The organism is Bacteroides stercorirosoris (assembly GCF_900142015.1).
GTDB lineage: Bacteria > Bacteroidota > Bacteroidia > Bacteroidales > Bacteroidaceae > Bacteroides > Bacteroides stercorirosoris.
Window position 1 is genome coordinate 1 of sequence record NZ_FQZN01000014.1, and the last position, 57,671, is coordinate 57,671.

39 protein-coding genes, 2 tRNA genes and 1 pseudogene (1 of these 42 running past the window's edge) are annotated in these 57,671 nt (G+C 43.2%); 11 read left to right on the top strand and 31 right to left on the bottom strand.

What is annotated here, in order from left to right; all coding sequences use genetic code 11:
- Nucleotides 1–95: 95 nt before the first annotated feature.
- Nucleotides 96–248, top strand: a pseudogene (locus BUC01_RS11690) (transposase); the annotation flags it as partial.
- A gap of 170 nt (nucleotides 249–418) precedes the next feature.
- Here BUC01_RS11690 and BUC01_RS11695 read toward each other — a convergent pair.
- The 5 genes from BUC01_RS11695 to BUC01_RS11715 all read right to left on the bottom strand — a co-directional run bounded on the left by BUC01_RS11695 (nucleotide 419) and on the right by BUC01_RS11715 (nucleotide 7,851).
- Nucleotides 419–492: transfer RNA gene (locus BUC01_RS11695), tRNA-Arg, on the bottom strand.
- 17 nt (nucleotides 493–509) lie between these two features.
- Nucleotides 510–583 (bottom strand) — tRNA-Arg (locus BUC01_RS11700).
- Nucleotides 584–658: 75 nt separating this feature from the next.
- Nucleotides 659–2,950 (bottom strand): patatin-like phospholipase family protein, encoded by a 2,292-nt coding sequence (locus BUC01_RS11705; protein ID WP_025833990.1) that lies wholly within the window; start codon nucleotides 2,948–2,950, stop codon nucleotides 659–661.
- A gap of 185 nt (nucleotides 2,951–3,135) precedes the next feature.
- On the bottom strand, nucleotides 3,136–5,181 hold the full coding sequence (htpG, locus tag BUC01_RS11710) for a molecular chaperone HtpG (RefSeq protein WP_073313773.1): 2,046 nt from the start codon (nucleotides 5,179–5,181) through the stop codon (nucleotides 3,136–3,138).
- 141 nt (nucleotides 5,182–5,322) lie between these two features.
- Nucleotides 5,323–7,851 carry an ATP-dependent Clp protease ATP-binding subunit gene (locus tag BUC01_RS11715; RefSeq protein ID WP_073313775.1) on the bottom strand — a complete coding sequence of 843 codons (2,529 nt, stop codon included), beginning with the start codon at nucleotides 7,849–7,851 and terminating at the stop codon, nucleotides 5,323–5,325.
- Nucleotides 7,852–8,151: 300 nt separating this feature from the next.
- Between BUC01_RS11715 and gyrA the strand changes: the two genes are divergently transcribed.
- Nucleotides 8,152–10,731: a DNA gyrase subunit A gene (gyrA, locus tag BUC01_RS11720; protein ID WP_073313777.1), complete on the top strand. Its 2,580-nt coding sequence runs from the start codon at nucleotides 8,152–8,154 to the stop codon at nucleotides 10,729–10,731.
- Nucleotides 10,715–12,019, top strand: coding sequence for a tetratricopeptide repeat protein (locus tag BUC01_RS11725; RefSeq protein WP_034524611.1), 1,305 nt, complete (start codon nucleotides 10,715–10,717; stop codon nucleotides 12,017–12,019). Before gyrA ends, BUC01_RS11725 begins: the two co-directional genes overlap by 17 nt.
- 183 nt (nucleotides 12,020–12,202) lie before the next feature.
- Here BUC01_RS11725 and BUC01_RS11730 read toward each other — a convergent pair whose 3' ends face one another.
- From BUC01_RS11730 to tsaD, 19 genes are all read right to left on the bottom strand, one after another.
- On the bottom strand, nucleotides 12,203–13,333 hold the full coding sequence (locus tag BUC01_RS11730) for a universal stress protein (RefSeq protein WP_025833992.1): 1,131 nt from the start codon (nucleotides 13,331–13,333) through the stop codon (nucleotides 12,203–12,205).
- Between the two features lie 82 nt (nucleotides 13,334–13,415).
- The gene (locus BUC01_RS11735; RefSeq protein ID WP_034524612.1) at nucleotides 13,416–13,691 is read right to left on the bottom strand and encodes a hypothetical protein; all 276 of its coding nucleotides are present in this window, start codon (nucleotides 13,689–13,691) and stop codon (nucleotides 13,416–13,418) included.
- A 197-nt stretch (nucleotides 13,692–13,888) separates the two neighbouring features.
- Complete coding sequence (locus BUC01_RS11740) at nucleotides 13,889–14,725, bottom strand: tetratricopeptide repeat protein (RefSeq protein WP_025833996.1); 837 nt, start codon at nucleotides 14,723–14,725, stop codon at nucleotides 13,889–13,891.
- A gap of 12 nt (nucleotides 14,726–14,737) precedes the next feature.
- A complete protein-coding gene (locus BUC01_RS11745; protein ID WP_025833998.1) occupies nucleotides 14,738–16,585 on the bottom strand; it encodes a BatD family protein in 1,848 nt (615 codons plus the stop codon).
- Nucleotides 16,586–16,607: 22 nt separating this feature from the next.
- Nucleotides 16,608–17,315: a tetratricopeptide repeat protein gene (locus tag BUC01_RS11750; RefSeq protein ID WP_025834000.1), complete on the bottom strand. Its 708-nt coding sequence runs from the start codon at nucleotides 17,313–17,315 to the stop codon at nucleotides 16,608–16,610.
- Nucleotides 17,302–18,348, bottom strand: coding sequence for a VWA domain-containing protein (locus BUC01_RS11755; RefSeq protein WP_025834001.1), 1,047 nt, complete (start codon nucleotides 18,346–18,348; stop codon nucleotides 17,302–17,304). The genes BUC01_RS11750 and BUC01_RS11755 overlap by 14 nt, the downstream gene beginning before the upstream one ends.
- Before the next feature lie 42 nt (nucleotides 18,349–18,390).
- Nucleotides 18,391–19,374, bottom strand: a complete 984-nt coding sequence (locus BUC01_RS11760) for a vWA domain-containing protein (protein WP_025834002.1) — start codon at nucleotides 19,372–19,374, stop codon at nucleotides 18,391–18,393.
- Nucleotides 19,375–19,431: 57 nt separating this feature from the next.
- Nucleotides 19,432–20,511 carry a hypothetical protein gene (locus BUC01_RS11765; protein ID WP_073313779.1) on the bottom strand — a complete coding sequence of 360 codons (1,080 nt, stop codon included), beginning with the start codon at nucleotides 20,509–20,511 and terminating at the stop codon, nucleotides 19,432–19,434.
- An 8-nt stretch (nucleotides 20,512–20,519) separates the two neighbouring features.
- A complete protein-coding gene (locus BUC01_RS11770) occupies nucleotides 20,520–21,389 on the bottom strand; it encodes a DUF58 domain-containing protein (RefSeq protein WP_025834003.1) in 870 nt (289 codons plus the stop codon).
- Nucleotides 21,390–21,514: 125 nt separating this feature from the next.
- Nucleotides 21,515–22,510, bottom strand: a complete 996-nt coding sequence (locus tag BUC01_RS11775) for an AAA family ATPase (protein WP_073313781.1) — start codon at nucleotides 22,508–22,510, stop codon at nucleotides 21,515–21,517.
- Nucleotides 22,511–22,773: 263 nt separating this feature from the next.
- Complete coding sequence (locus BUC01_RS11780; protein ID WP_025834005.1) at nucleotides 22,774–24,141, bottom strand: HU family DNA-binding protein; 1,368 nt, start codon at nucleotides 24,139–24,141, stop codon at nucleotides 22,774–22,776.
- Nucleotides 24,142–24,176: 35 nt separating this feature from the next.
- On the bottom strand, nucleotides 24,177–24,449 hold the full coding sequence (locus tag BUC01_RS11785; protein WP_025834006.1) for an HU family DNA-binding protein: 273 nt from the start codon (nucleotides 24,447–24,449) through the stop codon (nucleotides 24,177–24,179).
- Nucleotides 24,450–24,526: 77 nt separating this feature from the next.
- Nucleotides 24,527–25,825, bottom strand: a complete 1,299-nt coding sequence (rimO, locus tag BUC01_RS11790) for a 30S ribosomal protein S12 methylthiotransferase RimO (RefSeq protein ID WP_025834007.1) — start codon at nucleotides 25,823–25,825, stop codon at nucleotides 24,527–24,529.
- On the bottom strand, nucleotides 25,822–26,781 hold the full coding sequence (gene ftsY / locus BUC01_RS11795; RefSeq protein ID WP_025834008.1) for a signal recognition particle-docking protein FtsY: 960 nt from the start codon (nucleotides 26,779–26,781) through the stop codon (nucleotides 25,822–25,824). Before ftsY ends, rimO begins: the two co-directional genes overlap by 4 nt.
- A 139-nt stretch (nucleotides 26,782–26,920) precedes the next feature.
- Entirely contained in the window at nucleotides 26,921–27,079 is a 159-nt protein-coding gene (locus BUC01_RS11800; RefSeq protein WP_007214255.1) for a DUF4295 domain-containing protein, read from the bottom strand.
- Between the two features lie 12 nt (nucleotides 27,080–27,091).
- Nucleotides 27,092–27,280, bottom strand: a complete 189-nt coding sequence (gene rpmG, locus BUC01_RS11805) for a 50S ribosomal protein L33 (protein WP_002560155.1) — start codon at nucleotides 27,278–27,280, stop codon at nucleotides 27,092–27,094.
- A gap of 22 nt (nucleotides 27,281–27,302) precedes the next feature.
- Nucleotides 27,303–27,563 carry a 50S ribosomal protein L28 gene (rpmB, locus tag BUC01_RS11810; RefSeq protein ID WP_007214256.1) on the bottom strand — a complete coding sequence of 87 codons (261 nt, stop codon included), beginning with the start codon at nucleotides 27,561–27,563 and terminating at the stop codon, nucleotides 27,303–27,305.
- Between the two features lie 121 nt (nucleotides 27,564–27,684).
- Nucleotides 27,685–28,152, bottom strand: a complete 468-nt coding sequence (locus BUC01_RS11815; RefSeq protein ID WP_025834010.1) for a CinA family protein — start codon at nucleotides 28,150–28,152, stop codon at nucleotides 27,685–27,687.
- 30 nt (nucleotides 28,153–28,182) lie between these two features.
- Nucleotides 28,183–29,202, bottom strand: a complete 1,020-nt coding sequence (gene tsaD, locus BUC01_RS11820; RefSeq protein ID WP_025834012.1) for a tRNA (adenosine(37)-N6)-threonylcarbamoyltransferase complex transferase subunit TsaD — start codon at nucleotides 29,200–29,202, stop codon at nucleotides 28,183–28,185.
- A gap of 32 nt (nucleotides 29,203–29,234) precedes the next feature.
- On the opposite strand from tsaD, the gene BUC01_RS11825 reads away from it, so the two are divergent.
- The 7 genes from BUC01_RS11825 (at nucleotide 29,235) to BUC01_RS11850 (ending at nucleotide 41,719) form a co-directional block, all read left to right on the top strand.
- Nucleotides 29,235–33,929 carry a translocation/assembly module TamB domain-containing protein gene (locus BUC01_RS11825; RefSeq protein ID WP_244895745.1) on the top strand — a complete coding sequence of 1,565 codons (4,695 nt, stop codon included), beginning with the start codon at nucleotides 29,235–29,237 and terminating at the stop codon, nucleotides 33,927–33,929.
- Between the two features lie 144 nt (nucleotides 33,930–34,073).
- A complete protein-coding gene (locus BUC01_RS25170) occupies nucleotides 34,074–34,430 on the top strand; it encodes a hypothetical protein (protein WP_139261864.1) in 357 nt (118 codons plus the stop codon).
- Nucleotides 34,375–35,163, top strand: a complete 789-nt coding sequence (locus BUC01_RS11830) for a DNA-binding domain-containing protein (RefSeq protein ID WP_025834013.1) — start codon at nucleotides 34,375–34,377, stop codon at nucleotides 35,161–35,163. The genes BUC01_RS25170 and BUC01_RS11830 overlap by 56 nt, the downstream gene beginning before the upstream one ends.
- Before the next feature lie 314 nt (nucleotides 35,164–35,477).
- On the top strand, nucleotides 35,478–36,830 hold the full coding sequence (locus tag BUC01_RS11835; RefSeq protein ID WP_025834015.1) for a sigma-54-dependent transcriptional regulator: 1,353 nt from the start codon (nucleotides 35,478–35,480) through the stop codon (nucleotides 36,828–36,830).
- On the top strand, nucleotides 36,827–38,194 hold the full coding sequence (locus BUC01_RS11840; protein ID WP_025834017.1) for a sensor histidine kinase: 1,368 nt from the start codon (nucleotides 36,827–36,829) through the stop codon (nucleotides 38,192–38,194). Before BUC01_RS11835 ends, BUC01_RS11840 begins: the two co-directional genes overlap by 4 nt.
- A 111-nt stretch (nucleotides 38,195–38,305) precedes the next feature.
- A complete protein-coding gene (locus BUC01_RS11845) occupies nucleotides 38,306–39,769 on the top strand; it encodes a potassium/proton antiporter (protein ID WP_073313783.1) in 1,464 nt (487 codons plus the stop codon).
- Nucleotides 39,770–40,054: 285 nt separating this feature from the next.
- Nucleotides 40,055–41,719: a long-chain fatty acid--CoA ligase gene (locus BUC01_RS11850; protein ID WP_025832311.1), complete on the top strand. Its 1,665-nt coding sequence runs from the start codon at nucleotides 40,055–40,057 to the stop codon at nucleotides 41,717–41,719.
- Between the two features lie 184 nt (nucleotides 41,720–41,903).
- On the opposite strand, the gene BUC01_RS11855 is transcribed toward BUC01_RS11850, so the two are convergent.
- Nucleotides 41,904–43,931 carry a kojibiose hydrolase gene (locus tag BUC01_RS11855; RefSeq protein ID WP_073313785.1) on the bottom strand — a complete coding sequence of 676 codons (2,028 nt, stop codon included), beginning with the start codon at nucleotides 43,929–43,931 and terminating at the stop codon, nucleotides 41,904–41,906.
- A 100-nt stretch (nucleotides 43,932–44,031) separates the two neighbouring features.
- On the opposite strand from BUC01_RS11855, the gene BUC01_RS11860 reads away from it, so the two are divergent.
- Entirely contained in the window at nucleotides 44,032–44,742 is a 711-nt protein-coding gene (locus BUC01_RS11860; RefSeq protein ID WP_025832310.1) for a DUF169 domain-containing protein, read from the top strand.
- A 396-nt stretch (nucleotides 44,743–45,138) separates the two neighbouring features.
- Here BUC01_RS11860 and BUC01_RS11865 read toward each other — a convergent pair whose 3' ends face one another.
- From BUC01_RS11865 to BUC01_RS11890, 6 genes are all read right to left on the bottom strand, one after another.
- On the bottom strand, nucleotides 45,139–47,292 hold the full coding sequence (locus tag BUC01_RS11865) for a glycoside hydrolase family 97 protein (RefSeq protein WP_025832307.1): 2,154 nt from the start codon (nucleotides 47,290–47,292) through the stop codon (nucleotides 45,139–45,141).
- 50 nt (nucleotides 47,293–47,342) lie between these two features.
- Nucleotides 47,343–49,841, bottom strand: a complete 2,499-nt coding sequence (locus BUC01_RS11870; RefSeq protein ID WP_073313787.1) for a glycoside hydrolase family 31 protein — start codon at nucleotides 49,839–49,841, stop codon at nucleotides 47,343–47,345.
- A 348-nt stretch (nucleotides 49,842–50,189) separates the two neighbouring features.
- A complete protein-coding gene (locus BUC01_RS11875; protein ID WP_025832305.1) occupies nucleotides 50,190–51,980 on the bottom strand; it encodes an endo-dextranase in 1,791 nt (596 codons plus the stop codon).
- A gap of 21 nt (nucleotides 51,981–52,001) precedes the next feature.
- Complete coding sequence (locus BUC01_RS11880) at nucleotides 52,002–53,498, bottom strand: SusE domain-containing protein (RefSeq protein WP_025832304.1); 1,497 nt, start codon at nucleotides 53,496–53,498, stop codon at nucleotides 52,002–52,004.
- 22 nt (nucleotides 53,499–53,520) lie between these two features.
- Nucleotides 53,521–55,011, bottom strand: coding sequence for a RagB/SusD family nutrient uptake outer membrane protein (locus BUC01_RS11885; protein WP_025832303.1), 1,491 nt, complete (start codon nucleotides 55,009–55,011; stop codon nucleotides 53,521–53,523).
- Between the two features lie 12 nt (nucleotides 55,012–55,023).
- Nucleotides 55,024–57,671, bottom strand: the 3' portion of a protein-coding gene (locus tag BUC01_RS11890) for a SusC/RagA family TonB-linked outer membrane protein (RefSeq protein ID WP_073313825.1). The gene runs 352 nt beyond the window's last position; 2,648 of the gene's 3,000 nt are visible here — the last part of the coding sequence; the start codon falls outside the window, past its right edge; the stop codon is at nucleotides 55,024–55,026.

Here is a 57,671-nt window from a genome sequence, read left to right on the forward strand (position 1 = left end):
TTTAGGGGAGTCGGAGATATACCATTCTTTATTTTTAGATTATGCAAACTGACAGCGTAAATTTAACATACCCACAGGGTTTTCGGACTGACCCCTATTATGAAACAATACTAAACTATTTTGTTAACAGGGAAACAAATGCATTTGCTGAATCATTCAATGCAAAAATTAAAGCGTTCAGAGCACAGTTTAGGGGAGTCGGAGATATACCATTCTTTATTTTTAGATTATGCAAACTAACAGTGTAGATTTAACATAACCACAGGGTTTTCGGACTGACCCGGTTTTCGGACTGACCCCAGATTAGCGATGCAGTTCGGCTGCATTGGGTTACACTTGTAGGAGCGTCGCCCAACGCAGCTGCAAGTGTGAAATCACAAAAAAGCCTCTGCAAACTATAACTTGCAGAGGCTTTTTGTGATCGCGACAGGATTCAAACCTGTAACCGGCTGATCCGTAGTCAGCTACTCTATTCAGTTGAGCTACGCGACCTTGTTTATCAAAAAGTGTGACCGCGACAGGATTCAAACCTGTAACCGGCTGATCCGTAGTCAGCTACTCTATTCAGTTGAGCTACGCGGCCTTTTTGTTTAACGGGTGCAAAGATACGGACTTTTTTTGAAACTGCAAGTTTTACACAAACTTTTTTTGAAGAAATTTATTCGATGAAACGGTAATTAAACAGTTGCCAACCGATACTCAAGCCCACATTCCACTCCCTTTTCGGTGAGCTATAATGATTTACATAAGCAGAGATCGCCCCGAAAGGCAATTGGCAAATAACAGAAACTTCTCCCATATATTCTATCTTCGAAAAAGCTTTTCCATAAAATGCCTTGTTTTGCGTATTCTTTTCAATCGGGAAAATAGGTATAAAACCGTAAAACTCTCCTCTTATATGAAACATATCATTGAAAACAAACATCGGCTTAATACCGGCAGCCAAAAACTGATTAGCACGAAAAGCTTCATTATACATCAATTTACTGTGCGGAGTTGGTGAAAATTCTGCTGCCTGCATCATGGTTGCCGTAAAATTCTCCGAGAAGTTCTTTGATGAATACAATGCCTCTGCCATCCACCCAAGCACAAATTTGGGTGCCATACTATGGTAAGCCTCTTTCATGTATGAAATTTGCAACCATGATTGTCGCTCCTGGGTAGTAGCCAATTCCGTAGGATTTCCCGGTGTATATCTTTCTTTTCCTGTAAATATCTGGGCTATCAGTTTTTCATTATATCCTTTTGTTGCATATTGACGCGCATTTAACGTACTGCCATAAAAACTGATAGAACCACCCATAAGCCTATAGACACTTCTGTCTGAATGATCCTCCTCAAAATTAATCACGCTGGACTGAAAATAATTATCTTGTAGTTTTCCGATACCAAAACCAAATTCCGCCCTTTTATTCGACAAAAATGGTAGAGCTATTATCATCTTCAGAAAACGTTCATCCTTTGAGTTAAAGGAGGGTTTATCATTTTTAGAGAACAGCTTATCTTTCTTATAATAATCGAAAGTGCTGATAGATGCAATAAGCCGGTATGATGTAGGGATATGCGTAGGTAAATCTATACGAGCCATTAATTGAGCATTATTATAAACTTTACCCAATTGTCCGTCAAACGTAAATTCTTTAGCATAATAATTAAGATTCTGATATCCTAATCCCAGATAAATCTGATTAGAACTCGTTGTAGACACACTGCCACCCAGCCGAACAGAAAAATTATCTTCCATCTTAACTTTCAGGTGTAGGTCGTACATGTCCGTTTCTTCATTGAATACCGCTTTCGGGATAATTTCGGAAATCATGTTATCGGCCAGCAAACGGAAATATCCACGTTTCATATCCTCGTAAGTGAATGGTTCATCTTCTTCATCATGAAATTCTTTTTGGATATAAGCCTGTTGCTGCGGATTAGCTCCCTGAATATAAATCTTCTGAAAATAGAGTTGCGGCAGATTGCTACGATAAACTAAACGTCGTAAACGCACATTGTCGGCATTCACTCTACGATGAATACGGCTTTTAATAGAATCCATCATACTAACCGTGCGATTGTAGCCAATATCATGAAGTTCCTGAAGCCGGTCGAAATCGAGCAAATTCACATCATCATACTTGAAAGTCATGAGAATACCGACAGAATCCGGAATAGAATAATCCGTTTTCTGCATCACCATGTTTTCAATTTGGCTCATGAGGTCATTCTCTTTGGGCTTGGAAGGGTTGGCTGCAACAACACTACCGATAATGATATCCGGATGAAAATCATCCCGCATCACATCAGTAGGGAAATTATTATAAATTCCACCATCATAGGCCAATACGCTGTCTATCTCAATAGGCTTGAAAACAAACGGAAAGCTCATTGAAGCACGAACCGCATCACCCAAATCACCTTTCCCCAACACAATCTGCCGCTTATTGTACACATCAGAAGCTATGCACCGGAAAGGCACAAAAAGCTTATCAAAATCACCATCACATGCGGCTGTAGCACGGGCAAACAGTTCCACAAAAACCAGATTCATCTGAATGGGATTAACCATACTGGTCGGCAACTGTGGCTTAACGTTCAAAGAATCTTTAAAATCAAAACGGATATTAAAAAACTCCGGGGTAGGAAGGTTCTTCTTGAAATAATAGGCATATTTCGGCTCTACCTTTCCCGAATACCAACGCTTAAAGTCTTCTGAACGTAGCAAAGCCTCCATGTCGTCAGGAGAATATCCCATAGCATAGAGTGAGCCAATTATGGCTCCCATGGATGTACCGGTAATATAGTCAATGGGGATGTTATTCTCTTCCAAAGCCCGAATGATACCAATATGCGTCATACCTTTCGCACCACCGCCACTCAAAACAAGCCCCACTTTCTGGGCTTGCAACACAGGCAGCAACAAGACACAAAACGATAAAAGCAAAAGAATCCTTTTCATACTTTAAACTCCCGAGCTGAAAAATAAATATTATTAAAGCTCAAATATATGCAATTGTTTCGAAATTGAACGTATCCAACGCCGAAAAACAAGTAATCCTACACAAATTATACGAAAAAAGGAGCATTACAACTCCCTAAAGTTGCAATGCTCCCAACATATAAATTGTGATTAAAGGGCGTATATTAGATAAGCTCAATACTTCTCTTCACAAAATTGTTCAAAGCTTCACCTTTTAACATGCCGTTTTGCAGCAATGCCAAGTCAATCAACTGACGAACAACTTTATTCTTAGCAGCATATCCGGCAAAAACGTCATCTTTCTTTGTTTTCAATTCTTCCCACTTCTTATCCAAATCATTTACTTCATCCTTCTCAGCTGTAGGAATTTCTTCTTCTTTTTTATCTTTTTGCTTGTCTTTCAACTCATTGCGACGTTTGTTCACATCATTCATTTCCTTCTGGATAGGAGTTATAACAGAATCGCATTCTTTTTCTTCGTCAGCAAGAACTTCTTTCACTAATTTATGGTCAGAGTTCAGCACCAAATTGAACATATCAGGCATCTCGCCATAGAAACTCATACCAGCTTGAATATTAGCCATTTCTTTCATACGACGCATATATTCACTTTGAGTTATCATCACCGGAGAAGAATTTTCCCCCAAAGCCTGTGCAGTAATGTTAAACTCAACCTTCTCCAATTTCGGCAACTGGCTCTTGAACACAGCAGAAAGAGCTTCTTGTTTACCGGCTTCTAAGGTTTCACTTTTTTTATCTTCTTTGACAATCAAATTGTCAATAACATCGCTATCCACACGAGTAAAACGGGATTTTTCAAATTTCTGTTCGAGCATACTCACTAAAGCAATATCAAGTTGCCCATCCATTAGCAATACGCTATATCCCTTATTCTTAGCTGCTTCAATATAGCTGAATTGCTCATCTTTATGATTTGCATATAAATAGATCAGATTTCCATCCTTATCCGTTTGGTTGTCTTTGATAAGTTTCTGATACTCCTCAAATGTATAGCATTTGCCATCCGTATCGGTGAAAAGGGAGAAATCTTTTGCTCTGTCATAGAAATCTTCTTGGGTGAGCATTCCATAATTGATGAAGATTTTCAAATCATTCCACTTTTCTTCAAACTGCTTTCTGTCATTTTTGAAGATAGATTGCAGACGATCAGACACTTTCTTTGTAATATACGTAGAAATTTTCTTCACGTTAGAGTCGCTCTGAAGATAAGAACGAGATACATTCAACGGAATATCCGGAGAATCGAGCACACCATGCAACAGAGTCAAAAAGTCAGGAACGATACCTTCTACAGAGTCTGTAACGTATACTTGATTGCTGTAAAGCTGTATTTTGTTCTTATTCAATTCGATATTGCTCTTCACTTTCGGGAAGTAAAGAATACCTGTCAGATGGAAAGGATAATCTACATTCAAGTGTATCCAGAATAAAGGCTCATCGGACATAGGATAGAGGTCACGATAGAATTTTTTATAATCTTCATCCTTCAAGTCGCTCGGTTTCAGCGTCCACAACGGATTGCTGTCGTTAATGATATTGTCCTCATCCGTCTCTACTTGCTTTCCGTCTTTCCAATCTTTCTTTTTACCGAAAGCAATAGGGATAGGCAAGAAACTGCAATACTTTTTCAGCAAAGAAGAGATACGTGCTTCTTCCAGAAATTCCTTGCTTTCATCATCAATGTAAAGCACGATATCCGTACCGCGATCAGCTTTATCTACATTTTCGATAGTAAATTCCGGACTACCATCACAGCTCCATTTCACAGCTTGAGCACCTTCTTTATGAGACTTCGTGATTATCTCCACTTTCTTGGCTACCATGAAAGCTGAATAGAACCCTAATCCAAAATGGCCGATAATGGCATTAGCGTCATTCTTATACTTCTCCAGGAAATCGTTGGCACCAGAGAAAGCTATCTGATTGATATACTTATCAATTTCTTCAGCCGTCAAACCGATACCACGGTCAGAAACTGTTATTGTATCTTTTCCTAATGATACATGCACAGTCAAATTTCCAACTTCACCTTTAAACTCACCGATGGAAGCCAGGGTTTTCAACTTTTGTGTAGCATCTACAGCATTAGAAACTAATTCACGAAGAAAAATTTCATGATCACTATACAAGAACTTCTTAATAACGGGGAAAATGTTTTCAGTGGTTACCCCAATATTTCCTTTTTGCATATTACTTATTTATATTTTAGGTTTATATTATTAATCACTTGCCAAGCATAATGCAAAAAAAATGCCAGCCCATACGGACTGACATTTTGACTGTTTATTCTAATTTATAGAATTAGGACATTTTCCACAAATACGGGTAGACTACTTAGCTACAGCTTTGATATCCAACTCTTCCTTCTCTTCGTTCAAAGAGACTGAAATCGCATCACCCGACTTCAATTCGGAAGAGACAATCAATTCCGAAAGTCCATCTTCCAGATAAGTCTGAATGGCACGCTTCAGAGGACGGGCACCAAACTGCACATCATACCCCTTAGAGGCCATGAATGTTTTAGCTTTAGCATCAATAACAAGCTCATAGCCAAGAGCTTCAACACGTTCAAACAAGCCTTTCAATTCAATATCGATAATCTTTTCAATAGCCTCCAATGAAAGCTGATCGAAAGTTATAATCTCATCAATACGGTTCAGGAACTCAGGAGCAAAAGACTTGTTCAAGGCTTTTTGTATTACTCCACGAGAATATTCCTTGTCATCTGTGCGATTTTGCGCAGCAAAACCAACCCCACGGCCAAAATCCTTTAACTGGCGTGTACCAATGTTTGAAGTCATAATAACAACCGTATTCTTAAAATCTACCGTTCTGCCATAACTGTCAGTCAAACGGCCTTCATCCATCAACTGCAACAAGATATTAAAAACATCAGGATGTGCCTTCTCGATCTCGTCTAATAGTACAATAGAATAAGGTTTACGACGTACTTTCTCTGTCAACTGGCCACCTTCTTCATATCCGACGTATCCCGGAGGTGCGCCGACCAAACGGGAAACAGTAAATTTCTCCATGTACTCACTCATGTCTACACGTATCAGCGCATCAGTCGAACCGAACATATACTTCGCCAACTGCTTGGCTAAGTGTGTTTTTCCCACGCCGGTAGGTCCCAGGAACAAAAATGTTCCTATAGGACGATTGGGATCTTTCAAGCCGACACGACTACGTAAGATAGCTTTTGTCACTTTCTCAATGGCCGGGTCCTGAGCTATTACTTTGGCCTGTAATTCTTCTTTCATACCTGCCAACTTAATACCTTCTGCCTGTGCCATACGCTGTACAGGCACACCCGACATCATTGACACAACATTCGCAATTTCTTCTTCGCTAACTGTCTGACGATCATCCTTCAAACGAGCTTCCCATTCTGCTTTCATCTCTTCCAAGCGCGCAGTAAACTCTTTCTCACGATCACGATAACTGGCAGCAAGTTCAAAATTTTGAGATTTCACCGCATCTGCCTTTTGCTGACGAGCTTCTTCTATGAGTTTCTCTTGTTCTTCAATCTCTTTCGGAACAGTAATATTTGTCAGATGAACACGAGAACCTGCTTCATCCAAAGCATCAATTGCTTTATCCGGGAAGTTACGGTCGGTAATGTAGCGATCTGTCAACTTGACACATGCTTCTAAAGCATCATCCGTATAAATCACATTGTGATGATCCTCATATTTCTCTTTAATATTTTTCAATATCTGAAAAGTTTCTTCAGCCGTAGTCGGTTCCACTATTACTTTTTGGAAACGACGTTCCAAGGCACCATCTTTCTCTATATTTTTCCGATATTCATCAAGAGTAGTAGCACCAATACATTGTATCTCACCACGCGCCAATGCAGGCTTCAGCATATTGGCAGCATCCATAGAACCGGCAGCAGCTCCAGCCCCCACAATCGTATGGATCTCATCAATGAACAGAATTACATTCGGATTCTTCTGCAACTCATTGATTATAGAGCGAATACGTTCTTCAAACTGTCCACGGTATTTTGTTCCCGCTACTACCGAAGCCATATCGAGCATTACCACACGTTTATCAAACAAAATACGTGATACTTTCTTCTGAACAATACGCAACGCCAACCCCTCTACAATTGCAGATTTACCGACACCAGGTTCACCAATCAATACTGGATTATTCTTTTTACGTCGACTCAAAATCTGAGCCAATCTTTCTATTTCCCGTTCACGACCTACCACGGGATCCAATCTGCCTTCTTCCGCAGCCCGGGTCATGTCCATACCAAAGTTATCCAATACCGGAGTATCGTTGGACGGTTTCTTGGATGTAGTTTGCGTAGATGATTGTGAACCAGAACTCTGGGAGGAACGCGAAGACATATTCATCTCTTCCTCCTCATCATCGTCATCCTCCGTGAATCCCATACCTGCATTAGGACTAGCCTTCATAGAAAGCTGTTCAAACACCGACTTATAATCCACATTATTCTCTTCCAATACCGTAGCGGCCAAATTATTACCATCTTTCAAGATAGCCAGTAAGACATGTTCTGTATCAGCAGTGGCGCTCTTCAACAGACGAGCCTCTAATATACACATTTTTAATATCTTAGCTGCCATAGGAGACAATGGGATGTCTGCATCAGGCAACAAGTTATCATCTTCAATCTCTTTCAGAAAACCTTCCAGACGCTTTTTAACCCTGTTCAGGTCTATATTCAGTTTCTGTAATATTTCTATAGCTTTTCCTCCACCATCTCGCAACATGCCAAGCAGAAGATGTTCCGGACCAATATATCTATTTTTCAACCGGTTGGCTTCTTCCTTGCTATAGGTGATAATATCAGAAACTCTTTGTGAAAACTGATTATTCATACTTAATATTCTCCTTCCTTATCTTAAGGTGTTACTATAATACAAAGATACGCATTAATAATTTCTAGTACGCAAATATATTTTCTATTTATTATTTGTTATACAAATCCCGTGCCACAGTTTAATAATCCGTTTACCAGTATCTTTTAATACCTTATTTATATATTATAAGAACAAAGTAGACGGGAGAATGGTTCTGAAACAAAGTTTATGCGCGAAAACTTTTGTATGTCGTAAAAAAGCAGTACTTTAGCGTGGTTTTTTATGAACCAAAGTATGTATAATTAATAATCTTTTTAAATGCTTGAACAAGACAGAATTATAAAGATTAACATCGAGGAGGAAATGAAGTCATCGTACATTGACTACTCCATGTCGGTCATAGTTTCACGTGCCCTTCCGGATGTTAGAGATGGTTTTAAGCCTGTCCACCGTAGAATTCTCTTCGGAATGATGGGACTGGGAAATACGTCTGATAAACCTTATAAAAAATCAGCCAGAGTTGTAGGTGAAGTATTAGGTAAATATCACCCGCATGGTGACTCTTCCGTTTACGGTGCACTGGTCCGCATGGCACAGCCTTGGGCAATGCGCTACTTAATAGTAGACGGCCAGGGTAACTATGGTTCAGTGGATGGTGATAGTGCAGCAGCTATGCGTTACACAGAGTGTCGCCTGCAAAAGATTGGTGAAGACATGATGCAAGACCTTGACAAAGAAACCGTTGATATGCAAAACAACTTCGACGATTCTTTGCAGGAGCCTACCGTAATGCCAACCCGTATTCCGAATCTTTTGGTAAACGGTGCATCTGGTATCGCAGTAGGTATGGCAACCAATATGCCGACTCACAACTTAGCCGAAGTTATTGATGCTTGCGTTGCATATATCGAAAACAACGATATCGAAATAGAGGAGCTGATGAATTATGTGAAAGCTCCCGACTTTCCAACAGGCGGATATATATATGGTATGAGTGGTGTACGCGAAGCCTATCTTACCGGTCGTGGTCGTGTTATCATGCGCGCTAAAGCAGAAATTGAAACCAGTTCCACGCATGACAAAATTGTCATCACAGAAATACCCTATGGTGTCAATAAGGCTGAACTGATCAAGAATATCGCTGATTTGGCTAACGACAAGAAGATTGAAGGCATTTCTAACGCCAATGACGAATCTGACCGTGAGGGTATGCGTATCGTTATTGATATTAAGCGTGATGCCAATGCCAGTGTCGTTCTGAATAAGCTCTACAAAATGACTCTATTGCAGACATCTTTCAGTGTAAATAACGTAGCATTGGTACATGGACGTCCCCGTCTGTTGAACCTGAAAGATATGATTAAGTACTTCGTAGAACACCGTCACGAAGTAGTTATTCGTCGTACTCAATACGATTTACGTAAAGCTAAAGAACGTGCTCACATTCTGGAAGGATTGATTATCGCATCAGATAATATTGATGAGGTAATCCGTATCATTCGCGCAGCTAAAACTCCTAATGATGCTATTGCAGGTCTGATTGAACGTTTTCAATTAACCGAAATCCAGTCTCGCGCCATTGTAGAAATGCGTTTACGCCAATTAACCGGACTGATGCAAGATCAGCTTCATGCTGAATATGAAGAAGTAATGAAGCAAATCGCTTACTACGAAGAAATACTCTCAAACGATGAACTTTGCCGTAAAGTTATTACAGATGAGTTAGTCGAAGTAAAAGCCAAATATGGAGATAAACGTCGTTCAGAGATCGTTTATTCATCTGAAGAATTCAACCCGGAAGATTTTTATGCAGATGATGAGATGATTATCACTATTTCACATATGGGATATATCAAACGTACACCATTGAGCGAATTCCGTGCCCAAAATCGCGGTGGGGTAGGCTCTAAAGGTACAGATACCCGTGATGCAGACTTCATTGAACACATATATCCAGCAACTATGCACAATACCATGATGTTCTTTACTCAGAAAGGTAAGTGCTACTGGCTCAAAGTATATGAAATTCCTGAAGGTAGCAAGAATTCAAAAGGACGTGCTATCCAGAATTTGCTGAATATAGATTCGGACGATGCTGTAAATGCATATCTGCGTGTGAAAAACCTTTCTGATCAGGAATTCATTAATAGCCATTATGTTTTCTTCTGTACTAAAAATGGTGTTATTAAGAAAACATTGCTTGAGCAATATTCACGTCCCCGTCAAAATGGTGTAAACGCTATCACTATTCGCGAAGATGACCGCGTTATTGAAGTGCGTATGACCAACGGCGATAATGAAATTATTATTGCTAACCGCAATGGACGCGCTATCCGTTTCCATGAAAGTGCTGTGCGTGTTATGGGGCGTACTGCAACAGGTGTACGTGGTATGACACTTGATGAAGATGGACAGGATGAAGTAGTAGGAATGATTTGCATTAAAGATCCTGAAGCGGAAACTATTATGGTGGTTTCTGAACAAGGCTATGGTAAGCGTTCTGATATTGAAGACTATCGTAAGACTAACCGTGGTGGTAAGGGTGTAAAAACAATGAACATTACTGATAAAACAGGTAAATTGGTAACAATCAAGTCCGTAACAGATGATAATGACTTGATGATTATCAACAAATCCGGTATTACTATCCGTCTGAAAGTAGCTGATGTTCGTATCATGGGACGTGCCACACAAGGTGTTCGCTTGATTAATCTTGAAAAGAGAAACGATGAGATCGGTTCAGTATGTAAGGTTACTTCTGAGAGCATGGAAGACGAAATACCTGTTGATACAGATGAAGCCTCTCCCGTATCCCCAGTATCTACAAACGAAACAACAGAAGGGGAGGAAGAGAACTATACTTCTGAGAATGAAATAAACAATGAAGATGAAGAATAGACATAATATTAATTTTAATTTTACATTTATCATGAAAAGAGTATTATTTTCAGTGATTTTATTGCTCGCTGCAGGCTTCACTTTCGCTCAAGAAAAGACTGTGAAAGAAGCTAAAAGCATTGCGAATGAAGTGAATCCGGACTTTAACAAGGCCGAACAGCTCATCAATCAAGCCTTGACTAATCCTGAAACAAAGGATAATGCCGATACTTGGGATGTAGCAGGTTTTATTCAAAAGAGAAGTAATGAAAAGCAAATGGAAAATGCCTATTTAAGAAAACCTTACGATACACTTAAGGTATATAATAGTGCGTTGAATATGTGCAAATATTACCTCAAGTGCGATGAACTTGCACAAATTCCGAATGAAAAGGGAAAAATTAAGAACAAATACAGAAAAGCAAACTCTGCCGCTATTATTGCAGAACGTCCTAACTTAATCAATGGCGGTATTCAATACTACAATCTGGAGAAAAACAAAGAAGCTTTAGATTTCTTTGGAACTTATATTGAAACAGCTCAGAGTCCAATGTTTGAGAAGGAAAACTTCTTGCAAACAGATACTGTTTTACCTCAGATTGCATATTATGCAAGCTTAGCTGCTGCTAAAATGGAAGATTATCCGAGCGTCTTAAAATATGCTCCGTATGCTCAAAATGACAAAGAAGTGGGGCAATACGCTATGGAATTCATCTCTACAGCTTTAAAAGCACAAGGTGATACAGTTAAATGGATTGCTTCTTTGAAAGAAGGTTTGCAGAAATATCCGCAACATTCATTCTTCTTTGGTCATTTGATTGATTACTATAGCAACAACAACAAATATGACGAAGCTATGCAATTTGCTGATGGCATGTTGGAAAAGGATCCTAATAATACATTTTATTTGTATGTAAAGGGATATCTTTATCACAATATGTATACTAACCTAAAAAATGAAAAGAAAGATCAAGAAGCTGCAGATGCCCTTAATAAAGCTATCGAATATTATACTAAAACAACAGAAATAGATCCAAACTATGCAGAAGCATATTCTAATTTAGGATTAATCTACTGTTTGCAAGCACAAGACTTTTCCGAGAAAGCAAGTGCAGATGTAAATGATCCAAAATATAAGGAAGATCAAGCTACTTTGAAAGCTTTTTATGAAAAAGCAAAACCTTGTTATGAAAAAGCAAGAGCATTGAAACCCGACCAAAAAGATTTATGGATGAACGGTTTGTACCGAGTATACTATAATTTGGATATGGGACCTGAATTTGAAGAAATTGAAAAGATGGTAAACTAATCCATTGGTATAAAAATGTAATAACAAGAAAGAGGATGTGCTCTGTGTTTGAACACATCCTCTTTTCTATATTGAGTCAGCCAATTAAATATAGGGGAGGTTAATAATTATATTCCAAAAATGTCAGCTCTATATATTAAACATAATACAGATTATTGACTCGAAATCCATGCGTTATTTTCTTTAACTTGGGCGTCCATAAATAACTAACAATGGTGTATCAGAGTGAAAAATCATCTTTCGGGCAATTCCAGGATTGAATAAGCGGGAAAAGATATTTCGTTTGTATGTTGTTAATGTAATAATGTCAATATGATTGTTTTTTATATAGTCATCTAAGCTATTCAGAAAATCATCATTCATCACAACATCATAATGTATTTCTAAATCCGGATATTGCTTTTGAAAGTATTCTTTAATACCACCTAATTTAATTTCATTCCACGTGTCTTTAACATCCGACAAATGAATTAAAGATACAGAAAAATGAAATAGTTTCAAAGCAGCAATTAATGTATCAAACGCAATTAAGTCTCGTTGATCAAAATTGGTAATAAATGCAATACGCTTAGCTTCAGATAATTGTTTAAATGGAGTATTCTCTGGTATGGCTAAAACCGGCACACGACTTCGCTCAATCACTTCAGCTGTTACACTACCAATTAAGTCTATATCTTTCTGATTTTTACCACGAGTACCCATAATGATGATACGCGGCCTATTTTCTTTCGAATAACGAAGAATCTCCTCTTCAGGAATACCCTCACGTAATACACAACTATATTTCACATTTGGAAATTCTCCAGAAGCTACCTTCTCCTTTATATTATCCGATAAGGTATTTAAGTCTGCGTGAACCTTTTGTAGTATATTTTTCACATTTTCTTCATCTGCAATCTGATAATTGAAAACATCTCCATAAGGCAATGAAGTAGTATAAATCGGTGTAAAATAAATATGTAACAATACCACCTCTGCACCCATATTTTGGGCAAAATTAAAGCCAAATTCACATGCTTTCATTGAATAATTAGAGAAGTCAACAGGGATTAAGACCTTATTACTTTCTTTCTCTACTTTAGCTGGCTTCCCTCCTACTACCTCTTCTGATAGCCAGACAGAACTTTCCGTAATCTTTAAAGCACGTGGTAAATCGCTTTCTTTTATACGTAAGCGCACACCTGAAGATACCACAGGCTGTATTTGATTTACATTGTGAATATAGGTTTCGATACCTTCATTCTCAAGTACGTTTTTCAATATCTGAGCTTTAGCATAAGTCAGAATGGCTAAGGTTACTAACTTGTCTTCCATAATCAACTGTTTTTACTTTATAAACAAACAAGAAATCCCAATTGTTTGTTTATCAATTGGGATTCATCTATACTTTCTTTTCTTAAGCTCGAACAGGCTCAGCTGCACCGGTATTCATTTCATCTAATATTTTGAGAGCTCTATCAAGAACAGTAGTATCGTCCAGCATAACTAAACCACCATCCGGTCCAGGTTCTAAGTGTATGCCAACACTCTTGCCTTCTTTGAAATTATGACCGCCAAAAAAGTTTCTAACTGTATCAACGTTCAATCCGAGCTCATCGGCTATTCTATGCATACTACCAGTAGGTAATGAGTCTTTAATTTTGCGAAGTTCATTAAATGTTATTGTTCTCATATTTATAAATTTAATGGTTAATAACTGTGAGTTTCATTTATCACGCTATAAACTTAAGGAAAAAAAAAGATAAATCAAACATTTTCGATATCTTTTTTACAAAATAAAAGAAACCCGCCAAAAGAATATTCATACTTTTCCTTTTGGCAGGTTCCTTTCCTATTATTAACTATCTTACTATGAAAGAATTATATATATCAGATAACTTCTACGGATGATGCTGGTACCCAGCCTACCTTACCATCTTCCAAGCGGATTTCTTTCCACTCACGCATAGAGTTATCTTTAATTTCCACCTTTCTCCCCTCATGCAATATGAATAGACTTGTACCCGTTTCACTTGGAGTACTACGTACCGTTACACTTGGAGTTAACACAATGGCATTATTACGGTTCAATAACTCACCTTTCTGCTGAAAAGCAAAGACATTTGCAAAAATGACTAATATCAAAAATACAATTCCTGCAATGAATCCAGTTTTTTTCCATACAATCTGCCTGGAAAAGAAAAAGAAATAAAGAGATGCCAGCAATAAAAAGAAACTAACTATACCTACTTTTGCCCATGCATCCACACTCAAACAATTAATTAACGATTTTGTCCAAGATACAAAAAATATCTCAGCTACTGGAACTACTTTATCAATAGTTTTTGCACGAGCTATTTCCAAATTAGCACGAATATCAGCATTTCCAGGCTGTATTAGTAAAGCACGCTCATAATTTAAGATAGCCTTTGCTACATCACCAGCCTTGTAATAACTGTTCCCTAAATTATAATATACCTCAGCTGCTTCCCCATCTTTCAACAAAGCTTCGTATATCTGAATAGCAGAAGCATAGTCATTTTTCATATATGCGCTATCTCCTTCTGCTTTTGTCACCCCATTCTCTAACTTCGTGGCTGAAAATTCTGAATGAGAGCCTATTATGACCGAATCATTCGCATTCTGCAATGTATCAGATGAAGCCTGTCCGAAAGAGGTCGTCGCCATAAGCAGGCCAAGGGTAAAAAACAATATTTTTCTCATCATATAACCTCCTAATTAATGTTTAATCGAGTTCTCCATTTTACTAATTACCGCCAATGAAGCTGAGTAAACCTTATCCATAGCCTGATTATCATCACCAGGAGCAAAACGGGCAAATTCACAATCATTCAGTGCTGCAAGAAACTCTTTAATTAATGCATCCTCTACTCCATATTTACGAAGCTCCTCTTCAATATTATCTTTAGAAAGTCGTGAAACAGGAATATTCAATTTATCACTAATATACCCCCAAAGGGCTTTTAATACTTCATCGTAGAAAATATCTTTCTTATTTTCAGATAACAGTTTACCGGCTAATTTCATACGCTTGACAGCAACCTTATTAGCCTTTTTAGTACGCATTCTAGCCACATTTGCATTAGCAGCTATCTGTTTACGGTAAATAATAAAGAAGATGATAAACGCAATACCTGGCACTAAATAGAGCAACCAATACACCATGGAATCAAAGAAAAAAGCTCCCTTTTGAGAAAGAGTCACATCATTTTGCTTGATGAAGCGAATATCCTCGTTCAATATCCTCAAATCCTCCTTATTAGTGAAGTTTGCAATAGTCTGCGCAGCGTTCCCCTCACCCTTCTCTACATGAAGCTCATATTCCTCTGTAGTTAATGTCTTATAGGATCGGGATTTGATATCGAAATAGCTAAATTTAACAGCCGGTATCTTAAACGTTCCCGCATTGCGTGGAATAGCAAGATACTCAATTACTTTACTACCCGAAAGACCAGCATTAGTCAGACGGAACTTATTGTCCACTTTGGGATCATACATCTCAAAGTCATCCGGAAATTTAACTTCGGGATCGCCAATCAACTTTAAGTTACCTGTGCCGGAAATCACAAGCTTAATGGTAACAGCATCATTGGTCTTCACATTAGTGCTATTGATAGAAGAGGAAATACTAAACTCTCCCACTCCACCGGAGAAATCAGCAGGTTTACCGTCCGGCAAAGACTTAACATCAATTGTTAATTTAGGAGTAGTCAATATCTTTTTAACTTCAATATAATTGCTACCTCCATTAAAGAAAGCTTCAAATGGGTCTGATACTTGAGTAGCTTTGGCTACAGAAGCATCAAAACGTGCCGGTTCAATGGTCAAATTACCAGACTGTTGAGGAAACAATACAAACTGGCGATACACAGTAGTCTGATAATTTCTGCCCTTATAATGTTCCAAACTCCATCTTCTATCATTCGGAAGTTCCACCTCTTGAGAATGAAATCCCTTGAAATCAGGAAGTTTTACATTGTCAAAACGTTGTAAATCAACTAGAGTATAGATTTTATATGTCAGCAGGAAAGCTTCCTGCTCATATACATTTGTCTTACTTGCAGTAGCTGTAATAAATAAATCCTGATTAGAAATAGAAGTACCCGAAGAAGCACGGCTGGTATTACTTTGCTGACCACTACTACTACTTCCACCTGAAGATGCCGCTGCTGCCTGATCCGCAGGAAGCACTTTAACATGCACTGAATTAGAAACCATCTGATTACCATCAGCCGTAATCGTAGCACCCGGAATGGTAAAACTACCTTCCGCTGTAGCCATCAAAATATAAGTAAATGTGATGCTACTGGTTGAGGTTGATACACCATTAATGATTTGCATACTACTTTGCTGTGAACGACTGGGTCCCATCAGTACATCAAAACCTTTGATAGAGGGAGCACGGAAATCTCTCACCTTCTGTGTAGTCACTGTATATGACAGCCGAAACTGGTCACCTACCGCTACTGCATCAGGAGCTGACGCGGTAAATGACACTTTTTCGTCAGCAAAAGCCTGTAAACTGACTGCTACCAGTGCTATCCATAAGAAAATTAATTTTCTCATATATTATCGTTTCTTTTATTATTTACCAATCCTTTTCCAAGCGACCGCCCTGGATAACTTGCTGTTTCTTCACCTTATCCTGTACCTCCTTCTCATCCTGCATAACCGATTTCAGAAGCTGTTCAGCATTCTCCTTCGACATTTGGTTATCTTGTGGCTGAGATGGCTGTTGCTGCTGATCCTGATTTTGCTGATCTTGTTTATTCTGGTCCTGCTTATCCTGATTTTGTTCTTTCTCCTGATCTTGCTTGTTCTGATCCTGGTTCTGATCTTGATTCTGCTGATTTTCTTCCTGTTCTTTCAGCATCTTCTGAGCCAGAGCTAAATTATAGCGTGTTTCATTATCTTTCGGATTATTACGCAACGACTCCTTGTATGCTTCCACAGCCTTCGCATAATCTTTACCGGAATGAAATATTACACCCATATTATGATAGATTTGAGCAAGCTTGCTTTTATCCTTCTCCATTTTAGTAGCAGCAACATATTGTTCCATAGCCTCCTGCAACTTATTCTGTTGCATAAGTGTATTACCCAGATTATACATTGATACTGTTGATTTGGGGTTGACATCAATGGCCTTACGATAATTCACTTCAGCATTCACATACGTGCTATCTTTATACGCACGGTTTCCTTTACGAATATAATCACGTTCCGCTTTCTGCGCAGAAACTGAAACAGCCGTCAACAGCAGCAAGATAATTCCGATAGTTTTATTTCTCATCATCATACCTTTCTTCCTTTTTAAACAAATGGATATTACGGAATAACGGGTTTTTGCGTTCCAGAATCAGCATTTCGACCAATAACAGCAATAGAATAATCCATGCAATGGCCTGAAACTGTTCGTTGAATTCGGTATAAACCTGCGTTTCCACATCCGCTTTCGCCATTTTATTAATTTCCTGAGTAATTGCCTTTTGTGCAGCATTCGAGTTATCCACACGCACATAAATACCATCTCCTGCCTGAGCTATTTCTTGGCACATCTGCTCATTCAGACGAGTAACAACTACATTCCCGTCACGATCACGACGGAAATCATTCGTTCCCTCTACCGGAATAGGTGCACCGTCAGGCATACCTACGCCCAAAACATTGACTTGAATGCCTTTCTCTGCAGCAGCTTTAGCGGCTTCCGCCGCACCGCCTTCATGGTTCTCACCATCAGTAATAACAATGACGGCACGCCCTACCCCTTCCTGAGGCGTAAAACTACGAGTTGCCAGATTGATAGCCGCCCCGATTGCAGTACCCTGCTTTGATATCAATGACGGATTGATGGATTCCAAAAACATTTTAGCAGAGATATAATCGCTCGTGATAGGCAACTGAGTAAAAGCGTCACCAGCAAACACAATCATACCTACCTTATCATTTTCCATCTTGTCTACCAATTGTGCCACCAATCTTTTAGCCTTTTCCAGACGGCTGGGCTGCACATCTTGCGCCAACATAGAGTTAGATATGTCCAATGCAATCATCACTTCCACTCCCTGGCGCTTCACAGTTTCCAGTTTGGAGCCAAACTGCGGACGTGCCAGCAATACTGCAAACAGTCCGATTGCAGCAAACACTAACCAAAACTTCACATCCGGACGATATTTAGATACATCCGGCATCAGTTGTGCCATCAGCACCGGGTCACCAAACTTGCGGATTGCTTTCCGTCTCCGATAATTAGAGTACAGATAGAAAGCCGCCAAGAGAGGCAACAGGAGCAACAGGTATAAATATGTAGGTTCTTCAAATCGAAACATCTTTCTATTACATTTTAGTAATTTACAATTAATGCACTGTCTTTAAGGTATCTTCTTCAAGATAGAGTTGCGGAGTAACACTTCGAGCAATACACACAAGAATGCAGCCAAAGCGAACCAGCGGTATTCTTCTTGCCGCTTGCTGTACTCTTTCACATTCAACTTGGTCTTCTCCAACTTGTCAATTTCCTCATACACTTCCTTCAATTTAGAATTGCTGGTTGCGCGGAAATAGTTTCCTTCCGTAGTGGCAGCAATCTGCGTCAGTGTCTTTTCATCAATTTCTACCGGCAAGTTAACGTACTGTACCGTATTACCCACCGGATAAGGATAAGGTGCCATACCGTTCGTACCTACACCAATAGTATAAACACGGATGCCAAAGCTTTTAGCTATCTCTGCTGCTGTCAGCGGAGAGATATCCCCTTTGTTGTTTGTACCATCCGTCAGAAGAATGATTACTTTAGATTTCGCTTTGCTGTCTTTCAAGCGAGTTACGGCATTAGCAACGCCCATGCCGACCGCTGTTCCGTCCTCTATAATACCACATTTGATACCCTGAAACAAGTTCAACAACACCGCATGGTCCACCGTCAGCGGACACTGTGTGAAACTTTCCGCAGCAAACAACGTAATACCGATATTATCATTGGGACGACCATTGATAAATTCCGCCGCTACATCTTTCGCTGCTTCCAGACGGTTTGGTTTCAAGTCCTCCGCCAGCATACTGGTAGATACGTCGATAGCCAGCATGATATCGATACCTTCAATTTCACTGTTTTGCCAGCTATTCGTGGTCTGAGGACGCGCCAGCACCACGATAATCAATGCTAAAGCAACAATGCGCAGCATAAAAGGCACATGCAACAAATAGTTCTTATAACTCTTTGGCGTATGCGCATACACACGGGCATCCGAAATCTGAAGTGTAGCTTCATTATTCTTCCGCTTCATGATATACCATACTATATAAGGTATAAGCAACAGCAGCAAAAACAAATATTCAATATTGGCAAAAACCATTGTATTTACTATTTAACAATTTACAATTTACGATTGAAGTTACCTCTGATTCTGCAATTAAGCAAAATAACTGTATAACTGCATTCCAATATAAGTGAGCGCACCGATCAAAGCAGCCGCCAATATGGCAATACCTATACCTAACAGTATCTTAGTACGCAATGAACGTTTCTCAATGATAGTGATTTCAGTTGGCTGCGGTTTCACATTTTCAGCTTCCACCTCTTTGGTTTCATTGATAAAATCAATAGCATTAATCAGATTCGCATCATTCTCATTCATCAGCGGAGCATGTTTAGCGAATTTCACCAAGTCAGCTGTCTGGAAGAGAATACGTAGATCTGCAATGGCCTCTTTATCCTCCATTTCAAGCAATCTCTCTATGATTTCCGAAGAAGTCATTTCCAAAGCATTGAAACCAAAACGTCCCTTGATATAAGTACGCAAAGCGTCCGTTAACTCCGTATAGTATTCTTTGGATTGACCTTTTTGCCATACTTTCTCGCTCTTGATGCGTTCTATCTCTTTCATAGCCTGCTGATGCGGTGGCAATTTCGGCTCTACTTTCACTTTACGTATAATCGGCTTATTATCACAGATACGCATAATCAGATAGACAAGCAACAATGCAAACGGAATAAGCAGTATACCACAAGTGATAATTCCATACCAATCTTCCCATACAAACGGAGCTTGCATCACTGTTTTAGGTCCAAAAAACTGCTCCGGATTTTCAGGGTCCAACGGCACATTCATCGAGTAGACTTTCAGCGCCAATGCTTTCGAACGGTATGCCTTATTATCCACCATCACTTCCATCGGTGGCAAATAGTACAATGCCGAATCAAATGACGTAACAGTATATTCCTGCGTAATCAGCATTCGCTTATTATCATTTATATACTGCGTGTCCGCTTTCGCAACGTCGATAATTTCCACACCACGCACCAGCGTATCCGTATAAACAGGTAAAATAGCCCGTTTATCCGCATCCAACGCCACTTGGAGTTTAATCTTTGCCTGGTCACCAATATATATTTGCAGAGAATCGATGGTAGCATCCACTGTCACCGACTGTGCCACAGCTTTGCCAGTCAATATGCCCAATAGGGTTATCAGAAATAGATATCTTTTCATTTTTCCGATTAATTTCGTTTCGCAAACAAATTCATCAATGCCTTGACGTAGTCCTGATCGGTACGTACCGACACATTATCGACATTACTCTTAGTGAATACTTCATGCAATTCCACCTGTTTGTTCACCCACCAATCATGATGGGCGCGACGAACGGCACGTGATGAAGTGTCAATCCACTGTTCATGTCCGGTCTCAGCATCTTTAATTTTCATCAGGCCGATAGCCGGCAATTCCTCTACCCTGCGGTCATACACCTGGATAGCCACCACATCATGTTTCCGGTTGGCAATAGTCATTGCATTCTTGAAGCTTCCCTGATCGATAAAATCGGATAAAAGAAATGCCGTACAGCGACGTTTCATCACGTTCGTCAGGTATTCCAACCCGAGACGGATGTCTGTCCGCCGACTCTCAGCCTTGAAATCAATCAATTCACGGATAATATACAAGATATGCTTTCGCCCTTTTTTGGGTGGGATAAACTTTTCTATCCGGTCGGAGAAAAAGATAACGCCGATTTTATCATTGTTCTGTATAGCCGAAAATGCCAATGTAGCTGCAATCTCCGTCACCATATCCTTTTTCATCTGCTTCACCGTACCGAATTCCAAACTACCGGAAACATCCACCAGCAGCATAACGGTCAGTTCACGCTCTTCTTCGAACACCTTGATATAAGGCTTGTTGAAGCGTGCGGTCACGTTCCAGTCAATGTCGCGTATATCGTCGCCAAACTGATATTCGCGTACTTCGGAGAATGCCATACCTCTACCCTTGAAAGCCGAATGATACTGGCCTGCAAAGATATTGTTGGACAATCCGCGCGTCTTGATTTCAATTTGACGGACTTTTTTTAACAGTTCACTTGTTTCCATTTATATAGTAGAATAATTCCGTTAATAAATACCTGCGACGTTCTTTAAAAACGTCGGCAAGATTCTTTAAAAACGTTGGCAACGTTTATTAATAGCTTCCAAAAGCTATTTCATTGATATTTACATCAAGGTACTTCAACCTTATTCAATATCTTACTGATAATTTCATCAGAAGTCAGATTACTGGCCTCCGCCTCATACGTCAGACCGATACGATGGCGCAATACGTCATGAGCCACAGCGCGTACATCCTCGGGAATAACGTAACCACGACGTTTGATGAAAGCATAAGTGCGGGCTGCCAATGCCAGATTGATAGAAGCACGGGGTGAACCACCGAAACCAATCATGTCTTTCAACTCTTTCAAGTCATATTTTTCCGGATAACGGGTAGCAAACACGATATCCACAATATAGCGCTCAATCTTTTCGTCCAGATATACCTGACGAACAACCTTACGGGCTTCAATGATTTCTTCAGCTTTCAGGATAGGTTTCACATTGAACTTCTCACCATTGATATTCTGGCGGATAATCAGCTTTTCTTCTTCCATCTTCGGATAGTCAATGACTACTTTTAGCATGAAACGGTCTACCTGTGCTTCAGGCAACGGATAAGTACCTTCCTGTTCGATAGGATTTTGTGTAGCAAGTACGAGGAAAGGTTCAGGCAACTGGAATGTTTGCTTACCAATAGTAACCTGACGTTCCTGCATGGCTTCCAGCAAAGCACTCTGCACTTTGGCCGGAGCACGGTTAATTTCATCTGCCAAAACGAAGTTAGCGAAAACAGGTCCCTTCTTTACCTGGAAAGTTTCATCTTTCTGACTGTAAACCATTGTACCGATAACATCGGCAGGCAACAAATCGGGTGTAAACTGTATACGGCTATATTGCGCATCAATCAACGAAGCCAGCGTTTTGATGGCCAATGTCTTTGCCAAACCCGGCACACCTTCCAACAGTACGTGTCCGTCGGATAGCAAACCGATCAACAATGACTCTACCAGATGTTTCTGTCCTACGATAATCTGGTCCATGCCAGTAGTAAGGTTGGTAACGAAAGAACTTTGTCTTTCAATCCGCTCATTCAGTTCGCGGATATCAATTGTTTCAGCCATAAATACTCTTATTTTTATTGTTTAAATTTCGTTGGTTATCCAGTATCCTACTGGTAATTATTTTTTTCGCTCCCAAAAGTACAGGAATAAATTAACCATACCAACTAATTTTTATTAAAAAACGATTAGATTAAACTACTTTCATAGAGTTTAGTAGTTAGCAATAGTTTCTAAAAAGATTTTCAATTTCACAGGTGAGGATAAATAATAATTCACCCCTGCAAGTGATGTGTCATCGACTTGCAGGGGTGAGATATTTTCATTTATTTCTTCACAAGCTCAGGTATCTTGACTACAGTTCCGTAAGGTACATGATCTGGATTCTTGATAACATCAGGGTTATACTTCACGATATATGGCCAAAGAGCCTTTGTTCCGTAGAAACGAAGCGCGACTCTCGTCAAGGTCTCCCCTTCTTTTATCGTATAGGTAGCCTTCGTTCCCACTATCTTATAATTCACAGAGTCCGGCTCAAACGGAGCTGCCGCAGTTTTTTTATTTTCTTTCTTGGAAGTTGTGGAGGTTTCTTTTTCAGCAACCGGCTTAGGTGCAACAACAGCAGGCTTTGACTCAATTACCGGCTCGGGTACTATTGTTTTTTGTGTAACAACTTCTGCCACAGTATCCACTTTTGCAACCAATGCAGTATCTTTCTGCAAAATACTATCCTTCAAAGCAACGGGAGCAGCCGGTTTTTCCGTCTTTTCATCAGCTACTTTATCAGTAGGTGGTGGCATAGATCTATCAAATAAATCCGGATAATACATAAAAGTCACAGCACCTACACACAGCACAACCACAAGCACCACAATGCCAATGAAGAATTTCATGGTAGAACTATCCGGCACACTCACAGGGGGCGTTGGTGTATTAGGAGCAGGTATCTCATATGTAGGCACCCTGTCTTCTTCTTTTGGTTCTACCGGAACCTCTACAACAGATTCATCAGGCTGAACAGTAGTTTCTACAGAAGAAAGTTCAGTTTCTACAAGAGATAGTTCCACAGTGGAGATTACAGGTTCCGCATCAGCAACAAACTCTTCTTGAACTAATGTATGTTCTTCTATGGTAGATTCTTCTGGTTCTTCCACCACTTGAGTTGTTTCTTCAACAGCTTCTATAGATTCCTCTTCTATCTCAACAGGCGCTTCCTCAACATTTTTTTCTCCTTCAACTACAATCTCTTCTACTTCTACCACAGTAGAGATTTCTTCCGCTTCGTCAGCAATTTGCTGCACCGAAAATTCTTCTTCTTTTTCTTCCTCTTCCTCAGAATTACTTTCTACCGGTGTATCTTCCAACAGCGTTTCATCATTCAACACCACCGTCTCGAAGTGTGAGAAGGGCTTGTTTATTAAATCCTTCAGAGATGGCTCCGGAGCAAACGAAACTTTAGTATGCCCTTGTATCTCAAACCGTTCTCCTGTATTTATATTTACGCTTTCACGACTTTCTACATCTATCAGCTTAAATGTACCCAAGCCTTTAATCTTCACATACTTATCTGCCTCCAGCGATTCTTCAACCAACTGGAAAAACTCTTTCACGAAATTCTCGGCATCTTTTTTATCCATGCCATGCTTTTCGGCAAGCAGTTCTATCAGATTCTGTATATTCAGCTTTTCATTCATAATTATGGAAGATTACTTTGAGTGAGACAGGTAGATTACTTAAACTTATCCTTCAGAACACTACTGGGTTTATAATTCAACACTAACTTGGGAGGAACCAACATACGCAATTTCGTTGTTGGATTAATAGTAATACGCTCCGCTTTCTTCTTTACCTCAAAAGTTCCGAAACCTTGTACTGAAATAGTATTCCCCTCTTGCAACTGTTGCGTCATGCCCGACAACAAAGATGCAATCAGCTCGGATGTATCCTTTATGGTATATCCCAATCTCCGCGACAATTCTGAAGTAAACTCTTTATTATTCAAAATCCAGATATTTTTATGAAGTTCGGCGCTATATTAGCAAAACTTCCGCACATACACAAATTCTTCGGGAAAAATCTTTAAATTATCCGCCCAAAAAGGTCGAAATCATCGGAATTTATTATCTCTACCTGGTAAAAGTTACCTATAAGTAAGGTTCGTCCATCCCGTTCTATCAAGACTTCCGGATCCACCTCAGGAGAGTCAAATTCTGTACGACCGATGTAATAATCACCTTCCAAACGATCTATTATCACTTTCATACGCTGCCCCACTTTTGCCGCGCTCAATTCTGATGAAATACTCTGTTGAATAGACATCAATTCATCCAGACGCGCCTGCTTTACCTCTTGAGGTATTTCATCTTCGTAGTGAGCAGCCGCATAAGTACCTTCCTCTTCCGAATAAGCAAAAGCTCCCATTCTATCGAAACGCACCCTACGAACAAATTCCTTCAAATCTTCAAAATCAGCTTCCGTTTCTCCAGGATGCCCCACCATCAAAGTTGTACGCAGATGAATCCCCGGTACTTCTTTACGAAATTGTTCCAGCAGACGATAAGTTTCCTCCTTAGTCACATGACGGCGCATTTTCTCCAGCATCGGATCACTGATGTGCTGAAGAGCAATATCCATATATTTACATACGTTAGGGCGTTCACGCATCACTCGGAATAAATCCGTCGGGAAATGCGCCGGATAAGCATAATGCAATCGTATCCACTCCACACCGGGAACTTCAGAAATACGCTCTATCAGTTCGGGAAGCATTTGTTTCTTATACAAGTCCACACCATAATAAGTCAGCTCCTGAGCAATAACCTGAAACTCCTTCACGCCTTTAGCAACCAGATAACGCACCTCATCCAATATTTCTTCCATTGGGCGCGATACATGCTTCCCTGTGATAATAGGAATGGCACAATACGAGCATTTCCGGTCGCAACCTTCTGATATTTTCAAATATGCATAATGTTTTGGAGTGGTAAGCGTACGCTCAATATGAAGTTCTCTATGATAGGCCTTACCAAGATCCTGCAACAACTCTGCCCAGTTGAATTTACCATAGAATTTGTCCACCTGCGGTATCTCAACTGCCAGTTCTTTCAAATAACGTTCGGAAAGACAGCCCATCACATATAGCTTCTCCAGCTCTCCTTCTTCCTTTGCCTGTGCAAATTCCAGAATCATATTAATTGACTCTTCCTTTGCATCACCGATGAAACCGCAAGTATTGATAACTGCAATCTCCCCTTTCGGCTTTTCCGTATCATGAGTCACATGATATCCGGCTTCTTCAAGCTGGCGCATCAAATGCTCCGAATCCACTAAATTCTTAGAACATCCTAAGGTAATGATATCAATGGTTTTCCGTTTCATGCATTCTCCCCAAACAATGAATCAACAAATTCTTTTTTGCGGAACACCTGTAAATCTTCCATCCCTTCACCAAGCCCGATATACTTCACGGGAATTTTGAACTGGTCTGAAATTCCGATAACGACACCCCCTTTGGCTGTGCCGTCCAATTTTGTAATAGCCATTGCAGTCACTTCCGTTGCCAAAGTAAATTGTTTAGCCTGCTCAAATGCATTTTGTCCGGTAGAACCGTCCAAAACCAGCAACACTTCATCCGGAGCATCAGGAACCACTTTCTTCATCACATTCTTAATCTTAGTCAACTCATTCATCAAGCCCACTTTATTATGAAGGCGCCCGGCAGTATCAATAATCACCACATCCGCATTATTGGCAACGGCAGAGTTCAAAGTATCATAAGCCACGGAAGCTGGATCAGCCCCCATCTTTTGTTTGATAACAGGCACGCCTACACGTCCACCCCAAATATCCAACTGTTCAACAGCTGCCGCACGGAAAGTATCCGCCGCGCCTAGATAAACACTCTTACCCGCTTTCTTAAATTGATATGCAAGTTTTCCGATAGTAGTTGTTTTGCCTACACCGTTCACTCCCACCACCATAATAACGTAAGGTTTCTTTCCAATCGGAGCTTCAAAATCAGCAACATCATCCGAATTATTCTCTGTCAATAAAGCAGCGATTTCATCGCGCAAGATGGTATTCAGCTCTTGCGCATTCATATATTTTTCGGCGGCGGCACGCTTCTCTATACGTTCAATTATATTTAACGTAGTTTCCACACCCACATCCGAAGTAATCAACACTTCTTCCAGATTATCAAGCACTTCATCGTCCACCTTCGACTTTCCTGCCACAGCTCGAGCAATCTTTCCGAACACACTTTCCTTCGTCTTAGACAATCCTTTATCTAATGTTTCTTTCTTTTCCTTCGAGAAAAAACTAAAAAATCCCATATCCTATTTATTTATACAATACATTATTCCACAAAGATATAACAAAGTAATGAAAGTATAGGAATAAAGTATAAAAAAAATCCCCTTATCGTTGTACGACAAGAGGATTTTATAATCAAACGTCTTTCGACGGACTATCTTATTTCTTGAAAAAGTCTTGTACTTTTTCGTTCAATACCATTTGTTCATCAAAAGTATAAGCACCGGTCTTCGGAGACTTAACCATTTTGATAACCTTTGTATAAGCACGACCTTCTTTAGAACCTTCGTGCAAACTTGCTACAGTTTTCTTTGCCATGGGTTATACTTATTATTTAATTTCTTTATGTACTGTTACTCTCTTCAAAATCGGATTATATTTCTTCAATTCCAATCTTTCAGTTGTATTCTTTCTGTTCTTAGTAGTGATATAACGAGAAGTTCCCGGCATACCGCTATCTTTGTGTTCTGTGCATTCCAGAATCACCTGTACTCTGTTACCTTTTGCTTTCTTTGCCATAATCAGTATTCTCCTCTACTTTTTAGCCAATTACTTTAATGCTTTTCCAATCACAATAACCTTTAGCTACTGCGTCGTTCAAAGCAGCGTCTAGTCCTTTCTTATTAATAATACGCAGACCGTTAGCGCAAATGCTAAGGCTGATCCAGCAGTCCTGCTCTACATAGTAGAACTTCTTGTTAAACAAGTTCAAATCAAAGGTTCTTTTAGTTCTTCTCTTTGAGTGTGAAACATTGTTGCCAATCATGGCTTTCTTTCCGGTAATTTGACAAATCTTCGACATTTCTATCTTATTTTTATAGTTTTTATCTATACTTATTTCAAACAGAGCGCAAAGTAAGTACTTTTATCGATACCAAACAAGTTTTTCATAAAATAATTCACTGTATGATAGCAATTTTTCTTCATTTTAAGCACCCACAAAGCATCATTAGAGCATTTTGAACAGCTTTTTGCACATTTTCGGCTCTTCCGTCATCTCCTTCTTGTCTGAAAGTAACAATTTCATTTTTATAGGCAGCAGCAATCCACACAGTTCCCACAGGCTTTTCCCGGCTACCTCCTCCAGGCCCGGCAATTCCGGATGTGGCAACGGCACAATCTGTTTTCAGCGCTTTCATCGCACCTCTTGCCATTTCGGTCACAGTTTCCCGGCTGACGGCTCCATATTTTTCCAGCGTTTCGGCCGAAACGTGAAGCAAAGCCATTTTTACCTCATTGGAATATGCCACAATCCCACCGTTAAAGTACGCCGAACTCCCCGGAACAGAAGTTACCAAAGCAGCAATACTTCCTCCTGTGCAACTTTCTGCGGTAGAAAGGGATAAATTCTTCTCTCTCAGTAATTCGCCTACTATTTCTTCCAGTTTCATACACCTTATTATTATATATTACCAACTTTATTATAATATAACGCGTGAATAAGCCGGCGCATCTATCGAACAAAAGTCCTGATCCTGATACTTAAAGTATCCTGTAATGGCGATCATTGCAGCATTATCCGTCGTATAGCTGAACTTGGGGATAAATATCTTCCAACCGTACTTCTCGGCATGTTCACGGAAAGCATTGCGCAAACCGTTATTGGCAGAAACGCCACCGGCCACAGCCACTTCCTTTATTTTATATTCCTTAGCCGCCTTACGTAATTTATCCATCAGAATATCTACAACAGTAGCTTCGAGCGAAGCTGCCAAATCTACCTTATGATGCTCGATGAAATCGGGGTCTTCCTTCATCCAGTCGCGCAGAGAATAGAGGAAAGAGGTTTTCAAACCACTAAAACTGTAATCCAATCCGGGGATATGGGGTTTGCTGAAAGTAAAAGCTTTCGGATTTCCCTGACGAGCCAGTTTATCAATAATCGGACCACCGGGATACCCCAGCCCCATAACCTTGGAGCATTTGTCGATAGCTTCCCCTGCGGCATCATCAATAGTCTGCCCTAAAATCTCCATATCATTGTATGCCTTCACCAGGATAATCTGCGAATTTCCTCCTGAAACGAGCAAGCAAAGGAAAGGAAATTCCGGTTGGATATTCTCTTCACCTTCCGCTTTAATAAAATGAGCTAACACATGACCTGTCAAATGATTAACATCTATCATAGGAATGCCCAGAGAACGAGCGAAACCTTTAGCAAACGATACTCCAACCAAAAGAGAACCCATCAAACCGGGACCTCTTGTAAAAGCAACCGCACTCAGTTCTTCTTTCGCCACTCCGGCACGTTTCAACGCTTCGTGAACTACCGGAACTATGTTTTGCTGATGTGCGCGTGAAGCTAATTCGGGAACCACACCACCGTAGGCCTCGTGTACCGCCTGGCTGGAAACAACATTCGACAGTAAATACCCATCTTTGATAACGGCGGCTGATGTGTCGTCACAAGAGCTTTCTATTCCTAAAATTATTGTACTCATATCGTTATTTACGTTTAAACGCTGCAAAAGTAATGATAAAAGTACGATTGATAACGTATAATTTCATATTTTTGTTGGCTAATTCAAACAAACCGCCTATCAGAAAGTTAAAAAAGACAGTTCGCTGGGTGCTCGGTATTATACTAAGTTTGTATATCGGGACTATATTGTTGTTGAACATTCCTTACGTTCAGCGACAGATATCTGTGCTCGTTGCAAACGAATTATCAGACGTACTGGGTACACAACTGACTATCGGGCGAATAAATATGGGCTTACTGAACCGCATTATTGTTGACGATTTACTATTGGACGACCAATCCGGTAAAGAAATGCTGAAAGTGTCCCGTCTCTCTGCTAAATTTGATATACTCCCCCTGTTCAAGGGTAAAATATCAATCAGCAATGTACAGCTGTTCGGTTTCAATATCAATCTGGAGAAAAAAACACCGGAAGACATTCCTAATTTCCAGTTTGTGCTCGATGCCTTTGCCTCAAAAGACACAATCAAGAAAGAAAGCAATCTTGATTTACGCATCAATTCTTTATTGATACGGCGCGGCAGAATGTCTTATAACGTATTGTCAACCCAGGAAACACCAGGAAAATTCAATGCCCAGCATATCCAGCTGCGTAATATCATTGCCAATATCTCGTTGAAAGCCCTCCAAAGCGATTCTATCAATGCAGCTATCAAGCGTTTGAGCATCGAAGAAAAAAATTCCGGCTTCGAACTGAGGAAATTGAGTCTTAAAATTGTGGCAAACAACCAGAAAATGAATATCGAGAACTTCTCTATTGATTTGCCTAACACTTCACTTGAGATGGACACGATACGTATGGAATATGACAGTTTGGGAGCTTTTAGCAATTTTGTCAATGATGTACGTTTTTCCTATCGCATACTGCCTTCTGACGTAACACTTTGCGACCTGGCAGCATTTGTACCCGCTTTTTCCCCTTTCAAAGAGAAATTACAGATAGCTGTAGAGACGAACGGCACCATCAACCAATTGAACTGTCCGCATCTGTCTATCACAGGAGGCCAGCATTTTCATTTAAGGGGGGATGTTTCCTTGCAGGATTTGTCCCATCCCCAGGATGCATTCGTTTTTGGTAACCTTTCCAGCCTCTATGCCGATTCGGAAGGTATCGCTTTCTTTGTCCGCAATCTGAGCAAGAACTATGAAGGTGTTCCACCGGTATTGCAACGACTGGGAACCATCTCGTTTAGCGGAGAAGTATCGGGATATTTTACAGACCTTGTCACCTACGGTTTGGTACGTACCGATATGGGTTCTATCAAGACCGACTTAAAATTAAGTTCAGATAAGGAAAAAGGTTATTTTGCCTATTCGGGTGCGGTGAAGACTGAGAATTTTGAATTGGGCAATATGCTGGCTAACGAAAACCTGGGTAAGGTGACCTTTAACCTTAAGGTAGACGGTAACCACTACGAAAAACAATACCCCTCCATTGTGATGAAAGGATTGGTCGCATCCATCGACTACAGCGATTACACATATGAAAACATCACCCTCGACGGAGAATACAAGCAAGGCGGTTTCAACGGAAAAGTGGCATTAGATGATGAAAATGGCTCTGTGTTGCTGAACGGTAGCATCAATACCGCCAGTCGTATACCGACTTTCAATTTTCAAGCGGATATCCGCAAGGTGCGCCCTCACGGACTGCATCTGACACCCAAATACGAAGATACGGAGGTTTCAGTTCAACTGACCGCCGATTTCACCGGTGGTTCCATTGATGAAATGAATGGAGAAATCAATATCGACAGCCTGCAATTCACGGCACCCGACAAGGAGTATTTTCTGGACAACCTGAAAATAACCGCCACCCGGAAAGATGAGTCTCACAAGCAACTGAGAATAACGTCTAATTTCCTGAATGCAAGCATCGAAGGAGATTACTCTTATCGCACATTGCCTGCCAGTGTACTGAATATCATGCGAAGATATATCCCTGCTCTGATATTGCCGGACAAGCAACAGGTAGAAAGCGAGAATAACTTCCATTTTGATATAAATATCTTCAATACGGACCTGTTTTCTACCATACTCAATATCCCGGTTAAGATCTACACGCAATCCACTCTTAAAGGATACTTCAATGACAAGGCACAACGTCTGCGGGTAGAAGGTTATTTCCCGCGTTTACGCTATGGAGATAAATTCATTGAATCGGGCATGATATTGTGTGAAAATCCCGGTGATAAATTCCATGCACGCGTACGTTTCAGCAACCGTAAACCGGAAGGCGCAATAAACGTGGCATTAGAGGCGCAAGCCAAAGACGACATCATACAAACCTCCTTGAATTGGGGCAACAGCAGTACTGTCACCTATAGTGGAAAATTAGCTGCCGCCACGCATTTCATCCGCACCCAGGCCGAAGAACGGGATAATAAACGCGCCCGTTCAGCCAAAGCAACATCGGCATTGAAGACCGTTGTAGATGTTCAAAAGACCGACATTATCCTGAATGATACTTTATGGGAAATACATCCGTCACAGGTGGTCATTGACTCCGGGAAGATACATATCAACGACTTCTATTTCAGCCATAAGGACCGGCATCTCCGCATCAACGGCATCCTCTCGGAGCAGCCCGAAGATACGGTCCGCCTGGATTTGAAAGACATCAATATAGGTTACGTGTTCGACATTGCCAATCTTGGAGTCAACTTCCAGGGTGAAGCTACCGGTCCTGCCTATGCCAGCGGAGTATTGAAGAAACCCGTCATGCACACCGATCTTTTCATCCGAAGCCTCGGACTGAATGACGGCCTGCTGGGGGATGCCAATATTCACGGAGAATGGCATCATGAAGTGGAAGGTATCTATCTTGATGCCCATATCCGCGAGAAAGACATTGCCAAGAGCCATGTATACGGCTACATATATCCCATAAAACCAAAGAGTGCGCTCGACTTGCAGATTGAAGCCGACAATACCAATCTGAAGTTCATAGAATACTTCATGAGCAGTATCACACCGGAGTTTAACGGACGTGCCAGCGGTAATGTGCATTTCTATGGCAAATTTAAAGGTCTCACCATGGAAGGACGCGTATTCGGCGATGCCTCCATGAAAGTAGATGTGCTGAACACCACTTTCTTCATAAAAGACAGCATCCGCATAGAACCTGACGGACTGACTTTCCGTGATAACCGTATTTTCGACCCGCACGGCAACCAGGGACGCGTAAACGGTTATCTGCACTATCAGCATTTTAAGAATCTGGAATATCGTTTCCAGTTTGAAGTGAATGACATGTTGGTAATGAACACAAAGGAATCCTTGGATTTTCCTTTTTACGGAACTGTCTACGGAACAGGAAGCGCTTTGATAGCGGGTAATGCACGGGATGGAGTCAACATTGATGTAGCCATGACCACCGACCGCAACACCAACTTCGTTTATATAAAAGATAACGTATCTTCAGCCGCCAGCAACCAGTTCATCAAATTTGTGGATAAAACGCCCCGCCGGGCTGTACTGGACTCCATAAGTCTGACTTCCGACTACGAACTGGCGCAAGAAGAGATACGCCAGGAAGAAGAGAGCCAGACAGACATCCGCCTCAATCTGCTTGTTGAAGCCACCCCCGATGCAACCATGCGCATCGTCATGGATCCGATAGCCGGCGACTACATCAGTGGACGGGGTTCGGGCAATATACGCACAGAATTTTACAACAAGGCTGATGATGTAAAGATGTTCGGTAACTACCGCATCAGCCAGGGAGTCTATAAATTCAGTCTGCAGGAAGTGATACGCAAGGACTTTACCATCAAAGACGGAAGTACCATCAGCTTCAACGGCTCGCCATTGGATGCAACAATGGATATTCAGGCAAGCTACACCGTGAACTCCGCTTCACTGAACGACCTGGTACCGAATGCAAGCAACTACGGAGTTCAGACGAACATCAAAGTGAACTGCATAATGAACCTGACAGGACAACTGACTTCTCCGGACATCAAACTAAGTCTGGAAGTCCCCAACGAACGGGATGAAGTGCAGGCCCTTATCCGTAACTATATTCCTACGGACGAGCAGATGAATATGCAGATACTGTACCTGTTGGGTATCGGTAAGTTCTATACTCCGGAAAACGTAGATGCCACGCAAAACTCCAACATGATGTCTTCCGTGCTTTCATCTACCCTTTCGGGACAATTAAACAATGCGCTTTCAAGCATCATCAACAGCAACAATTGGAATATCGGTACGAATCTCAGTACCGGAGAAAAAGGCTGGACAGATATGGAATTCGAAGGTATGCTGTCGGGACAGTTACTGAACAACCGTTTGCTCATCAACGGTAACTTCGGTTACCGCGATAATCCCATGGCAAATACCAACTTTGTGGGTGACTTCGAAGCCGAATGGCTTGTGAACCGCAGCGGAGACATACGTCTGAAAGCATATAACGAAACCAATGACCGCTACTACACCCGCACGAACCTGACCACACAAGGCATAGGTATCATCTTCAAGAAAGACTTCAACCGTTGGAAAGAATTGATGTTCTGGAATAAATGGAAACTGAAACGGCTGCAACGTGAACAAGAAAAGCGAAACCCGGAAACGGAACAGCCCGATACCCCGGAAGAAATCAAGCGTGATTCGCTAAATATACAAATGACGCCCCAACCTTCAGAAGAAGCACAAGCCAAACAGAAAAGAGACGAAGGTGGATGATTTACAACAATGATAATTTAGCACACGTAAATAGTTTATTGCTATACAGATACTCAATATACGAATTAATTATGGGCATCTACTTATCATATAAAACGGCAAAACGTCGGACACACAGTGAAATAAAAAGTAAATGACATTGCATTGCTTAATACAAATTATTACTACCTTTGCCCCGTCCCCCAAAAAACGAACGGACGATTAAAGAAACACTCCGATATCAAACCGGTTATTTCTGAAAGCAGTAGCTTACATCCTCTACTCTTGACACTCTTTGCCGCCTGCACAAACCAGGAAGGACTTCCTGCCCAAGGACAAGAACTGCCCGAAGGCAAATGCCCGTTAATTATAGGTTTGAACGTGGCTACAACCTCTGCCAATGCCGGAATGACAAACGATAGTTATTCTCCAAACAATAATATGAACCATTTCAAATCCATTAATTATGGCAAAAAACATCCTCAAAGCGTGGAAAGTGGACAACACCATCACCACCGATGACAAGACTGACAAAATCTTCCAACTGGAAACCACCCGCAGCACAGACCTCGAACTGATACTGGACCGCATGGTGGGCAAGAACCCCGGCGTGCTGCGTGGCACGATGCAACTGAGTGTAGACCTCTACAACGAAGTAGTGTCCGAAGCTATCATGAACGGCGAAAGCGTCAACACCGGACTCTTCCGCGCCGTAGCGCAACTGAAAGGCCTCGCCGGACAGGCATGGGACCCGAAGGTAAACTCCATTTACGTATCTCTGACGCAAGGCAAAACGCTGCGCGAAGCCATACAAAACACCAATGTGGAAGTGCTGGGCGACCGCCCCGTGAAGTTCTACATCGGCGGTTCGAGCGATGCCGCCACACGTGCCACGGACTTCTCCGCCACAGCCGGCGAAGCCTTCACCGTGTATGGCAAGAACATTCTGCCCGCAGGTTCCGACCCCTCGGTGGGCATCACGCTCACCAACGTCAGCACCAAGGCGGTGACGAAGCTGGAAGACAAAAAAATTGTGCTGGCCGAACCTTCACGCCTCATCCTCAACCTGCCCGCCGGACTGGCAGACGGCGAATATACACTCACCGTCACCACGCAGTATAAAGGCAGTAGCACGGAGTTCTTGAAAGAGCCGCGCAGCACCTCGCAAAGCATCTACATAGGCGCTGCCCCGGGCGGCGGCGAAAGCGGCGGCAGCGGCGAAGGCGGTGGTGTAGATCCGAATCCGCTGGGATAAAACACGGTTTTTATGGTTTATTGGCAAATACCGAAATCCATTAACATAAGTTCACTGTTAGACTAACGGTTAGTCTAGGGTAGACTAATCGTCAGCCTAACGGTGGACTTGCTTCCAGACCAAGGTAGACTGCAAAACCCTCCATATACTTCTCCTTATGAAACTACTAATTCCAGTACAGGAGGCCTGCCATGAAGTGACCGCACTGCACGAGGCTGCCAATGTCAACTTCGACGGTGAATGAAATGCTAATTCAGATTAAGCGCTTAATCAGAAATTCTCTTTATCTTTGCTTCCAAAACAGAAAATCCCGTATGAAAAAGCCCGGAAACATCCTCATTGTCGATGACAACCGCGGTGTGCTCACCGCTGTGCAACTGCTGTTGAAACCCCATTTCGAAAAGATTATCACACTCACCTCGCCCGTTACGCTCACCTCCGCGCTGCGTGAAGAAACCCCGTCAGTAGTGCTGCTCGACATGAACTTTGCTTCCGGCATCAACACCGGAAACGAAGGTCTGTTCTGGTTGCAGGAAATCAAACGGCTTCACCCGTCCCTGCCCGTGGTTCTTTTCACCGCATACGGCGACATCGACCTTGCGGTACGCGGCATCAAAGAAGGTGCCACAGATTTCATCGTGAAACCATGGGACAATCAGAAACTGGTGGAAACCCTGCTGAATGCAGCCTTGCCCGCCGACAATAGAAAAAACGGACAAAATGCTCCGCCCATGACCTCCTCCATGTATTGGGGCGAAAGTTCCCCCATGCAGCAGCTCCGTTCGTTGGTAGAGAAAGTGTCCGTCACCGATGCCAACATCCTCATCACCGGAGAAAACGGCACGGGCAAAGAGATGCTGGCACGGGAAATCCATCTCCTTTCTCCCCGCCGCAACAAAGAAATGATTGCCGTAGATATGGGTGCCATCACCGAAAGCCTTTTCGAGAGCGAACTCTTCGGCCACATGAAAGGCTCTTTTACCGATGCCTATGCCGACCGCCCCGGCAAATTCGAAACCGCCAATCACAGCACATTGTTCCTCGATGAAATCGGCAATCTGCCTTACCATCTGCAAGCCAAACTCCTGACAGTATTGCAACGCCGCAGCATCGTCCGTGTAGGCAGCAACCAACCTATTCCCGTTAATATCCGCTTGATTTGTGCCACCAACCGGAATCTGAGTGAAATGGTACAGAACAATGAGTTCCGTGAAGACCTGCTTTACCGCATCAATACCATCCATCTTGAAATCCCGCCCCTGCGTGAACGTCCGGAAGACATCCTTCCGCTTGCCGAACGCTTCATCGCGCGTTTCTGCAAGCAATACGACAAAGCCCTGCTACGGCTTTCCGACGCCGCCTGCACAAAGCTGAAAGCCCATCCCTGGTACGGAAATATCCGCGAACTGGAGCATGCCATCGAAAAAGCCGTCATCATCTGTGACGGCAACGAACTGCCTGCCGAACTGTTCCAACTGCCCAAACGTGCCGAACTGTCCCGTTCTGAAAACAACATCAGTACGGAAGCCGCCACCCTCGAAGAGATGGAACGGAAAATGATACAGAAAGCCCTGGACACCTGCAACGGTAATCTTTCCGCCGTAGCCGCGCAACTGGGCATTACGCGACAAACTCTTTATAACAAAATGAAAAAGTTCGGACTATGAAGCACATCTACCGCCACATCACCGACCGTTATCTCTTCCGCCTCTTTACTTCCCTGGCTTTGGCGGGAATTGTCGCTTTGTCCGCCATCTACAGAGATATCCCGTGGACTGTCCTCTCCGCTCTTTTGTTATTGCTAAGTATACGCTGGCAGTGGAAACTTTACCGCCGGTATACGCAAAAAATCCTGTTCCTGCTTGATGCCATCGAGAATAATGATACTTCCATCCACTTCTCCGAACACGAAGATATTCCGGACAACCGCATCGTGAACCAGGCACTGAACCGCGTTGCCTCCATATTATATAATGTAAAGAGCGAAACGGCACAACAGGAAAAGTATTACGAACTTATTCTGGATTGCATCAGCACAGGTATTTTAGTGCTGAACGATGCCGGAGCCGTTTATCAGAAAAACAATGAAGCGCTCCGTCTGCTGGGACTGGACGTTTTTACCCATGTCAGCCAACTCGTCCGCGTTGATGCCCAGTTGATGGGGTTACTTACCCATTGCCGCCCCGGAGATAAGTTGCAGACCCGTTTGTCCAATGAACGCGGTACAGTAAACCTGTCCATTCGTGTGTCCGACATAACCATCCGCCAGGAACATCTCCGCATCCTTGCCCTAAATGATATCAACAACGAGCTCGACGAAAAAGAAATCGACTCCTGGATACGCCTTACCCGTGTGCTGACACATGAAATCATGAACTCCGTCACTCCTATCACTTCATTGAGTGACACCCTGCTGACACTGATACAGGGGAATGAAGAGTTGAAAATGAAGAGCGAACCGATCTCTTCAGACAAAGAAACCGCCGAAGAAATCCGTAATGGGCTGCATACCATTAGTGCCACGGGCAAGGGACTCCTCTCTTTTGTGGAGAATTACCGCCGTTTCACCCGCATACCGAAACCGGAACCTTCCCTGTTCTATGTGAAAGGTTTTATCAACCGTATGGTAGAGCTGGCACGGCATCAATATCCTGACTCCCGCATCTCTTTCCGCATCCATATTACTCCGGACGATCTGATTCTTTATGCAGACGAAAACCTTATATCCCAGGTACTCATCAATTTATTGAAAAATGCGATCCAAGCCATTGAGACGGAAGGGACTTCTGAAGGTATCATCACTCTGCGCGCTTACTGCAACGAAAGTGAAGCTGTACTTATCGAGGTATCCAACAATGGTCCTGCCATTCCGCCAGAAATGGCGGAACACATCTTCATTCCTTTCTTCACCACGAAAGAAGGCGGTAGCGGTATCGGATTGAGCATTTCACGGCAAATCATGCGTTTGTCGGGCGGAAGCCTTTCCCTATACCCCGGAAAGGAAACCATGTTTATGCTGAAGTTCAATTAAAAGGAGATTTTTAATCTGAACATTTCACCCCTTATTTTTGTTAAAAAGAAAAAGTATTCTTGCTTTTCGAATACGAAATCCTTAAACGAACAACTTTATTACACATAACTTATGATTTTTACAGCTGAAAACATTCTTTTAATAGGTTCTATTTTACTTTTCGTTAGTATCATTGTCGGTAAAACCGGTTATCGTTTCGGTGTCCCTGCCTTATTACTGTTCCTCGTGGTAGGTATGCTCTTTGGGAGCGATGGTTTAGGTTTACAGTTTCATAACGCTAAGGAAGCACAATTTATTGGTATGGTTGCTCTTAGCGTTATTTTGTTTTCCGGCGGTATGGATACCAAATTCAGTGAGATAAAACCGATACTTGTACCGGGTATCGTTCTTTCCACAGTCGGCGTGTTGCTCACGGCTGTTTTTACGGGATTGTTTATCTGGTGGATTGCAGGGATGAGTTGGTCCAACATTTATCTACCCATCACTACATCGCTGCTACTTGCTTCCACCATGTCGTCTACCGATTCAGCGTCTGTTTTTGCCATCCTACGTTCGCAGAAGATGAATCTGAAACACAATCTTCGTCCCATGCTAGAGCTTGAAAGTGGAAGTAATGATCCTATGGCGTACATGCTTACCATCGTACTGATACAGTTCATACAGTCCGGCGGAATGGGCGTTGCGGGCATCTTCGGTTCATTCGTCATACAATTCATAGTGGGCGCAGCCGCAGGTTATCTTCTCGGTAAACTTGCCATTCTTATGCTCAACAAGCTCAACATCGACAATCAGGCACTCTATCCCATCCTCCTACTGGCATTCGTATTTTTCACCTTCGCCATTACCGATCTTCTGAAAGGAAACGGTTATCTCGCGGTTTACATTGCCGGTATCATGGTTGGTAACAATAAAATCATGCACCGCAAGGAGATATATACTTTTATGGATGGATTGACTTGGTTGTTCCAGATCATTATGTTCCTCTGCCTCGGCCTGTTGGTAAATCCTCACGAGCTGCTTGATATTGCTTTGGTTGCCACACTTATCGGTGTGTTCATGATTGTTATCGGTCGTCCGCTCAGTGTTTTTCTTTGTTTGTTGCCTTTCGGTAAGAAGATAACCAACCGTTCCCGATTGTTCGTCTCCTGGGTAGGTTTGCGCGGTGCAGTACCCATTATCTTTGCTACCTATCCGGTGGTGGCACAAGTGCCGGGAGCTGATGTTATTTTCAACATTGTATTCTTTATCACTATTGTATCTCTGGTAGTGCAAGGCACCACCGTTTCGTTGGCTGCCCGTCTGCTGAAACTTTCAACCCCGTTAGAGAAAACGGGAAATGAGTTCGGTGTGGAACTGCCCGAAGAGATTGATACGGATTTAAGTGACATGACTGTAACCATGGAAATGTTGGAAGAAGGTGATACACTGAAAGATATAACACTACCTAATGGAGCATTGGTTATGATTGTGAAACGAGGTACGGAGTTCTTGATACCGAACGGATCGCTAAAGTTGCATCTCGGAGATAAGTTGCTGCTTATTTCGGAGAAAAGGAATAATGAGGAGGATAAATGATAATTTAGCGGGCGGATGCCCGCTAAAAATTGACAATTGACAATTGACAATTAACAATTAGGCTGCGCTATATTGTGCTTAAACAATCGTTCCGAATGGTAATTGTCAATTGTCAATTGTTAATTGTCAATTTTTAGCGGCAAAGCCGCTAAACTATCATTTATGCAATTGGTTCATTTTTCTTTTTCTTTCGCCTCCCGTCAAAGAATAAATATAGAAACTTGCACGACATTACATTTAGCTCTATATTTGCGCAATTTTAATTAAAGTGTGCAAATTTAACAGATGGAACAGGAACAACACTTCATTGATTACATTGAACAAAGCATCATTCAAAACTGGAATTTAAACGCCTTGACCGACTATAAAGGTGCCACCCTCCAATATAAAGATGTAGCCCGCAAAATAGCAAAATTCCATATCGTACTGGAAAGTGCCGGTATTCAACCGGGTGATAAAATAGCTGTCTGCGGTCGTAACAGTGCCCATTGGGCGGTTACTTTCCTGGCAACCATCACTTACGGGGCTATCATCGTCCCTATCCTGCACGAGTTCAAGGCAGACAATGTACATAATATCGTTAACCACTCCGAAGCCAAACTCTTGTTCGTTGGCGACCAGGTTTGGGAAAACCTCAATGAAGAAGCCATGCCGCAACTGTTGGGCGTCATCCTGATGACTGAATTCACTCCCGTAGTCTGCCGTGACAAAAGACTGATGGAGGCTTTCGAGCACCGCAACATCCTATATGGCCAGCGTTATCCCAAGAACTTCCGCCCCGAACATATCTGCTACCGGAAAGATGAACCGGAGGAACTTGCCATCATCAATTATACATCCGGCACCACCGGCTACTCCAAAGGCGTCATGCTGCCCTATCGCAGTCTCTGGTCCAACGTCAACTATTGCCATGAGATGCTTCCGGTGAAACCCGGCGACAATATGGTTTCCATGCTTCCTATGGGACACGTTTTCGGCATGACGTATGATTTCCTTTACGGTTTCTCAGTCGGCGCACATCTCTATTTCCTGACGCGCATGCCGAGCCCTAAGATTATCGCACAATCTTTTGCAGAAATCAAACCCCGTGTCATTTCATGCGTACCTTTGATTGTGGAAAAGATAATCAAAAAGAATATCCTGCCGCGCGTAGATAATAAGATAGGCAAATTGCTGTTACGCGTTCCTATCATCAATGACAAAATCAAAGCGCTTGCCCGCAAAGAAGCGATGGAGATATTCGGAGGTAACTTTGATGAAATCATCGTCGGCGGCGCCCCGTTCAATGCAGAAGTGGAGAGTTTCCTCAAACAAATAGGTTTCCCTTACACCATTGCTTACGGTATGACGGAATGTGGGCCTATCATCTGTTCTTCCCGTTGGGAAACACTGAAACTTGCATCGTGTGGTAAAGCAACGACGCGCATGGAAGTGAAAATCGACTCGTCCGACCCGCAGAAAGTTGCCGGAGAAATCATTTGCCGTGGTGCTAATCTGATGCTAGGTTATTATAAAAATCAAGAGGCAACGGCACAAATCATTGACGTAAATGGCTGGTTGCATACCGGAGACCTCGGTACGATGGACGCAGACGGTTACGTAACTGTGCGTGGCCGTAGCAAGAATATGTTGCTCACTTCCAGCGGACAGAATATCTATCCGGAAGAAATTGAAAGCAAACTGAATAATATGCCCTACGTTTCCGAATCACTCATCGTGTTGCAGAAAGAGAAACTTGTGGCCCTAATCTATCCCGATTTTGATGACGCTTTTGCCAATGGGCTGCAACAAACAGACGTGGAACGCATGATGGAAGCAAATCGTAATGAACTGAATCAGCAATTGCCTGCTTTCTGCCAGATATCAAAAATAAAAATCCACTTCGAAGAGTTTGAGAAAACTGCCAAGAAGTCAATTAAACGTTTCATGTATCAGGAAGCAAAAGGTTAATCCGTTAACAAAGATAGAACATAATACCGGATTTTCTAATTAATGTTATAAAACATACTTTTTTATTTGGATAATTTGCAGATATCCAGGAAGTCCGTATCTTTGCACTGTGTTTTTCATAGTATTAGATTTAAGGTTAACAAAGGTTGGAGTACAGCGGTACTCCTTTTTTTATGTCCATAAGTCATCTATTCTCTCTCACATAGACTTTCTTCTCCAGTCCTACCCCTTTGACTGTCACGCTTTTCCAATGTTCAGGAAGTGATGAAGGTAACTGTACAATGCCGTTATCTGTAATCTGTAATCCACAGAAGCCATTGATTACGGCTTGCAACAATCCACCGGCTCCCGTCATAAAATAAGGATTGTCACTGGTAGCAGTTTCTGCCAATACTCCGAAAGGTGCACGCAGATTTGGCTGATAACAACGGCGGAACATCTTATATGCTTGTTTTGCATCACCCATCCGGGCATACTGCACGCAAAATATTGAATAAGACATTGCCGGACCATTCTGAGGATCAATCCTGTCGGCATAATATTCCATATCTTTTTTCTGAGCCTTGGCATCCGTAATAAAGTAGAGCGGATAGCCCAACAAGTTTACGTCGGCTTGCTTAATCATCTCACCATCATAAGTGGCATGTTCGCGGGTTACGCCATCTTTAAAACGCAGGATACGAATATTCCGGCTGATTTCTTTCCAGATTTCCGGCACAGGTTCATTACAAATCACAGCGGCCTCGCAGGCATATTCCAAAGCACGGATAGCGGCAGCATTCGTAAAAGCGTTGTCATCTATGCCATTGGCATATTCATCGGCCCCTACTACATTGCAAATGGAATAGGAACCGTCATCATTACGTTCTACACGACTTACCCAGAAATCAGCAACCTCTTTCATCAGAGGGAATGCCTTTGTACGTAGCCATTGCTCGTCACGGGTAAGGCAATAATAATTCCAGCAGGCGATACTGATATCTGCCGTCACATGATGTTCTAAAGGTCCGGTCAATGCAAAGGTGGGAGTTGATTCTTCGCCATAATCATCACTTTCCCACGGAAACATGGCTCCTTTATATCCATAAGCCATTGCTTTTTTACGAGCGGCCGCCAAACGGTCAATGCGATAGTCGATCATTGATTCAGCTATTCCTTTATTCAGCATCAGCATCGGCGGAAACATCCAGAGTTCCGAATCCCAGAATATATGCCCATTATATCCCTGTGAAGAAAGTCCCATAGGGGAAATACTCAATCCACTACCTTCACGGCAGGATGAATAAAGATTGAAAAGTGCGAAACGAACTGCCCGTTGCGCTTCATCATCTCCCTCAATCAGGATATCACTCTCCCAAAGTTCACTCCACAGCCTACAATGAGCCGCCATCAGAGCGTCCGTACCTTCATGGATAGCGTAGATAACCTGCCGTTCGGCCTCATTATACGGATCGCTGAAATCGCGGGTAGAACATACGGAGCCAATCAAAGCAAAAGAAAGGCTATCCCCTTTACGCAACTTCATCGTAAAGAATATTTCTCTATCTATCTCATCATACAGCACTTCCGTAGCTTTATCTTCATCAAAGATAAAAGCGGAAGAAGCGGAAACTTCCCGCTGTCGATGGGTAGAAGTTGCATAAGACTGAAGCATATACATTTGAGTAGCGTCAGCTCTCATCTTACGAAAACGCTGTGTGGATTGGGAATATTCCTGGGGAATATCCATTCGGGCAGCTACCCTCAGAGACATATCGGATAAAGCTTTCACATTCACACGGATAAGACCGGCATATGGCATATTCCTCAAAGCACAGATGCCATAGCTTATATCCGCTTTCCCATCTGCCCGAAAACTACTGTTATGGGTTGCCTCTTTCATATCCACACATTGAGACCAGTTTACAACACATTCCGAATCCACCTTCTTCCCGTCAACATCCATTGACAACAGAAAAGGATTAATCCCCTTCAACACACGACTCACTCCCTGCGGACCATCCGTATCGAACACATGATTCAGGATTACCTGCCGGACAGAAAAAGGTTCTTTCCAAGGAAGAATACCAATGCCTCCATTCGCCATAGGGGCACCTACATAGGGGGCATTTATATCGGAGGCATGAAGTTGCCACAAATCAGCATCTTCACCTTTCACTATCTGTACAAAGAAAAAGACGAGAAGCAAGAAACAGGAAATACGTGTTCTCATAATCAATACGGATTTATAGATTTCCATGCAAAAATAGTCAAAATCCTATATAAATTGACAATCAATCATTATCTTTACTACCTAACTAATTTCATTTATCATGGATATACACACATTCATTAGCAATTATCGGGAAGCTTTCGGTGAACGCACCGAACTTCCTATCGCTTTCTGGTACTCGAACAAGCTGGAGAACGAGACGGAGAAAATCAATGGTTGCCTCTTCAAGGGAATGCAACGGGTAAGAGAAGGTAAAACCATCAGTCTGAATGCTGACATCATAGGATGCGGTGGCGGAAAGTTCTATACCGGCTTTACGGAAATGCCGGTACATGTTCCGAACTTCGTATCCCTGAAAGAGAAATACAAGAAAACGCCCGAAATGGTAGTGGATTTCATCAGGCAAATCCAAGTGCCGCGTGCGGAAAAGACTTATCTGCATTTTGCGCGTCTTGATACACTTGCTTCTTTCGATAATGTAGAAGGTCTGCTGTTCCTTGCCACCCCCGATATTTTATCGGGACTCACCACATGGGCTTTTTTCGATACGAATGCATTTGATACGGTAGCCGCGCCTTTCGGCTCCGGTTGCAGTTCCGTGGTTACTTTTACCATTCTTGAAAACCGGAAAGGAGGCAAACGCTGTTTCCTCGGTTTCTTCGATCCTTCCGTAAGACCGTATTTTGAACCGGACATATTGAGTTTTACTATTCCTATGTCCCGCTTTAAGGAGATGTATCACACCATGCGCGAAAGTTGCCTGTTCGATACACATGCCTGGGGGAAGATTAAGGAGAGAATAAACGGGTGAAACCTTGAAAAAAAAGTAAAGAAGGGAAGTACTTCTTTTAATAAGTGTTATAAAAACACTTATATCGGTCTAATAATTTGGAAATATGCAGAATGTCCGTATCTTTGCACTGTGTTTTTCATAGTATTAGATTTAAGGTTAACAAAGGTTGGAGTACAGCGGTACTCCTTTTTTTATGTCCATACGTTTGGTATGCATGAAATACTGAATAAACAGACCCTTTATTAGTGAAAAACAGACGGTCTGTTCACTCCAAACAGACCATCTATCTCCGGTCAACAAACCATCCATTGCCAACTAACAGACCATTCATATTGATAAAATGAAAATGGGAAAGCCGAAGCCCTCCCATTCTGTTAATGTTCTGTAATTATGCACTTGACAAGCAAAGCAACTTTATTGAGAAACTCTTAGTGTTTTCAATCCCTTTACTGTTGCCTTATCCTTGACTTCCATAATACTGATAGCATAACCACCACCGGGAGCTGCTTTCAGTTTCAGCACCGTTTTAGGAGAAACAATTCCTTTGCGGATTACATAAGCCTGCGGATTTGTCTTGTAATCGGCATCTTTTGCGTCTGCATAAACGGTAGCTATATACTGTTTATCAGCATCCAGAAAGTCCAGTTTCAAGACAGAGGTATGTCCCTGTTCATTGCTGGTACAACCGATAAACCAGTCATTGGCTCCTTTGGCTTTACGGGCTGCGGTGATGTAACGTCCCGGCTCTGCCTCCAGATAGCGGCTGTCGTCCCAATCCAAAGCTACATCTTTGATAAACTGGAAAGCATCCATGAATCGTTCATAGTTCTCGGGAAGGTCGGCTGCCATTTGCAGGGGGCTGTACATCGTTACATAGAGTGCCAACTGGCGTGCCAGTGTAGAATTGACATGAGAGTGGCTATTGGGATTCAGTTTATTGATATCCATCTCAAAGATACCAGGGGTATAATCCATCGGGCCACCTTGCAGACGGGTGAAAGGAAGCACTGTGGTGTGGAAAGGCTTGCTTCCGACAAACGCTTCATATTCCGTACCACGGGCTGACTCATTGCCTATCAGGTTCGGATAAGTGCGGCATAAACCCGTAGGACGCACGGCTTCATGGGCATTGACCATAATTTTGTGTTTGGCGGCTTCGGTCACAGCATAAAGATAATGGTTGTTCATCCATTGTCCGTAATGATATTCACCGCGCGGAATGATATTGCCTACATAACCACTTTTCACTGAATTATAACCATATTGATTCATCAATTCATAGGCTGCCTTCATGTGACGCTCATAATTGCGCACAGAAGCCGATGTCTCATGATGCATCATCAGACGAACACCCTTGGAATGGGCATATTCATTCAGATACTTGATATCGAAATCAGGATAAGGCGTCATGAAGTCAAAGACGTAATCTTTTGAATGGCCGAACCAATCTTCCCAACCGGTATTCCAACCTTCCACCAATACCTGGTCGAAACCATGTTCCGCAGCAAAGTCGATATATTTCTTCACGTTCTCTGTATTGGCAGGATGAATGCCATTCGGTTTTACTTTCGTGTAATCCGTCTCATCCAACTTTACGGAAGGAAGATCGAAAGTATAAGCCCACGGTTTGCTGCCTGCAATCATTTCCCACCAGACACCGACGTATTTCACCGGTTTAATCCAGGAAGTGTCTTCGTACTTACAAGGATCATTCAGATTCAAAATCAGATTGGATGCTAATAGTTCACGGGCATCATCGCTTACCATCACTGTACGCCATGGTGTGTGACATGGAGATTGCATATAACCTTTATCACCTTGTGCGTCCGGGGTCAACCATGACTCAAAAGTCAGGTTCTTATCATCCAGATTCAGGTGCATACAAGAATAATCTATCAAGGCGGCTTCATGCAGGTTGATATATATTCCATCGGCTGTCTTCATTTGCAGGGAAGTCTGTATGCCGGTCGGTGAAAATTGTGTCTGTGAAGCATTATCAGAAATGGCTCCCTGCATCAGGCCGCGGATTTCCGAAAGTTTCGATTCCGTATAGTCATATTCCTGTGTATCATAGTCTCCGGGGATCCACCAGGCAATATGATCGCCTGTCATAGCGAACTTGGTACGCTCTTCCTTTATCACGAAGTAAACCAAGTTCTTCTGTTGCGGGAATTCGTAACGGAATCCGACACCATCGTCATATACGCGGAAACGAAGATTCATGTAGCGGTCGGTGGAGGGTTGTTTCAGCTCTACCAGCAGTTCGTTGTAATGGTTACGGATATCTTTCGTTTCACCCCACACGGGCTGCCAGGTTTCATCGAATGCAGAGGTTGAAGTTTTCACTACTTCAAAACCGTCCAACAGGTTATTGGTATTCTTTAATTCCAGTCCCAAAGTACTGGGGTTGATGGCAGGCTGCCCTTTGTATGCTATCTGATAGGTGGGCGTTCCATTCTTCGATAGTTCGAAATCCAGCTTTACCTTACCCGACGGGGACGAAACTCTTTCTGCTTTCCCCGCTAAGGCGAAAAGAAGGCAAACTGCACTAAGCATTAACTTTTTCATAATCTTATTTTTATTATTAGCATTAATAAATCATTTTGTAATCGGGAGTTTTAATAAAGAAACTCAATAACATGTTCCCTCCCATCATCCGGCAGCCTCAACAGACAAAGATTCTGTTTCTTTTCCGGACACCAGGCAACCGTTTTGAATTCTTCTTCCAGCGCTTCACCCAGTTTCTCCGCTTTCATCTTCCTGACTTTTGTTCCGTCAACCAGCACTTCCTTCGGCATTTGCCCTGCATAGATGCGGAACATGAAATTACGTTCTCCCGGCAGGGCGTACTTCTCTCCCGCCCTCTTTCCGATTGCGAGCGTATATCCTTTTTCCGTTGTCCGGCAAGTTACAGGCGTACGCAGAAACTCTCCACGCAAATACCCCAAGTCTGTTCCTGCATCCTCATAAAGGCAGAAAGAAGTTTCACCGCCCGATGCGACAGGGAAAATTTCGAATGTAACCGGATAAACGGGCTTCTCATCCGTATAATTCATGACCGGCATCTGAGGAATAATACTGCCCTTCCGCACAAACATGGGAATTGTGTTCAACGGAGCATCAGCCGTAGTCCATTGCTCACCACTGTATTCCGTATGCTTATCATTATAATCTATCCAGACACCTTCGGGCAGATACACATTCTTATTAGTCGTCCCCTTTTTAACCACCGGAGCTACCAGCAACTCGCTACCAAACATGAATTGTGCATCCGTGGAGAAAGTCTCCATATCCGCCGGATATTCCAGAAACATAGGGCGCATAATCGGCAGACCGGTTTCGTGTGCCTCACGGGCATACGTATAGATATAGGGCAATAAACGATATTTCAGTTCGATAGCCGCTTTTACATTCTTCTCCGCTTCCTCTCCGAAAAGCCACGGCTCCACGGCAACGTCTCCTTCGTGGTGAATACGGCTCAAGGGATTGAATGCGCCCAACTGTACCCAACGGGTATAAAGTTCCGCCATAGCAGGATAGTCTTCAATATCCCCGCAATAACCGGAAATGTCGCACGCCACAAACGGAATAACCCCTAATCCGGCAGACAGAAGCACAGGTATCTGATTCGCCATTTGTCCCCAGCCTTGCAACACATCATCTCCGTTGCCGCAATCCCCGGTCCAACCAAAGGTATAGCGTTGCAATCCGGCAAAGGCGGCACGCGTCATCTGGAAGACACGCAGGTCGGGATTCCGTTTCTCGAACTGCTCTTTGACTACTTTATCCCAGGTGAGGCCGTAGACGTTATGGATTTCATCGTGCATGCCGAGATGATGTTTCATGACGAGACGCTCCGTCTGTTCCTCGTTGCTCCAGGCAGGTTCGCCCATATCGGTCCAAAAGCCGGAGATGCCGTCGTCTATGGGTTTCTGCTGATAAGCGCCCCACCAGTCAGCCACATCGGGGATGGTGAAGTCCACTACACCGCAGTTGCCGCCCCAAGGCCAGGGCATATCATAACTGCTGCCTGTGGTGGAGTCTTTCACAAGATAACCGAGGCGGTCGGCTTCTTCCCATTGCTTCCTGTTGGTCTGGGAGATGACAGGGTCTTGCGAAACGATGACTTTAAAGCCCATCTCTTTCAGGTCGGCAAGCATTTTCTGCGGGTTCTGATAGTTCTCTTTCCGCCAGTTGAAGTCTTGCAGGTGTTGGGTCCAGCCGATATCCTGATAGATAATGTCGCAGGGAATGCCGCGCTGGCGATATCCTTCGGCTATTTCATAAGAGAGTTTCTCGGTAGTCAGTAAGCCACGGCACTGTGCAAAGCCTAACGCCCACTTGGGAGGCATGATGGGCCTGCCGGTCAGGTCTACATATTGCTTCATGATTTCTTTATAATCCTTGCCGAAGATGAAATAGTAAATCATCTCTCCGCCGGGGGCTTCGAAGCTGTAATAATCGCGGCTCTCGGTGCCGAATTTGAATTCCGTCTTATACGTATTATCCAGAAAGATACCATAGCGATAGCTGCTCATAAAGAAAGGAATACTCTTGTACAAAGGGTCTTCCACAATGCTGTAGCAGGGTTTGTCGCTGTTCCACATCTTATAAGATTCTCCGCGTCGGTCCAGTTTGCCAGTCTTCTCGCCCAGGCCGAAGAAGTGTTCGTCCCGGCGGAGGGTCTTGTATTCCACTTTACGGGCTCCTTCGCTAACGTGGCCCTTATCGGCATAGTCACTGAACAGGAGTTTCTGATACTTGTCGAATATCTGGAGGCTGAACGGGGCTTTGTTGACCCGGATACGGAGTTTGGGCGTGAATATCTCATAACAGGCATTCTGTTCGTCCACCTGAACCGTGCCCACATCTTCCAGTTCTTCATTGATGACGGCAAAGGAAGGGTTTCCCCGTTGCAGTTTTCCGTCCGGCGAAAACCAGACACGCACCACCGAAGGGCTGCACAGTTGTAGCTGCACTGCCGAGGTGTCATTCAGGTGGAAGGTAACGTTTCTCCCTTCTGCGGAATAGGAGATGCAGTTTCCGGTTATATTTCCGCTATATGAATACGGAGACAGGAAACACAATACTACTAATAAATATATATATATTTTCATGGTTTATATCCTTTATAATCTATTCTTTTCTGAGCGGTTATGAACTAATTCCGCCAACGGGCGATTTATCTTCCTATACCTTAATAAGTAGATGGTTGTTTCCTCCCGTGGTGATTCTATTTACCCCAAATGGTAACTTCATTTACATGCCGAGGTAAAGGCCGTTACATACCGAGGTAAAGAGCGTTACAATAGGTGGTAAAGGTCGTTACATACGGCAGTAAATGCTTTTACATCGTGAGGTAAATAGAATGTAAATGCTATCTATTGATAATCAACAAACTAAGCAGGCGTATTGGTGAGGCTGATTCATTCTTGGGCAATCTTAAATCAACTCCAATAACAGCTTTATTCTATCACAATCATTGTCCAGTATTTCAGTGAAGGAAGCGTAAAGGTTATCGCTCCGTCTTTCTGCTCAAAGGCCAGTTCCTGCGAAGCTCCGGCATGAGTGTCGGGAGTAGCGACCCACACTTTGCTTACTTTCCCGACGACTTTCAGCTTCAAAGGCACTTTAGTCACCAGACGCGGTTCGGGCATGCTGCCGTCGAGGTCTCTCCAACTCAGACTGTTTGCGCTGAGGAAATTGAGCAGATGGACTACCTGCCGACCATTTACTCTTTTGGCAAAAGCCGTTATGGACGATTTCTTAGGTGGCCAGACATTCAAACTTAGATTCTTGCTGGCATCAGTACAGTTCAGAGTGACCTTTTCTTCCTCTCCACCATCACGAAGGAGGTTCTGATAGGCGGTCATAAAATCGTAATAGCGCACGATGGCAGTCTGCAACGCATCACTCATCCGTAGGCGAGTGTTCGGGAAGTATTCGCTGCATAGCATGTGGTCGCCTCCCAGTTCCAGATGAGAACCGCCAAGGGCAAACATCACCGCATCCGTCAGCAAGACTCCCGGCATATTGAAGTCTCCGGAACTCTTTTCATAGTTCATGTAGGCGGCAAATACTGTTTTCAACGTTTGGTTGCCGTATTGATGATTGGCTTTCAGAATGGTGTATAAATCCGTAAAGTCCGCCTCATCTCCCCAAACTTCATTATAAAGGAAATCGACTTTGCCCGTCCCGGCAATCTGGGAGGCTCCATAGCTGCTGACGGCATTCATAACCAAGCGTTTCTCGGGATGCCGTTGCTTCATGGCGTCGATGAACGAGGTGTAGAACTTGGGAAGATTCACCTTGTTTCCTTTGTAGTCGTAGCGGTCGCCCCGGTTTCCTAACTGGTCTATCTGATAGCCGTCGAAATCAAGATTGGCATAGACATCATCATTGCGCTGGGCTATGTAAGCTTGCCATTCTGTGTTGGAAGGATCAAGAAGATAGATATTACTTTTCCAACTGTCGGGCAAGGTGTGCGCATCCTTATCCGTATGTCCCGCGCCCTTAAAGATGTACCATTCTTCTTTCACACCATCATTGGCAGCATCGTCGAGTGCACCGAAACAAAGGTTATAGAACATAGACTTCATTCCGTATGTATGCTGAATGCGAATATAGTCTTTTACCGATTGCGTGTAAATGTCCCGGTTGGCAATGTCTTTATATACCGCATCCAACTGTTCGCGCATGCCACCTAATGGCCAGTGGTGTTTGTTGTGCCAATCCTGAAACTGCACACCATTGATATGGCAACGATTCAAGAAAGCCATTTCTTCCTGAATTTTACTTTCGGTTTTAGAAGCATCGAAGGTGGCGACAAAGCCGTAACGGGGAAAACGGATCCAGTCGCTGGATACATCTATGGCAATAGTGCCGAGAATAACTTCTGTACCGTCATCTTTCGTGCGGTATACATCTGCCAGATAACCGATAAAATCTGTTGCCGGTGCAGTCCACGTCCAGGAAGTACCTACAGCGGCTTGTTCGGAGACGACTTTGTTCAGGGTACGATAGCGTATCTTTGCTCCCGCAGGCAGGGCATCGGCTGTAAAAGATACAGTTTCACCCGGTTTGTAACAGGCCTTATCGGTAACGAGGCTTACGGTTAAATCGGAGGTTACCGGAGTGACATCAGTCACTCCGCCAATTTCACCTCCTCCACCGGAACCACCGCCGGTTTCATCATTGTCTTTGCTGCACGAGGCCAGAAAGAACAATGTGGTAATTGCATAAATTATATATTTCATCCTATTGAATTTTAAGAACTATCATTGCTTCACTATCGAAATAGTCTCTTCCAATTGGTTTAGCGTTATCTTATAAGAACCTGCTGTCGTAATCTTCCATTTCTGATCGATACCGCCAACCATTACATCCGGATACTGGGCTTTAAACGCATCGCTGGACTTATCCAAGAATAACATTGACTCTGTTTCCCCCGTAGGCTGCTTGTCGGTCACGGTCGGCATAAACCAGGCACCGTTCCAATCTTCTTTCTTGTCGCAAGTCAATTTCAACTCGCCCGCATTCAGCACACCTTGCCAGGTGAATACATACGGATTATCCGTAGCCTGCATCGGAGTAGCATCACCGATAGTCCATCCCGCAGGTGCAGCATCGCCTACCATATAAATCATCTCGTATGGCACAAACTCACTCATCATCATGCGTTCCTTACCTGCCCGGATGTCCACGCAAATCTTATACGCCTTGCCACATTCGGCATCTTTCAACACCCACTTGTTATCGGGGTCGAAGCCTTTCACAAACACCATCTCTGTATCGGTATAAGCCGCATCGGCATTCTTTGCCTTATACATATTCTCCCAACTTCCTTCCGAAGTGCCGAACTTGAACTCTCCGCCTTTACCCGCTTCAAAGAACCTGGCATAGCGGAATAGGTATGCATCCAGCACATCCCGCTTCATCGGTACAAAATTCCAGTCGGTGGCATTACCTATGAAATAAAGCTGGTCATAAGCCGGTTTCAAATTCTCCGTCCGGGTCAGGCTGACAACGCCGGTAAACAGATTCGCTTCGACTATGTAGTTGAAATCTTCTTCTATTGTGAAGGTTTCATCCGGCTGGTCGTCACTGCTGCGAAGCACCAACTTCCCGTCTGTTCCTTTATTATAAGACGGCAGGAACGCCCCCAGCGTAGTGATGAACTTGAATGAACCGGGCGTCATCTTTCCCGTCCATGTAAACAGGCCGTTATCTTTCCGTGTCATCTCCGTTGCATCATCCGCACTCCAACCGCCGGGCGTGGCGTCGCCTATCAAATAAAGCGTGGAAGTCAGCGGTTCATAAGCGGTGACACTGAATGAGGTGGTCGCCACCTGTACTTCTTCCCTGTCCATAACTTTAGCCGTCAGACGTGCTTCCAGTGAGATGTTTCCGGCAGTTTCCATCCCGAAGTGCCCGCGAAGAATATTATTCAACTCCTCTACACTTTTCTTCCAGGTATATTCCTGCACGGCATTCTCCAGGGCAACGTAAGGAGTAGCGAAATTGCTTCCCGCACGGGCAAGCTCCAGCGTATAGGAGATTTTATTCCCTGTCCCATAATTCGTTCCCGTTGTCCAGGAAAGCTCCAAAGCATCGTCGGCATGGGCCTGTTCGTTCAAAACGACTTCGGTGTTGCTGGTGAAGAGCGCCAACTCGTTGTGTCCCTTGTCCAGTTCCATATAGTCATTATCCACACATGCAGACAATGCCATGCAACCCAGCAACGCAAATACTAAATGTGAAATATATCTTTTCATATTCTTCTTCTGATTTAAGTGATTAATAGCCTGTATTCTGTGTCATCAACACGTTTGCGTCCATTTCCGTCTGCGGAATGGGGAATAGCAAACGGTTCTTATTCACACTGCTCTTACCGATGGATTGCAGGAACCGGATGGCATACTCGCCATTATTGACGCGGATCATATCGAACCAGCGATGCCCTTCGAAAGCAAGCTCCATGCGGCGTTCGTGAATAATCTTCTCACGCATCGCCTCCTGCGACAGGCCCGAAACTTCAGGCAACCCGGCACGCTTACGAACGATATTCAAGGGTGCGACGGCCTGATCCGGTTGTCCCATCTCGTTCAAAGCTTCCGCCTTTTTCAGAAGAACATCTGCGTAGCGATACACGACGAAGTTATTCGGATTCGTGTTATATTCCGGAGAGATGGTTTTAGAAACCAGGAACTTGCGGACATTATATCCGGTGTTGGAATAAGAACTCTTATAAGTCTTTCCATCGAAGTCCGGACAACCGTCGTAAAGCACCGTCAGGTCTTTCCGCTTATCACCTTCTTCATATTGCCCCACAAACTCCTCCGTAGGCTGGTTCCAACCGTAACTGCCTGCTACAAAATCCGAGTTGCGCGGCCCCATAAAAGTGGAAAGCCAGGAAGACTGACCGTCCGTTCCCCAGAAATCATATTCCGTGCTGCCGGAATACTGCACTTCGAACAAAGACTCAGGACCATTATTGATGGTAGCGTCGAAGTTGTCTTCATACTTGCAAGTGGAGAGGTCGTAGCCCAGATTCGTGATTTCGTTGCACAAATCCACCACCTCTTCATAATAGCTTGTGTGATTGGGTGCCAAGGTCAGATAAATATCCGCCAGCATGGCCAGGGCGGCATCCTTGCAGGCACGTCCTTTCTGTTCTTCGCTATATTCAGCTTTTGCAGGAAGCAAATCGACGGCATTCCTGCAATCGGAAATAATCTGTTCGTAAGTCTGGTCCAGAGTCGTGCGGGCTATTGCCGTAGACGCCCCCGGAGTATAAGGCTCCAGACGCAAAGGTACACCACCGTACAAACGCGCCAAAATATAATAGTAGTGAGCGCGGAGGAAATAAGCCTCGCCCATGCAACGGTTCTTGATGCTCTCCGACACGGCTTCCGCCTGCGGAAGACTGGTCAGCACAATGTTACACTGCCCGATGCCTACCCACGGGGAACGCCACATATACAATGCCATGCCATTATCGCTCTGCGTGATAAAATTGGATGCCTGTATGGTTTCCAGACCGTCCGTACCACCGCCTGCACCTACCAGACTGTTACCCGCAACGATATCCAGCGACCACATACGCTGGTTATACAGATTGGAGGATTGAAGCGCCTTGTAGCAAGCATTCGTCAGTGCTACAGCCACGTCGTCGGTCACCGTCGTTTCGGGGTCAACCGCATATTTGGGAGACTTATCAAGGAAGTCATTACATGAAACCAGCATCAACACAGCCAGCGCATATACTAAGTTTGTTATCTTTTTCATATCCGAATCAATTTAAAAGTTAAAGTTTAAACCTACACTGAATGTACGTGAGATGGGATAGCGGGACAAATCAATTCCGTTGATGTCCACCTCCGGGTCGAAACCGGAATATCCGGTGATGGTAGCCACATTCTCGCAAGAGATGGAAAGGCGCGCATTCTCTATCTGTATCTTCTGCAACCACTGCTTGGGGAAGGTATAGGAAAGCGTGATATTCTTCAGACGAAGATAAGAACCGTCCTCCACAAAGCGGTCAGATACACGGCAGTTCTGATTCGGGTCGCCGAAGACGGCACGCGGCATGGAATAGCTTGTTCCCTCTCCTCTCCAACGTTTCAGTACATCGGTGGACTGATTGTATGCGGCAGCCATACCGACGTTATCGATATTGTTGGCATTATAAATCTTGTTGCCGGCCACTCCCTGGAGGAAGACGGACAACTCAAAACCTTTATAGGACAAACTGTTGTTCATTGAGTAGAACCAACTCGGATTAGGATTGCCTATCACCGTGCGGTCACTGTCATTGATGACACCGTCGTTATTCAAGTCCCTGAAACGAATGTCGCCCGGCTCCGCTCCCGGCTGCACGGCATGCGCATCCACTTCCGCCTGATTCTGAAACAGCCCGTCCGTCACGTAACCGTAGAATACGTTAATCGGATAATCCTTTGCCAGCATCGTCACGTAAGAGTTGTTAATCTGGTTGATATAGTAAGGAACCGCACTGTTCAGGTCTTTAATCTTATTCTTATTGTAAGTGGCGGTCAGGTTTGTCTCCCAGCCCAGTTCACCCGTCAGGTTGATGGTGTGTAGGCTCATTTCCAAACCCTGGTTGCGGACTTTACCGGCATTGGTGTAAGTAGTGGTAGTGTCCTCAAAACCCGACGTGATAGGGATAGACGCTTTCACCAACATATCCCTGGTCTCTTTCAGATAAGCATCCAGCGAGAAGGTGATGCGCGAATTGAACAGGGAGGCATCAAAACCGATATTCGTCTGCGCCACCTCTTCCCAATGGATATAAGGATTGGCAAGCGTGGAAGAAACCAGCGCCGTCTGATTGCCGCTTGTGGTGCCGAACGGGTACACACTGGTATTATAAGATGCCAGATAACTGTAATTGCCCACACTTGCCTGGCTACCCGTCACACCATATCCGACGCGCAACTTCAAGTCGTTTACAAACTTATTCTGCGGGAACCACTTTTCCTGCGAAACACGCCATGCCGCAGAGACTGACGGGAAAGTACCCCAACGATTTTTCTTACCGAAACGGCTGGAACCGTCACGGCGAACCGTCGCCGTCAACAGATAACGGTCTTCGTAAGAGTAATTGACGCGTGCCATGTACGAAAGCAATGCCCATTCGTTGGAACTGCCGCCAATGGCGTACATCTCCTGACCGTTATCCATTTCATGCACATTGTCGAACATGAAGACATTCTTTTGGGCGTTCAAGTAATCGTTCTCATTCCACTGTGCGGAAGAACCTGCCATCAAGCCTATACGATGCTTTTCGGCAAACGTATAGTCAAACAGGAAATAGTTATCCCACAGATAGGTGAATGATTTATTATCACTCTTATAGCGTGAGGTTTCTTCCGTCGGAATAGGCTTCCAGTTATACTTCGGAGTGAAATTGTCGATGAACCAGAACTTGGCGTCATAGCCGAATGTACTCTTGAATTTCAGCCATTTGGTAAAGGTCAGTTCCGCTGTCAGGTTGGCAAGGAAATTATAACCTTTCGTCTGGCTCTTGTTAAGTTGCGTAGGCCCTATCGGGTTACGGATGCTGCCGTACCATTCCGAATTACCTTCCGGTCCGCTCCAGGAACCGTCTTCATTCTTCACCGGAAGGACGGGAAGAGCTTTCAGCGCATCACCTATATTATAACTGCCCGAGTCTTTCGTATCGGTACTGAAAGTAATGTTATTAGAGAATTTCAACCACTTCAACACCTGCGCGTCGCTGTTGGACTGGAACGTGAAACGACGGTAATTCACACTGCTTACGATACCCGACTGGTCGAGGAAACCACCGGACACATAATAATGGGATTTCTCATTACCTCCGGAATAACTTACCGTGTAGTTCTGCATCACGCCCGTGCGAAGCAATTCATCCATCCAGTCGGTACCTGCACCCAGTTCGGAAGGGTTCGCCCAATTCGGATTGGGGTTGCGTCCGCTATTCGTCATCATGTCGTTGCTCAACTCCGCATACTGGGCGGCATTCAGCAAAGAAGGTACATTCGTGGCATTCTGGAAAGCACAATTGGCGGAAACTGACAGCTTGCCTTTTCCTTCCGTTCCGCGCTTGGTAGTAATCATCACCACTCCATTGGCTCCCCGCGAACCGTAAATAGCTGTAGCTGATGCGTCTTTCAGTACGTCCAGACGTTCCACATCCGCCATGTTCAGCGAAGATAATCCCAGGTCGGTAGGCACTCCGTCTATCACCACCAGCGGATCGCAGTTATTGATTGAACCCAAACCACGAATCTTGATAGAGACATTGTCGCCCGGCTTTCCGGCATCCACTACCTGTACGCCGGAGATGCGACCCTGAATGGCCTGTCCTAAATTGGACACAGGAGCATCTTTAATATCTTTACTGCCCAAAGAAGATACGGCGCCTGTCAAATCGCTTTTCTTCA

Bases quoted from the DNA above. Each gene is read 5' to 3' on its own strand.
- BUC01_RS11800 (WP_007214255.1), bottom strand. From the start codon at position 27,079: ATGGCAAAGAAAACTGTAGCAAGTTTGCACGAAGGTTCTAAAGAAGGT.
- BUC01_RS11835 (WP_025834015.1), top strand. From the start codon at position 35,478: ATGAAAAAGCCCGGAAACATCCTCATTGTCGATGACAACCGCGGTGTG.
- BUC01_RS11780 (WP_025834005.1), bottom strand. From the start codon at position 24,141: ATGAATGAAAAGCTGAATATACAGAATCTGATAGAACTGCTTGCCGAA.
- BUC01_RS11755 (WP_025834001.1), bottom strand. From the start codon at position 18,348: ATGTTTCGATTTGAAGAACCTACATATTTATACCTGTTGCTCCTGTTG.
- tsaD (WP_025834012.1), bottom strand. From the start codon at position 29,202: ATGAGTACAATAATTTTAGGAATAGAAAGCTCTTGTGACGACACATCA.
- BUC01_RS11850 (WP_025832311.1), top strand. From the start codon at position 40,055: ATGGAACAGGAACAACACTTCATTGATTACATTGAACAAAGCATCATT.
- gyrA (WP_073313777.1), top strand. From the start codon at position 8,152: ATGCTTGAACAAGACAGAATTATAAAGATTAACATCGAGGAGGAAATG.
- BUC01_RS11845 (WP_073313783.1), top strand. From the start codon at position 38,306: ATGATTTTTACAGCTGAAAACATTCTTTTAATAGGTTCTATTTTACTT.
- rpmG (WP_002560155.1), bottom strand. From the start codon at position 27,280: ATGGCAAAGAAAGCAAAAGGTAACAGAGTACAGGTGATTCTGGAATGC.
- BUC01_RS11705 (WP_025833990.1), bottom strand. From the start codon at position 2,950: ATGAAAAGGATTCTTTTGCTTTTATCGTTTTGTGTCTTGTTGCTGCCT.
- BUC01_RS11860 (WP_025832310.1), top strand. From the start codon at position 44,032: ATGGATATACACACATTCATTAGCAATTATCGGGAAGCTTTCGGTGAA.
- BUC01_RS11725 (WP_034524611.1), top strand. From the start codon at position 10,715: ATGAAGATGAAGAATAGACATAATATTAATTTTAATTTTACATTTATC.
- rpmB (WP_007214256.1), bottom strand. From the start codon at position 27,563: ATGTCGAAGATTTGTCAAATTACCGGAAAGAAAGCCATGATTGGCAAC.
- BUC01_RS11770 (WP_025834003.1), bottom strand. From the start codon at position 21,389: ATGGAAACAAGTGAACTGTTAAAAAAAGTCCGTCAAATTGAAATCAAG.
- BUC01_RS11750 (WP_025834000.1), bottom strand. From the start codon at position 17,315: ATGATGAGAAATAAAACTATCGGAATTATCTTGCTGCTGTTGACGGCT.
- htpG (WP_073313773.1), bottom strand. From the start codon at position 5,181: ATGCAAAAAGGAAATATTGGGGTAACCACTGAAAACATTTTCCCCGTT.
- BUC01_RS11875 (WP_025832305.1), bottom strand. From the start codon at position 51,980: ATGAAATATATAATTTATGCAATTACCACATTGTTCTTTCTGGCCTCG.
- BUC01_RS11840 (WP_025834017.1), top strand. From the start codon at position 36,827: ATGAAGCACATCTACCGCCACATCACCGACCGTTATCTCTTCCGCCTC.
- rimO (WP_025834007.1), bottom strand. From the start codon at position 25,825: ATGAAACGGAAAACCATTGATATCATTACCTTAGGATGTTCTAAGAAT.
- BUC01_RS11740 (WP_025833996.1), bottom strand. From the start codon at position 14,725: ATGATGAGAAAAATATTGTTTTTTACCCTTGGCCTGCTTATGGCGACG.
- BUC01_RS11765 (WP_073313779.1), bottom strand. From the start codon at position 20,511: ATGAAAAGATATCTATTTCTGATAACCCTATTGGGCATATTGACTGGC.
- BUC01_RS11730 (WP_025833992.1), bottom strand. From the start codon at position 13,333: ATGGAAGACAAGTTAGTAACCTTAGCCATTCTGACTTATGCTAAAGCT.
- BUC01_RS11880 (WP_025832304.1), bottom strand. From the start codon at position 53,498: ATGAAAAGATATATTTCACATTTAGTATTTGCGTTGCTGGGTTGCATG.
- BUC01_RS11760 (WP_025834002.1), bottom strand. From the start codon at position 19,374: ATGGTTTTTGCCAATATTGAATATTTGTTTTTGCTGCTGTTGCTTATA.
- BUC01_RS11870 (WP_073313787.1), bottom strand. From the start codon at position 49,841: ATGAAAATATATATATATTTATTAGTAGTATTGTGTTTCCTGTCTCCG.
- BUC01_RS11715 (WP_073313775.1), bottom strand. From the start codon at position 7,851: ATGAATAATCAGTTTTCACAAAGAGTTTCTGATATTATCACCTATAGC.
- ftsY (WP_025834008.1), bottom strand. From the start codon at position 26,781: ATGGGATTTTTTAGTTTTTTCTCGAAGGAAAAGAAAGAAACATTAGAT.
- BUC01_RS11825 (WP_244895745.1), top strand. From the start codon at position 29,235: ATGATAAAAGTACGATTGATAACGTATAATTTCATATTTTTGTTGGCT.
- BUC01_RS11735 (WP_034524612.1), bottom strand. From the start codon at position 13,691: ATGAGAACAATAACATTTAATGAACTTCGCAAAATTAAAGACTCATTA.
- BUC01_RS11815 (WP_025834010.1), bottom strand. From the start codon at position 28,152: ATGAAACTGGAAGAAATAGTAGGCGAATTACTGAGAGAGAAGAATTTA.
- BUC01_RS11855 (WP_073313785.1), bottom strand. From the start codon at position 43,931: ATGAGAACACGTATTTCCTGTTTCTTGCTTCTCGTCTTTTTCTTTGTA.
- BUC01_RS11775 (WP_073313781.1), bottom strand. From the start codon at position 22,510: ATGGCTGAAACAATTGATATCCGCGAACTGAATGAGCGGATTGAAAGA.
- BUC01_RS11830 (WP_025834013.1), top strand. From the start codon at position 34,375: ATGGCAAAAAACATCCTCAAAGCGTGGAAAGTGGACAACACCATCACC.
- BUC01_RS11745 (WP_025833998.1), bottom strand. From the start codon at position 16,585: ATGAGAAAATTAATTTTCTTATGGATAGCACTGGTAGCAGTCAGTTTA.
- BUC01_RS11885 (WP_025832303.1), bottom strand. From the start codon at position 55,011: ATGAAAAAGATAACAAACTTAGTATATGCGCTGGCTGTGTTGATGCTG.
- BUC01_RS11865 (WP_025832307.1), bottom strand. From the start codon at position 47,292: ATGAAAAAGTTAATGCTTAGTGCAGTTTGCCTTCTTTTCGCCTTAGCG.